We start from the raw sequence: 47913 nt of genomic DNA, 5'->3' as shown, positions 1-47913 counted from the left end.
GGCGGAGGTCACCGCGGTCGGCGCAGGTTCGCCCTCGACGGCAGAGGCGGCGTGCGGAAGGGTTGCGATGCCGAGTCCGCCGAGGGCGACGGCGAGCGAGGCGGCGACGACGGAGGTGGTGCGAGAGCGCGACAAGAGAGTCCTTCGGGTAGGAAAACCTCATGAGCCTACTGGCGAAATGAAGGTCCCTCAGTGCCTCGTAGAGGGGGCACGCAGCGCTTGACCCCACCACCCGCGGTCGGTGCGCCAGCCCTCGCTGGGTCTCCGGGGCTCATCGGCAACCGGGCGGGACCGCCAGGTATGAAGTGGAGGGTTTTTAAAGTCGCGCATTCACGCAACTTCCCGCTTAACGCGGGCTCGTTTCAATGAAGCGGTGCATCCCTTGGGTGTCCAATAGCGAGGCCGCAAGCTCATCCTGATCTGCCGAATCCCACGTGAAGGCAGCGGCGTCAGTGGATTGACCCTCGTACTGGGGGTCGTTGCGGTCTATGTCCTGTTTATGCAGACGCATACGCTTGTAAAAGCAAGCCATACCCGATCGGTAGCTACGTCGCCGCAGGCTTGTCGAGCATCGACGCTCCGGCCGTCGAGCGTCCCCTGCTGCTCCGGCCGGAGCGCGATCGTTCCCGCCAAGCTACCGAAAGCGCGAGCCTGTCGTCGAGCCTGACTTGATGTGCAGGTCAGACATCGGCAGGTGTTCGTGTCGCGAGCGCCGTACCCAAAGCCAGGAACGCAGAGGTCAGCATGGGCCGCTGGCCGGCGGGGAAGGCTTGCTCGAAAGCGTTGGCGTAGTGGCGGCCGATCTCGTCCGCAATTGTCGTCCCGGCTGGCGTGAGGCGCAGTAGGACACTCCGACGGTCGTTCGGGTTTGGATGCCGCTCGATGAGGGTGCGGTTCACGAGTCGATCGATCAGCGATGTCATCGCCCCAGTTGACAGCTCCAGGTACTCACCGGCTTGCTTTGGCGTGACGCCCTGCCCGTCCGTGGCCGCGAGGAAGAACACAAAGCGGACGTCGGTCGCGTTCAAGCCTCGTTCAGCGCTCTCGTGATGCAGCATCTTCACGTGCTCCACCTGTAGCAGACGGAACGCTGTCAGCAGCGGCCAAAGATCGTCAGCTGGTTCCGCCGGGACGGCGGGACTCACAGGGGCTCCCGAGGCGGTGGGGAGCGTGAGAGCGTCCGTCGAGGTGGTCATCGCCTGCTTCCGATTCCAAAATCGCGCAACCAGCGCGAGGGGCAGCATCAAACCCGGCTGCCGTGCTGCTCATTCAATCGAGCACCACGGCAGTCAAGATACCCCCACCAGGGGGGTCGTAGCTTGTCTTGCGTACTGCTTAGCAACAAAGTATCTTGATTGTCGTACCTCACCAGTGCAAGCATCACCACGGCACGTAGCGCGATTCACCACCGCGGGCCCGGCCGACCACCGATCAGATCTCTTCTTCACGGAGTACCTCCATGTCTCGTGTCACCCCTCGCGCTGCTCGTCTCGCCGCCTGGATCGCCATCCCCGCCGCTCTCGTGGCCTCGGGTGTCGTCGTCTCGACCGCCTCCTACTCGGCCTTCTCAGCCACCACCGTCAATCCGACGAGCAACTGGACCGCCGGCAGCGTCGCGCTGACTGATGACGACAACAACACGGCACTGTTCAACGCGACCGGCTTGAAGCCGGGGTCGACAGGCTCGAACTGCATCACGGTCACCTCGACGGGATCGCTTGCGTCGACCGTGAAGCTCTACGCCACGAACGCTGCGACGACGAACGCGCTGGCGTCGAACATCAACATCACGATTGAACAGGGCACCGGCGGCGGCTTCGGCTCTTGCGCCGGCTTCACCCCGCTTGCTACCGGCGGCACGATCACCCCAGCGAACTCGACGCTTGCCTCGTTCGGCGCGTCGGCAACCAACTTCTCCAACGGAGTGGGCACCTGGGCGCCAACCGGCAGCGGCTCCGAATCCCGCGTCTTCAAGGTCAGCTACACAGTCTCCGATAGCGCCCCGAACACCGTCCAGGGCGGCACCGCATCCCTCGGCCTCACCTGGGAGGCGCAGAACAGCTGACGCGATCCCGGCTAGAAGACGGCGTTCTTACTCCAACCGATCCTGGCCGGCGCAGCAACTCGTTCCCAGCACGCCCCTCGTCGAAGGCACTCATGGTCAGCATCACCGCCACCGGTCACCCGGCGACGCGTGACGCGGTCCGTGACGGCCTCGACTGGGGGCGTGTTGCTGTCGCCACACTCGCCCGCAGCATCATCGTCACACTCCTCGGCTTGGCTTTGTGGGCGGCCGCGCCAGCAGTCATCGACTGGCAGCCAACCACGGTGATGACCGGTTCAATGCAGCCGCGCCTCGCTCCCGGCGATGTCGTCGTTTCCCGCCCCGTTGCCGCGTCCGAAATTCGCCTCGGGCAGATTCTCCTCGCCGATGACCCCGACCAGGCCGGACACCTGCGTATGCACCGGTACATCGACGACGATGCGGGCGGCACGCTCATCACAAAGGGTGACGCGAACCCTCAGCAGGACTCCACCACGATCACCCGGGACGCCGTGCACGGCGTTGCGTTTCTCCGCGTCCCCATGATCGGCACTCCGATCCTCTGGCTCCACGCCGGCAACTGGAGCGCAATCGCCCTCCTCGCCGCAAGCCTCGCCGCTGTGCTGTACCTCTGCACGATCGACGGGCCCCTCCGCCGTCTGAGCGCAGCACCGGACGGCCAAGCCAACACCAATGCTGAAGCGCCTGCAGAATTGCCAGCACGGGCGCACAACGGCACCTCCGAACAACGCGTCAATGGTGCTCGACACGCTTTCACGAGACGGTTCACTCGTCGCCGTGCACGACGCATCAGGCGACTCCGTCGCGCCGGCGGCGCCATCGGTGTTCTCTTGCTGGCCGGAACCATCACCGCGATACCCGTGAACGCCTTCGCGGACCCGTTCCACCATGTCGCCAAGAGTCCAACGAGTCACTTCACCGCAGGCTCGGCTCCGTCCGCGACCAACGTTATGTGCGTCAACAACAATGGCTCCGTCGTCCTCAGCTGGAAGTATCCCGCCGGAGCGGATATCCCGAAGTCGTTCTCCGTCCTCGAGAACGGATCCGCCGTGATCGCAACCACATCGAGCGGAACCGCACACACTGCGACGGTCAAGCTCAGCGGCCTCCTCGATCTTGGTACCGTCCGTACCCTCACCATCCGCACCGACTATGCCGGCGCCTGGACCGCAACCTCGACAAACTCTGTGAATGTCAAGGTCGTTAGCGTCCTCGGGCTCATCACGGGAACCGCCTGCGCCTGACACGCAGCATCGGCGACACCTCGAGCGCGTCGTCGAAAACCAACCAATGCGCGTTTTTTATCGTGTCGTGGCCGCGTGGTCAACCCCTTGACGTCACAAGTGAACGATGCTCGAGTAGAAGCGTCGTCGCGTGGATCAGGCGCTGCGACGTGGCGGTCGGTCTGCAGTCGGGTTGCAGGCCGCCCGCCGTTCTCGTCTTGGGAGCGGTGCCCGTCGCCGGATCAGGGAGCCACGGGCACCGCGACTGTGCAACATCTGTCGCGCAGCCGTTATGCCTTCGGAGCGGGTCCTCGAGGAGTTTGGTCCGGCCGCGCACCCAACTCCTGAACCGACACCGTGGACAGCAGTGTGCGTGGATCGGTTCGCGCGATGGTGCCGGATACCGCTTGGGGGAGTTGGCGGCGCGAAGGTTCATGCTTCGTGATGTGTCGCAGTAGCGGGTGGTACCGCTGCCAGCGGGCGGGACCAGACACCGATCCTCAAGTCCCGCCCGCGCACCCCTACGCCGCACCGTTTCCTCGGCTCTCCTTCGACGGGGCTTGGACATGTGTCCCTTCTCAGGGTTACGCTCCTTTCACAGCACACCAGCTGGAGGCAGTCTCACCAACTGCCGAACGCGGTCTCACCAACCGCTTGGATCAGGATCAGGAGCAGAGCCATATGAGGCTTGGGACACTCGCGCGCGCCGAAAATGGGCCAGGAGCGTCGACACCATCCCGCTGGAGCGGGAGAACCCGGGGAATCGCGGTCGTCACCGCGGCGCTCCTCGGAGTCGGTGGCAGTGTGCTGGCAGCAGCACCGGCGATGGCGGCTCCGGCAGCATCGGTCGGTCAGGGCCGCTTCATCAGCGGTTCGGCGCTTGGGATCAACCTCGATGACATTCTCACCGTGACTCCCGCGGATGCGCGGAACACTGGTGGCGCGACTGTCACTGACGTGCACCCGCTCGACGCGACCGCACTCAACTCCGTGAGTGTTGACCTCGGCAACGGGTTGAACCTCCTCGGCGATAACGGCATGCTGACGCTTGGCGCGGTCAACCAGTACGCAGCCGCGAATCCGGACGGCAGCTCGGCCGCGGCCTCGGGTGCGGTCACGAACACGGGCGGCATCGGTGTCGGCGGCCAGGACGGCGTCCCGCAGGCGAACGCCTCGCTTGCGCTCTCCGGCCTTATCGGGGAGGACCTCGCCGGGGCACTCGCAGACGTGAACCTCGAGGTCGGCGCAGTGTCCGCGACGGCCGTGCAGGCCGCTGGTCCCGGCGGCGCCCAGAGCGGCGACTACGGCGTCGAGGACCTCAACCTGACCCTGACCAGTCCAGCGCTCGGCGACACCGTCACCGATCTCCGCGGGACGCTCGCTGGACTGCAGCCGACGGTGAACAACCTGCAGACGCTCCTGCGGTCCGTCCTCGGCCAGTTGGTTCAGGTCTCGGGGATCCCCAACCTCACTGCAGTCCTTGACTCGGCGACGAATGTCACGAGCGCGGACGGGTCGATCACCGCGAATCTGCAAACCGGTGCGATCACGATAGACGTCGCTGCAGTGCTGGCGAGCCAAGGGCTAAACCTCAACGACCTGCCACCGAACACCGACCTGCTGCCGTACATCACCAACGCACTCACGACCCAGCTCCTGCCGGCGATCACTTCGGCGCTCCAAGGTGTCGTGACCGAGCTCACGACCTCGCTACGGGGCCTCACGGTGACGCTTCTCGGCGTCCCGCTGCCAGTCGGGCAGATCCTGCCGGTGGTCAACCCGGTGCTCGCCCAGGTCGTCGCACCCATCAACAACGTGATCAGCGGCCTCGGCACGACCGTCGTGACGCCACTCGCCGACGCCCTCACCGACATCGTCTCCCTACAGGGCAACGTGCAGGAGACCAGCGCCGGAGGGGTCTTCACCCAGCGGGCACTCCGTGTCGGGCTGCTGCCGAACGCTGCCACCCCGGCCGCGATCGTCAACCTCGCATCTGCAACGGTCGGCCCAAACGCGGGCCCGCTCGCCGTCCCAACCCTGGCCTCACTCGCCCCGGATAACGGTCCGACCGCTGGCGGCACCACGGTGACCGTCACAGGTACCGACTTCACGGACGACTCGACCGTGTCCGTGGGCGGTTCCGACCCGATCACGCCGGACACTGTCTCGGAGGACGGCACCGAGCTCACCTTCACCACTCCGGCGCACGACGCCGGTGCCGTCGATGTCACGGTCACGACGCCGTCCGGCACTTCGGAGCCGCTGACGTTCACCTACCTCGAGGCTTCTGCCGGTGCGCCGACGCTGGACGCGCTGGACCCGGACGAGGGTCCGGCTGCTGGTGGCACCTCGGTGACGATTACCGGTGATGGGTTCACGGATGACTCGACGGTGTCGGTCGACAACGGTGACCCGATCACGCCGGACAGCATCTCGGAGGACGGCACGTCGCTGACGTTCACTACGCCGGCGCATGCTGCTGGTGCGGTGCCGGTGACGGTGACGAATGGTGACGGCACTTCGGAGCCGCTGACGTTCACCTACCTCGAGGCTTCTGCCGGTGCGCCGACGCTGGACGCGCTGGACCCGGACGAGGGTCCGGCTGCTGGTGGCACCTCGGTGACGATTACCGGTGATGGGTTCACGGATGACTCGACGGTGTCGGTCGACAACGGTGACCCGATCACGCCGGACAGCATCTCGGAGGACGGCACGTCGCTGACGTTCACTACGCCGGCGCATGCTGCTGGTGCGGTGCCGGTGACGGTGACGAATGGTGACGGCACTTCGGAGCCGCTGACGTTCACCTACCTCGAGGCTCCTGCCGGTGCGCCGACCATCACGGACATCGACCCGGCTAACGGTCCGGCCGGTGGCGGGACGACGGTCACCCTGACGGGGACCGGCTTCACGGACGACGCCACGGTGTCGGTCGATGGGGTCGAGGTCACGCCGGACAGCGTCTCCGAGGATGGCACGGAGCTCACCTTCACCACCCCGGCCCACGCGGCCGGCGAGGTGGACGTGACCGTGACGACCGACGCGGGCACCTCCGACCCGGTGACGTTCGTCTACGACCCGGCGCCCGCGAACGCGCCGACGCTGACCACGCTGGACCCGAACCACGGGCCGGCGGCGGGTGGCACGTTGGTGACGATCACCGGTGACGGGTTCACCGACGCATCGACCGTGTCGGTCGACGGTTCCGACCCAATCAGGCCGGACAGCGTGTCGGAGGACGGCACCGAGCTCACCTTCATCACCCCGGCGCACGACCCGGGCGAGGTCACGGTCACGGTGACGAACGCGGCCGGCACGTCGGAGCCCCTGGCTTACACGTACGACGCGGTTACGGCCCCCGCGCCGCCCGTGATCACCTCACCGGAGGAGGGCGGAACGGTTACGACCGGAACGCCCCCGATCACCGGCACGGGTGAGCCCGGCACGACTGTGACGGTCCGGGACGGGGAAGCCGTGGTTTGCACCACGACGGTCGCCGCCGACGGCACCTGGACGTGCACGCCGCTCGTTCCCTTCGGCCCGGGGACGCACACCATTACGGCCACGCAGACCGGTGCCGGTGGTGAGTCGGACCCGTCCGATGCGATCACCTTCACCGTCGTGCTCGCCGGAACGGCCGGCTCCGGTGGTGCGGATGGCTCCGGTGGTACCGAGGCAGGCGGCTCGCTCGCCTACACCGGCGCCGACACGGCCCCGATGATCGCGATCGCTCTCCTGCTCCTGCTCGCAGGTGCCGGGCTGACGATCGGGCGCCGCCACCGCCGCAGCTGATCGCCGCGCCCGCTGCAGAACGGCAGCGAAAGCACCGAGGAGGGCCCGCCGGAATCTATTCCGGCGGGCCCTCCTGTCTCCGGCTTATCAACTCCGTCACCCGCCCATCTCCGTGCATCCTCACTACACCAGCACGGTCAGCGGTTACGAACCCGGAGCCCGAGCTGAAAGGCAGTCGTGCCACCCGGTAGGCGATCAGTCAGCAGGATAGGGCGGAGTTGGGGGCCGTCGCCCGAAGTCGGTGCGACTGGCCGGGCGACGCGTCCTTCGCAGCGCGAAAACCACCCGTCTCTATAGGGCGCTGTCGTGGCTGAGATGCGGCCATCGGCTGCGTTGGGCTGATGGGCCTTCCGTTCGTCCAACACGTCGGCGCGTCCTTGCACTGGGCGCCGACGAGCGGCGGATTGAGCGGGTTCGAACGCGCCCGGTACCGCGTCCGTCGTGGAGTGCGGCCGCGTGACGGACGGGAGGCACGGCTCACCCAAGCGCTATGTGACTCCGCTAAGGATGCAGGCCCAGTCTGCAGCGACGCTCTTGCGGATAAGCGACGCAGCATGAGGGAGGAGACACACCGACGCACCCTGGGGAGCAGGCGTCGGAGTCCTCAATCTGACATAAGAGACCGCTATCGGCGCGATCAACAACGGCCGGCGACCCCGAAGGGCGGCCGGCCGTTGCTGCGTGTGGGGGAGTGGCGTCAGTGTGCGGCGTCGTACGCGTCGCGGACGGCCTGGCTGATCCGACCGCGGGAGGAGACCTCGTGGCCGTTGGCGGCGGCCCACTCGCGGATCTTGCCGAGTTCCTCGGAGTTGCCACGCTTGGGGGCGCTGCCAGAGGATGCGCGACTGCTGCGGTTGCCGGTCTTACGGGCGGCGGCGATGTAGTCCGAGAACGCTTCGCGGAGCGCGTCTGCGTTGTCGTCGGTCAGGTCGATTTCGTAGTTGGCGCCGTCAAACCCGAAGGTGACGGTGCGGCCCTTGCCGTCTTCGATGGTGTCGCCGGTCAAGTCGTCGACGAGCTGCGTGGTGACTTTCTGCGCCATAGGAGGCCGCCTTTCACTAGGGGATGCGCCTCCACTGTGGCATACGTCGCTTCAGACAGTCAGAAGTCGCGAGCCGGCATGCCGCATCCATCCGGTGAGGCAGAATGGTCCCGATGACGAAAAGCGCACCCGTTCCATTCGGCTACACCGCCGCTTTGGCTGAAGCAACAGGTGAGGAATGCGCGCTTCACGGCGCAGCGTCGCGTCAACACGAAACTGGTGCGCTTGTACTGGGGGATTGGATCCACGATCTTGCAGCGACAGGAGCAGGAGGGGTGGGAACCAACGTCATCGGACGGCTCGCCGAAGATCTCCGCGCGGAGTTCCCGGCGATGAAGGGCTTCTCGCGCGCGAACCTCTTTTACATGCGTCGCGCGGCTGCCGCGTGACCGGACAAGGCAGTTGTCCAACAGCTTGTTGGACAACTGCCCTGGGGACACATCACGGTGCTCCTCGACCGGCTCGACGACCAGGAGACCCACGAGTGGTACGCGGCGCAGGCGATGCATCACGGGTGGTCTCGGAACGTGCTCGAGCACCAAATCCGCACCGATGCTCACACTCGGTTACAGGCGGCGCCGTCGAGCTTCGCCACGTTGCCGGCGGGAGAGTCGGACCTGGCGCAGCAAATTACGAAGGACCCGAACGTCCTGGACTTCCTCGCCCTCGATGGGGATACGAAGGAGCGGCAGCTTGAGCAGGCGTTGGTCGATCGGATCATCGACACGTTGCGGGAGCTGGGGGAGGGGTTCGCGTTCGTGGGTCGGCAGGTGCACTTCGACGTCGACGGGGACGACTTCTACGTTGACCTGCTTTTCTGCCACGTCGAGCAGCTCCGTTACGTGGTCATCGAGTTGAAGATTGGCATGTTCAAGCCGGAGTACCTCGGCCAGCTTGGCTTCTACGTCGCCCTCGTCGATGACAAGCTTCGCCGCTCCCAGCACGCCGACACAGTCGGGCTGCTCCTCGTCGCGGACAAGAACGACGCCGTCGTCCGCTACTCACTCGGCACCCAGCAGACGCCGATCGGTGTCGCCAGCTACGACCTGTTCTCGCCAGCAGCGCAGGCAGCCCTGCCCTCGGAGGCGGATCTGGTGCACGCCGTTCGTGAACACTAACGTCGCCATCGATCCGTCCGCTGCCGGGCGCGCACTGGGATCAGCGAGATAAAGCCGGTGTGCCGGCGAACATTCGGTTGGTGACTGTCAGAGGTCAACAGCAGGGCCGCGACGCGGATCTGGATCACGATCACGTGCAGCAGTTCGAGGTCGAGACGGACGTTAACTGTCGGTCCGTCGTCGAATTGGGAGTGTCCTATCCGTCTGTTCGATCGTCGTCGGACTTGTCGGCGCTGTCGCCAGCGTTGACTTCGTCTGCCGCGCCGGCCTCAGCGTCGATGCTTGTGTCGTCGACTGTCTCGTCTGCCGGCGTCTGGCTTGCTGCGGCGACGGTTGCGGCGGCAGCGGCGGCCGCTGCAAGTACGTCGCTTGGGGGAAGTGTCTTGCCCCTTCTGGCTATCTCGGCGGCTATATTCGCGATCGGACCTGTCGAGAAGTCCACGCTCACCGCCGCTGCCCGGGCTGCGGCGAGTCCCGCGAAACCCATTTTCCCGGTCTGTGCAGCCGCCATCTCAGCGAAAGACTGCGTGTACCCGCGCTTGGCAAGGTCCGCAATCGCGTTCGCCAGCGTCGGCGGCACTGCCAGCCGCGCCATGAGTGCAGCAGTCGAGTCGAGTTGACCGAAATCGATCGACGTCGCAAGCTGGCGTTTGCGCTCGTCGTTGAACACCTTCACCGCAGCGGCGCGGCTCGCAAAGGTGGGGTCGGACCGAGTGCTCTCCGTCGGGGTGAACCATGGAGCTCGCGCGAGGTGCGTGCGGTCCTCGTCGACGTGAAAGCCGTCGTCGTCGACGGTGTACTCGGCGGTAATGTCGAGCTCCTCGTAGGCGCTTGCGTCGACTTCGTCGGGCCAGTTGATCCAGTCGAGGACCACGCGTGCGGTGAGCCGGATCCTGGTCCGGTACGAGCGCCCGCCGCCGACGAGGTCACGCACGTGAGAGAAGACCAGCTCCGGCGTCCCGGGGTCGCTGACATCGGCATCGACGGGTTCTTCGACGTCGAAGGCCATCCAGATCTCGGGGGCGTGGAGGGTGCCGTCGGGGAAGAGCGCGGCAACGAGTGCTTCGAGGTGATCGGAGTCGGGAGTGGTGCGATCCTCCTCGCCGGCGTACTTCTGCGGTGGATCGAACTCGTTGATGTTCCTGTAGAGCTGGATGCTGCCCGTGGTCAGGATCTCGTTGGCTTCTTCTAGGAGCTTGGGATGCAGTTCATGGCTGCCCTTGCTGGTTTGGTACCCGTCGTCGTTCGAGACGAAGACGACTGCTTCGGCTGGGTGCTCACGAATGATGTCGAGCACGGTGTACCAGTGCAGCGCATCCCGGTAGCCGCCGCCGTTCTCATCGAAGGGCGGGTGGCGGTCGATGGCTCGTTGGGAGACCTCGTCGTGACTGATCGTCGGGGTGTCGCGGATGAGTATCCCGTCGGCGGCGAGCCAGATCTCTGCGTCGTAGCGGGCGGCCCACCGCTCAACCTCGGCGGCGGCGTTTTGCAGCGCCTGCGTCACGGCCGCGGGTGCTCGGCGAGCGTCCCCTCGCAGCTGGACCTTGCGCCGGTTCGCTCTGACCTTCGCAGTGATCTCCGCCGCGACTATGCGCGGAGCGATCACGGTGAGAGTCTTGTCGGCGATCGCAGCCTTGATGCCGTGCCAGGCACCCCCTTGCAGCTCTGGGTTCGAGACGACGGCGTTGGCGTCGAGGATGAGAAGCATCAGGGTCCTTCGTGTCGGGTCTGCGCTGCCAGCATGCTGCATGAATGGCCTGCGCACCTCGATGCGAGCCCCAGCACAACGGCGAATTCGGTGGTGCTCGCTGGCGGACGGCTCTTTGTGCGCGCCAGCCTGCTGGCCTCGGCCCAATCCGGGCATCGCCCAGTACATTCATTAGGTGGTCATGTGTGGGGGTGCCGATCAGGCGAATGGTCGGCCAGAGGCGGCTAGTACAAGACATCTGAGGAAGGCGGCGTTGACGGTCTACCTGCTTCTGCCTGCTGGGATCATTTGGATGCATCTGTCCGGATGGCGCGTGACCGATGATGCGGCAGTGGGAATGGCGGGGATGGGAACAGCCGGAGCGCCCCTGATGATGTCCTCGACGAACAAGGTAGAAATGAGCGGCGGCCTGCTCGGGCTGATCAGCGTCGCTATCGGCCTGTTTTTCCTGGGCCAGCCAGGCAAAGACGAGATAGTTCTGCCCAATGGGCCGGTCGTCTGGCCAGTGGCTCTAGTAGGCCTCGCCGCCCTGGTGGTAATTGCGTTCGCCCGGAGACACGACCTCGCTCGAGACTGGCCTGGCGTTACATTCAGCTTCTGGACAGCGCCGCGCTTGATCGCCCTATTGGGCATTATATTGGGAGTCCTGGCGTTAGCGTCTGTGGCAAATATTCACCAAAGGGCGCAGTCTCTCCGGTGGATTGTCCCTGCCCTGTGCATGGCTGTACCGATGGCACTGCTCCTGAGTCGGTCAGTACCGTCTTAATGGTTCAGGCCGAACGGGGCGAGCGGGGATCGGCGCCGCACCGGTGTGTCTGGCTGCAGCAGTCTTTGCCCGGCACCTCGGACGGCGTAGCCGCCGATGATCGCGAACTCTTTGCGGAAGAACTCTGCGTCGGAACAGCGGCGCGAAAGGCCCGCGAAACGGCGCGCGCCTTCGCCCAGTACCGCCGACGGCTGGAAGAAGCAGGCCACGCCTAGCGCCGGCAGTACTGCCGTTGCGGATTTCGCCAGCCCTGCTGTCACTACCGGTGTCATCGTCGAGTAGCTGGTAGCTGAGCTTCGCGAGATCCCGAAGCGGAGCGTCTACCGCCGTGTACATGCACTCAAGTAAGCTCGGGCTGTCGAGGTCGTGAGGGAACGGGTCCGCTGTCGCGACCGCGTTGCGCTCCAGGCAAGCCCCGTCTCGGCCGCTTGAGCTGCCTGTACTTCCGCAGATAATGTATGGTATCGCGGCTTGGCACAGCGTTGCTCTCGGCCCTCGTCGGGCCCTCGAGTTCGAAGCGGACACGGTGCATCTGTGGTGCATTTTGGTGCAGCTTCACACGGCGCGACATGGCTCGAACATTCATGGAGCGGCGCCGATCGCCGCGTGCTCAAGCGGATCTGCTCGAATGGAGTGCACCTCCGATTGCTCGGTGATGGGTTCAAATACCACCGGTACCGCCACAGGGTCGGTTGCGTATCTCGGGGCTGCTGCAGGTTCAGTTGGCTCCTCGCCGGAGGGCTGTCGGTCACGCCCAGGCCGCCCTGCAGCCGGCAGCGGCCGCCGGTCGGTCAGCCGATGAAGGACGCAGCGTCGACCGCGTGCTCGCCGGTGACGTACGGGGTGAGGTCGACCAGCCGGTCGTCGACACGGAAGACGTACCGGCCGACCTGCTCGACCACCGCGCCCCCGCCGAGCCAGCCGGCGGCCTCGGCTCGCTCCTCCGGTCGGAGCCAGTCGACGGGGTCCGAAGTCGACCGGAACCCGAGCACCGCCGCGGTGTCCTGCAACGCTCGACGTTCGTCCGCCCCGAGCAGGTTCCGCTCGCTGCGGAAGTAGACCGAGTCAGGGTCGACCTCGTACAGCCGCCGCATCCACACCCGGTTGACGGAGGACACCAACGCGTTGCGGGCACCCTCGCCGGACGGGTCGCCCACCCGCTCGGCGTTGTCCCAGAACGGCGCGACGTCGGGTCCGACACGGGCCCCGTCGAACACCCCGACCGAGGGGATCATCGGCACCCCGCACCCGAGCAGGTAGACGTCGTCGCCGACGGTTTCCCGGATGTGCTCGACCGCCCGGCGGTAGGCCTGCTCGCGGGGCAGGTCGACGTGGCGGTGACCGGCGACCGCGCCGGCGTACATGAAGTCGAGCTTCAGGTAGCTGTAACCGTCGCCCGTGAGGCGCTCGAATACTCCGCGGAGGTGGTCGAGCACCTCCGGGTTCGTGGTGTCGAGCGAGTGGTAGTGCGACCCCCAGTTGTGGCCGGTGACGAGCGGACGGCCGTCGTCGTCGGCGACGAGGAGGTCGGGCCGCTCCGTCGCGATCGTCGAGCCGGGCAGGGCGATCAGCGGTGCGAGCCAGATGCCCGGGCGGAAGCCGTACCGCTCGATGGTCTGTGCCGTCGCCGCCGTGCCGCTCGGGAAGCCGGGTCCCGCCGTCCAGTCGCCGACGATGGGCTCCCACCCGTCGTCCATCTGGAAGACGTCGATCGGGTACCCCTCGAGGTCGGCGGCGGCACGCGCGATCCGGTCCTCGGTGATGTCCTCGTAGTACGAGTACCAGCTGCTCCACACGGTGCCGGCGCGGGCGGTCCGGCGACCGAGCCGACGGGCGACGTGGTCGGCGTACGCGGCGAAGACGTCCTGCTCGTCGCCGTAGGTGACGAACCACTCCGCGTCGTCGTGCTCGCTCCTCGCCCAGAGGACGTTGCCGTCGGCACCGACCCGCGGGGTGCCGAGCCCGAGCGCCCCGACGAGCAACGTGCCGCCGTCCGGGCCGGTGACCGCGCCCACCGCACTGCCGGAGTGCGCGTGCGGCGTCTCGTTGGCGGCGTCGTCCGCCGTCAGCAGCCGTTCGGGGTTGTCCTTGATCCCGATGGTGTCACCGTCGACGCGCGTCCACCCGCTCGGGCTCCACGAGTTCCAGCCGTGCCGGTAGAACTCCGCTCCGACGCCGAACGGGTGCAGGAGCGCGACCGGCCCCGCCGGGACGATCCATCCCTCCGCTGTCCGGCGCGGGGGTCCGGAGACGTTCGCTGGCACTCGGAGGCCGTCGAACTCGAACGTGAACTGCACAGGTCGTCTCCTCGTGGTGTCAGCGCGCTGCAGCGTTGGAGCGTGTCGTCGGGGCCGGGTCCGCCGTCAACCTCGTCGGGACCTGATCCGCGGTCAACCTCGCCGGGAGCGGTGCCCCGGCACGTCGCATCGCGACCAGGACGCTCCCGAGCGCCGGACCGAGCCGCGGTTCGACGAGCTCCAGGTGGGCGTCCTCGGCGTGCAGGGCAGCGGCGAAGTCCTCGCGGAACCGCGGTGCCTGGAAGAGCCCGCCGGAGTACGACACGGGCACGGTCTCGCAGGCGGCGAAGCCGAGCGCGCGGACCGCGGTGACGACCAGGGTCGTGAGCTCTGCGGCGGCGCGGTGCAGGACGTCCACCGCCGCCTCGTCGCCGGCGTCGGCCGCCGCGACGACCACCTTCGCCAGGTCGGCGACCGCACCGCGGTCCGCGCCCCACTCGTCGACGACGACCCCGATGAGGTCGAGGTCCTCGGTCACGCCGACCCGCTCGCGGACGGCTGCGTGGAGCGGACCGCGGCGGAGCCGTCCGTCCGCCATCCGCGAGAAGGCGTTGAGCCCCTGGACGGCGACCCAGTACGCGGAGCCCTCGTCGCCGAACACCTCGCTCCAGCCGCCGACACGGTGTGCGACCCCGCCCCGCTCGCCGTAGGCCATGGACCCGGTGCCGGCGATCACGTTCACGCCGTCCCGGCCGGCGAGTGATCCTGCCCAGCCGCCGACCATGTCGTTGCCGCAGGAGTACCGCTCGTGGCCGAGCACGCCGGCGGGGACGGCGTCGAGCACGGGGGTGTCCCGGCTCGACTCCCCGTGCCCCGGGATGCCGAAGTGCGCGAACGTGATGTCCGCCGGGGTGATGCCGGCCGCCGCCGTCACGGCCTCGACGCCGGCCCGGATGACGTCGCCGACGAGCTCGATGCCGGTGTCGAAGTAGTAGCAGGACGGCTGCCGCGACTCGGCGAGCGTCGTGCCGTCGCCGTCGGTGAGCAGGAACGCGGTCTTCGTGCCGCCGCCGTCCATGCCGAGGTAGACGGTCACGGCCGTGCGGCTCCCTCGCGGTGGTCGTGGATGGTCACGCCCTGGACGACGCGGTTCACCGTGCCGCCGGGGAAGGGGTTGTCCGGCGTGCACCCGTGCGCGACGGAGGCGGCGAGGGCGAGGAGCTGCGCGAAACCGACCAGTGCGACGCTCCGGAGGGCGTCGTCGAGGCCCGCGAGCTCGTCGAGCGGGAACGCCCGCTCGTCGTCCGCGTCTCCGCCGACCGAGACGACGCGCACGGCGCCGTCGGCGCGCAGCTCACGGAGGATGTCCGCGTCGTACTGCGCCGTGTACGGGTCCGCCGAGCCGTAGACGACGACCAGGGTGTGCGCACCAGCCACGGCCTTCGGGCCGTGCCGGAACCCCAGGGGGGTGTCGTAGAACGAGACGACCTGGCCGGCCGTCAGTTCGAGCAGCTTCAGCGCGGACTCGCGCGCCAGGCCCTGCAGCGCGCCGCTGCCCAGGTAGACCACGCGTTCGGTGCCCTCCGCGAGCGAGGCGATCCGTGCCTCCAGGCCGGCGACGGTCCGCGCTGCCGCGACCAGCGCGCCGGTGCCGGAGGTGAGCTCCGGCCGGAACGCCAGGAGGACGGCGAGGAGCATGGAGGAGAAGCTGGACGTCATCGCGAAGCCGGTGTCGTTCGTCTCGGCCGGCATCTCGAGGACGAAGGATCGCTCCCCGCCCCGGTGCTCACGTGCGAGGGCTCCCGACGGGTCGCACGTGACGACGAGGTGGTGCGCACCGGGCGCGACGTCGTCGACGACGCGGGTCGCGGCCACGCTCTCCGGACTGTTGCCTGACCGCGCGAACGAGACGAGGAGGACCGGACCCGGTCCGCCGAGCGAGCCGTGTGGATCGGCCACGATGTCGGTCGTCGCGATCGAGTCGACACGACGCCCGAGGTGCCGTCGGAGGTCGACGCTCGCGATGTCCCCGACGAAGGCCGAGGTACCAGCCCCGGTGAGGACGATGCGCAGGCCCGCGTCGGCGAGCAGCGGCCGCAGGAAGGTGTCGAGCGCGTCGCGGCGGTCGTCGAGCGACGCGACGAGGCGCTGCCAGCTGTCGGGCTGCTGCAGGATCTCGCGGTGGGTCGCGGTCTCGTCGGCGCGGACAGGGGTCGAGGTGGTCACAGGGACTCCTTGCTGGTGGTGGCGTGGACCGCATCGGCGGACCCGGCCCTCGTCGGGGCGACTGCGGCGGCGTAGGGCCGCAGGACGTCGCGGACCCGGTCGAGCACGATGTCCTCGGCACGGTTCGGCAGCAGGCCGTCGCGGACCCGCTCGTACTGGATCGGCAGGTACTGGCTCAGCAGCGGGAGCGGGACGCCGACCTCGTCCAGGCGGGCGAGCAGTCCCTCGGTGGCGGCGGTGATCTCCGCGTCGGGCCAGTAGTAGCGCATGCGGTCGCTGTAGCTGTAGGTGCGCGCGATCCGCTGCTCGAGGTCGTCGCCCTCGTAGTACCGCTCCCAGCGGTCGGGCTCGGCGAGCATGCGGCGCTCGACCACGGCGCGCAGCCCGGTGGCCTCGCCCGCGGGCACGATCTCCGACTCGATGGCGTCGAGCGCGTACAGCGCCTCGCGGAGCCCGAAGGTCAGGCCGGGACCGACCTTCAGGATCGCCCAGTGGTCGTCGACCAGGGCACGGAGCGCAGCGGGCGTCTGGTAGTCGGTCGAGTGCGCCTCGTACACCAGGCCGGGCGTCGCCTCGATGACCTCCTGGAGGGCGGTCGTGGCCTCGGGGACGTAGTCGATGACCTGCAGGTGGTCGAACTCCACGGCGGGCTGGACGACGAGGGCGACCACGCGCGGCCACGCCGCGGCGAGGCCGGCGCGTTCGAACGCCGCCCGGTGCACGTCGAGCGTGCCGATCGCGGCCGTCGCAGGGGTCGGCTCGAGGTCGTGCAGGGTCTCCTTCGCGCCACCGGGCGTCGGGACCTCGGTGCCGATGACGTAGACGATCCCGGACCGGTCGATCCCGGCGTCGTCCGCAGCGGACTCCGCGGCGGCGAGGAGTGTCGCGGCCCGGTCGGCGACGACCTCGTCGGACAGCGGGGCGACCTCGCCCTGCAACGGCATGCTGCAGTCGAGGTGGATCTTCGTGTACCCGGCCGCGACGTAGGCCCGGACCAGGTCGACGGCGAGCGGCATGGCCTCGTCGGCGGGGCGGTCCTGCCAGGTGTTCGGGCCCAGGTGGTCCCCGCCGAGGACGAGCCGGTCGGCCGGGAAGCCCTCGGCGGCAGCGAGCTCGAGCACGGCGGCGCGGAAGTCAGTCGGCGTCATGCCGGTGTAGCCGCCGAACTGGTCGACCTGGTTCGAGGTCGCCTCGACGAGCAGGGGCGCGCCGTCCTCGAGCGCCTGGCGCATCGAGGCACGCAGCACGTACGGGTTGGCCGAACAGACCGAGTAGATCCCCTCCCCGGACCCGGCACGGTGGCGAGCGACAAGCGCAGTGATGGGGTTCACGTGTTCTCCTGGTGCGTGCGCCGCGGTCGGCGGCGCTGCCGACGCGACGCCGAGCGGCGACGCGTCCGGTCTCAGTGTCGGCAACGACCGATCACTTCCGCTGCCGGAACGATCACTCCGAGCATTCGCAGTGATCGTTGTGGCGCAGGATGGGGGCATGGACAACGACAGCCCCGACGTCGGACGCAAGCGACGGGACCGGATGCGGGACATCCTCGAGCGGGTCCGGGCGCAGGGCTCGGTCGGCACGGACGAGCTCATCCAAGCGTGCGGCGTCTCGGCGGCGACGGTTCGTCGCGACCTCAGCGAACTCGAGGCGCGGGGCCTCGTCGTCCGGAGCTACGGCAGGGTCGAGGCCGTCGGGGTGCTCCCGGAGATGCCCGTGGTGATGCGTGCGTCGGAGGCCGACGCCGCCAAGCGTGCCGTCGCACGGCTCGCGGCGCGGCTCCTGCCACCGGGGCGGCAGGCCATCGCGGTCAGCGGCGGCACCACCACGAAGGAGGTCGTGCGGGCCCTCGGCGACCGGAACGGCCTCACCGTGATCACGAACGCCGTCACCATCGCGCTCGAGGTCTCGCGCAGTCCGCGGGTGAAGACGATCCTGACCGGCGGGACGCTCCGGGCGACCTCGCTCGAGGCGGTCGGTCCGCTGGCCGAGGCGGCGTTCTCGGCGTTCAAGGTGACGACGGCGTTCCTCGGGACGGACGGGATCAGCGCGTCCGGTGGCGTCACCACCCACGACGACACCGAGGCGCGGACGAACGGCGTCATGGTGACGCACGCCGACCGGGTCGTCGTCGTCTGCGACGGGTCGAAGGTCGGGCGACAGACCATGGCCCGGATGGCCGACATCGGCGACGTGTCGGTCCTGGTCACCGACGAGCACGCACCGGCCGACGCCTTGGAGCAGATCGCCGCGGCAGGGGTCGAGGTGCTGATCGCCTGACGAAGCGCGCATCCTTCCTGCGCGTTTCGAAGCGCTCCGTGGTGCTCGTGCACGGCGCGCCCTACCGTGAAGCCCGGCCGGCGAACCCCGTCGAGGCCGTGCACCCGGACGTCGCAGGAGCCCGCGTCGGGACGCACGACCTCCCACCCCTCCGTGCCCTGCCACCGCAGGTGGCTCCGCCCGCCGACCCTCGGCGGTACCCCGAACGAAGGGCTTCCCATGACCCGCATCGTGTTCGTCGGCGCAGGCAGCGTCGTCTTCACACGGCAGCTGCTCGCCGACCTCCTCCGGTACGACGACCTCCCGCAGCTGGACCTCCGTCTGTTCGACGTCGACGAGCGTCGTCTCGCCGTCGCCGAGGCGACCGCGCGCCAGGTGAGCGAGCGTCTCGGCCGCCCCGTCGCCGTCACGGCGACGACGGACCGGCGCCGTGCCCTCGCCGACGCCGACTTCGTCGTCGACATGGTGCAGATCGGCGGGATCGCCGCGACCCGTACCGACCTCGAGATCCCGGAGCGGTACGGCCTGCACCAGACGATCGGCGACACCACGGGCGTCGGTGGCGTGTTCCGCGCTCTCCGCACGTTCCCGTTCCTCACCGACCTCACCGCGGACATGCGCGAGGTCGCGCCGGACGCGGTCCTGCTCAACTACACCAACCCCATGGCGATGAACATCTGGTGGGCGAACACCGTCGCACCGGACATCACCGCGCTCGGGCTCTGCCACAGCGTCTACTGGACCGCGCACGACCTCGCCGAACTCGTCGGACTCGACGTCGAGGAGACCCGGTTCCGCGCGGCCGGCGTCAACCACCAGTCGTGGCTGCTCGAGTGGACGCACGACGGCGAGGACCTGTACCCCCGACTCCGTGAGCGCATCCGGCAGGACCCCGAGCTCGAACGCCGGGTGCGGGTCGAGATGTTCAAGCGGATCGGCTTCTACCCGACGGAGACGAGCGAGCACTCGTCGGAGTACCTGTCCTGGTTCCTCCGCTCGCCCGAGCAGGTGGACCGGTTCCGCCTGCGCCCGCTCGAGTACGTCGGCATCTCCGAGGAGAACGTCGCCGAGTTCGAGGCGGCGGAACGCGACCTCGCCGCCGGTCGACCCGTGCAGCTCGAGGACGGCGCCTCGGAGTACGCCCCGCAGGTCATCCACTCCCTGGTGACCGGCACCGAGCGCGAGATCCACGCCAACGTGCCGAACACCGGGCTGATCGACAACCTGCCCGCGGGCTGTGTCGTCGAGGTGCCCACCACCGTCGGTGCCGGCGGCATCGCACCGATCCCGATGGGGGCGCTCCCGGTGCAGGCCGCTGCGCTGAACCGTCCGTACGTCTCGGTGAACGAGCTCACGGTGCACGCCGCGCGGACGAGCGACCCCGTCGCCATCCGGCAGGCGGTGCTCATGGACCCGAACGCGTCCTCGACGCTGACGCCCGAGCAGATCTGGGACCTGTGCAACGACCTCGTCGTCGCCCACGGGGACCTGCTGCCGGAACCGCTGCGGGCGACGGTCCCGGCACGCGGCATCTGACCCCGCCGATCGCCGACGACGCACCACTGACGACGAAGGAGTCCGCAGTGACCAGGAAACCGATCCCCGCCGCCCGACGGCACACCGGCCGCGCGGCGCTCGCCGTCGCGATCGCGGTCGCCGCGACGGTCCTCACCGGCTGCACGCCGCAGGGCGCGACCGTCCTCGACACCTCGGCGCCGGTCCGGCTCACCATGTGGTCCGGCCAGAGCGACGAGGCGGCGAAGCTCCTGCAGGCGCTCGTCGACGAGTACGAGGACGAGCACCCGAACGTGACGATCGACGTGTCGTCCGGCGCGTCGTCGACCGACGAGCTGCTGCAGAAGCTCGCGGCCTCGTTCGCCGGGAACGACTCACCCGACATCTCGTACACCTTCGGGTCGTGGGCGAGCCAGCTCGAACGGTCCGGGCGGACGCTCGACCTCCGCGCCGAGGCCGAGGACCCGGACACGCGCTGGGAGGAGTTTGCGCCTGCGGCGCGCGGGACCGCGCAGCCGACCGGGCGGAAGGTGATCGGCTTCCCCGCGGTCGTCGACAACATCTCGCTCTTCTACAACAAGACGGTGTTCGACGCCGCGGGGGAGCCCTACCCGACGGCGGACTGGGACTGGTCGGACTTCCGGCGGGCCGCGAAGGCGCTGACCGACCGGGACAGCCAGACCTACGGGTACGGCTACTCGGTGTCCGGCAGCGAGGAGACCACCTGGCAGATGTGGCCGCACCTCTGGCAGAACGGCGGCTCGATCCTGTCCGAGGACGGCGAGCACGCCGCGTTCGACTCGAAGGCGGGCGTCGACGCGCTGGCGTTCATGCGGTCCATGGCGGTGACCGACCGGAGCGTCTACCTCGACCAGACGGACACCAAGTTCGCGCAGCTGTTCGAGAGCGACCGCGTCGGGATGATCACCTCCGGGCCGTGGGAACTCTCCGCCCTGCAGACGGCCGGGACCTCGTACGGCGTGGTGCGGCTCCCCGGGACCGACGGTGACCACCAGACGGTGTCCGGGCCCGACCTCTGGACCCTGTTCGACAACCACGACGTGAACCGCGCGTACTGGGCGAAGGACTTCACGGGGTGGCTGACCTCGGCCGAGCAGGACGAGCGGTTCAACGTCGCGGTCGGCAACCTGCCGCTGCGCTCGAGCGAGGCCGACAGCGACGCCTTCCGGGAGCAGGTCGAAGCCCTGCCCGGACTCGACGTCATCCAGGCGAACTCCGCGAACGCGAAGCAGGTCCGACCGACCCTGCCCGGCTACAACGGCCTGTCCGAGGCGTTCGGCGACGCCGTGTCCCGCGTGCTCCAGGGCGAGGGTGAACCGGCCGAGGCGCTCCGGCAGGCGACCGTCGCCGCCGACAAGGCACTCCGCCAGGGCTAGGAGGCCCCCGTGACCACTCCCGCACTCCGTACCCGACCGGCCACCGACACCGAACCGCCGCGGCCCCCGCGACGCCGGCGGTCGGCGGCAGCCCGCGAGGGCCTCGCCGGCTGGGGCTTCGTCGCCCCCGCCCTGGTGGTCGTGCTCGGCCTCACGATCTTCCCCGGGGCCTGGGCGCTCGTGCTCTCCTTCCAGCGCTGGGACGGCTTCAGCCCGCCGTCCTTCGCCGGCATCGAGAACTACCAGGACCTGGCAACCGATGCGAGCGCGCTCGCCGCCGCCGTGCACACCCTGCTCTACACGGCGCTGTTCGTCCCCGCGTCCCTGCTGCTCGGACTCGCCCTGGCCGTCGCGCTGAACCGACGCATCCGGTTCATCGGGCTGTACCGCACGGCCGTCTTCGTGCCGTTCGTGGCGTCCGCGGCGGCGACCGGCATCCTGACGACCTACCTGTTCAGCCCGCAGTTCGGCATCGTGAACAACGTCCTGCGGGTGCTGCACATCCCGCCGCAGGGCTGGCTCGAGGACCGCTCCGAGGCGATGGTCGTGATCGTGATCATGTCGCTGTGGGGGCAGGCGGCCTTCACGACCGTCATCTACCTCGCCGCGCTGCAGGACGTCCCCGGCGACGTGCTCGAGGCCGCTCGGATCGACGGCGCGAACAACTGGGAGACGTTCTGGCGCGTGGTCTGGCCGCAGCTCGCGCCCGTCACGGCCTTCGTCGGGATCTACCAGACCCTGCAGGCCGTGCAGCTCTTCGACCTCGTCTACGCGACCACGCGCGGCGGGCCGCTCGACGCCACCCAGACGATCGTCTACTACCTGTGGAAGACGGCGTTCCAGAACCTGCAGTTCGGCTACGGCTCCGCGATCGCCTACGGGATGTTCTTCGTCACCCTCACCGCGACCGTGATCGTCACGGTCGTGCAGCGCCGAGCCGGAAGGAACGCGTCCCGATGACCGTGGAGACCCGGGTCCTCGAGACCCCGAACCGCCAGGACGCCGTCGCACCGTCGTCGCGGACCGCGCCCCGTCGTCGCCGCCTGCCGTTCAGCCCGTGGCACCTCCTGCTCGCACCGGTGGCGTTCCTCTTCCTGCTGCCGTTCGTCGAGATGTTCCTCACCTCGCTGGAACCGGCGTCGGAGATCAACAAGTTCCCGCCGGCGTTCGTCCCGACGCAGTTCACCCTGTCGGGGTACACCCGCCTGTTCGCCGAGTCGGACATCCTGCACTGGCTGCTGAACACGGTCATCGTGTCCGGGTCGGCGATCGTCTCGCACCTCGTGCTGTGCTCGCTGGCCGGCTACGGCTTCGCGCGGCTGCGGTTCCCGGGTCGGACGTTCGGCTTCCTGGCGATCCTCGCCACGATCATGATCCCGTCGCAGCTGCTCATGATCCCGACCTACGTCATGTTCGCGCGGCTGCACCTCGTGGACAGCCTCGGTGCCGCGATCGTGCCCTGGCTCGCGTCGGCGTTCGGCATCTTCCTGATGCGGCAGTTCTTCCTGTCGCTCCCCGCCGAGCTCGAGGAGGCCGGGCAGATCGACGGCTGCACCCGTCTGCAGGTGTTCTTCCGGATCGTGCTCCCGCTCGCCCGCCCGGCGCTGGCGACCCTCTCGATCTTCACCCTGCTCGGGTCGTGGAACGACCTGGTCTGGCCGTTGGTCGCGATCAACGACGCCGACTCGTTCACGCTGCAGCTCGGCCTGACGAACTTCCAGGGGGCGCGGCGCACGGACTGGTCGCTCCTGATGGCCGGGAACGTGGTCGCGACGCTGCCGCTGATCCTGCTCTTCCTGGTGGCGCAGAAGCAGTTCGTCGCGACGATGGCCTCGGCGGGCCTCAAGGGCTGAGCCAGGCGAGACACGAGGGGCACGGGGCCGGTGGGCCCCGTGCCCCTCGTCGTGCACGTGCTGACGGACGCCAGGCGCGGGGTGGCCCGGCAGCGCGCCTGCAGCCCGTGCACGACGGACGGGAGGCGCGGGGCGGCCTGGTGTCGCGCCTCCCGTCCGGTGTCGGTCCAGGGGAGCTGGCCGCAGCCGGCGCGCGCCGGTCGCCGTCCAGACGGCGCGGCACGACGATGCCCCTCGGGAGCTCCCGAGGGGCGTCGTCGTTCCGTGGCCTGGTCGGCCACCGCTCACTTGAGTCCGGAGGACGCGAGCCCGTCGATCACCCGGCGCTGCAGCACGATGAACAGGATGAGCACCGGGGCCATCGCCATCAGGCTCGCCGCCATGAGCAGCGGGTAGTCGATCGTCCGGTCGCTGGACAGGGTGGCGAGTCCGGCGGCCAGCGGCATGTCCTCGGCGCGGGTCGAGACCACCAGCGGCCAGAGCAGCTCGTTCCACGACCACAGCACCGTCGTGATCGCGAGCACGCTGATCGACGGACGCGCGAGCGGCAGCATGATCCGCCAGAAGGTCTGGAACGGGTTGGCACCGTCCATGCGCGCGGCTTCTTCGAGCTCCGCCGGCATGTTGAGGAACGCGGTCCGCATGAGGAACGTACCGAAGGCGCTGAACAGGCCGGGCGCGACGATGCCGGCCAGGGTGTCCAGCCAGCCGAGGCCCTGCACGATCTGGTACTGCGAGATCAGGTAGACCTGCGACGGCACCAGCAGGATCGACAGCACGATCGCGAGGATGATCGCGCGTCCGCGGAACCGCATGCGGGCGAACGCGTAGCCGGCGAGGGTGCACAGCACGATCTGCGCCAGGGTGCGGATGAGGGTCACCCAGATCGAGGTCGCGAGCTGGTCGAGGAAGGGGAGCCGCTCGAAGACCCGGGCGAAGTTGCCCCACTGCAGCTCGCCCGGCCAGAAGGTCGGCGTCGGCGAGGTCACCTGCGCGTTCGTGGAGAGCGCCATGATGATCTGCCACAGGAACGGGAAGGCCATGACGAACCCGCCGACGCCGAGCACCAGGTGGATCCACCAGTGGCTCCCGCCGAGGCGACCGGGACGTGCCCCGGCGTGGCTCCGGGTGTGGCTGGCAGCCTTCGTCGCGGCTGCCACCTTGCTGCCGCGTGCGTCGATGATGCCGGTCATGACTGGACCCACTTCCGCTGGACCCGGAACTGCACGACGGTGATGATGCCGATGAGCACGAAGATCACCATCGCGATGGCAGCCGCGAAGCCCTTGTCGTTGTCGATGAACCCGGCGTTGTAGAAGTAGAAGACGAGGGACATCGTCTTCGGGATGACCGGGTTGGTGGAGCCGAGGATGGCGTAGAGCAGGTCGAACAGCTGGAAGCTCGAGATCGTCGTGATGATGAGCACGAAGAAGATGCTCGGCGTCAGCAGCGGCACGGTGAGCGAGCGGAACTGGCGCCACCGGCTCGCCCCGTCGAGCTCGGCGGCCTCGTACAGTTCCGGGGGGATGTCCTTGAGCCCGGCGCCGAGGATGATCATCGAGAAGCCGAGCGACGACCACAGGCCGACGAGGGAGACCGCGACGAGCGCGAAGCCCGGGGTCGAGATCCAGTACGGGCCGTCGATGCCGACCAGCCCGAGGAACCAGTTCACGATGCCGAAGTCGCCGTTGTACATGATGCGCCAGACCAGGGCGATCGCGGCGGGCATGGCCACGTACGGCAGGAAGAACAGCACGCGGTAGAACTGGGCGAAGCGCAGGCCCGGGGTGTTGAGCAGGCTCGCGAGCCAGACGGCGATCGGGATGCCGAGCAGGACGACCACCGTGTAGACGACCGTGTTGAACAGCGACTGGTACAGCTGCGGGTCGGACAGCAGCCGGGTGTAGTTCGCGAGCCCGGTGAAGGTCGATCCGCCGAACACGCCCCAGCTGGTGAAGGAGTAGTAGAAGGTCTGCAGGATCGGCCAGATGAAGAACGTCCCGACGCCGATGAGCAGCGGCAGGACGAACAGCCACGGCCAGAGGCCGTCGGTCCGTGGTGCCTGCGTCGACCGCGACGGCTCGGCGGGGCGGGTCTCGGTCGGTGGGGACGGCGGTGCGGCGTCCGTCTGCCGGGTGTTGGTCGTCATCAGGGCGCTCCTCGGCCAGGGCGGTGGGATCGGGTGGTGCGGGTGCTGGACGGGCCGTGCCGGTCGGCCGGGCGAGGGCCCGACCGACCGGCGGTGGTCATTCCTTGGCGAGTGCGGCGTCCATCTCCTGCGCGAGTCGCGCCGTCACCTCGTCGACCGGCTGGGACCCGTCGAAGGCGTTCGGCAGCAGGTTCGTCTCGAGGGTGTTCCACGCGGCCGTGTTCTTCGACACCGGCAGCGGCTTCGCGTAGTCGACCGCGTCGAGGAAGACCTGGAGGTCCGCGTCGGGCATGGTCTCCGTGAAGGCGTCCTGCGTGCCGTCGTGGGCGGGGATGATCGCGCCCATGTCGCCCTGCTGCTGCTGGGCGGGCTTGCTGGCCAGGTAGACCTGGAGTGCCTGCGCCGCGGCCTTGTTCTTCGATCCCTCGGCGACGACGTTCGAGACGCCGTGGATGACGGTCGCCTGCTGCTTGCCCTTCGGCAGCGGGTAGACGACGACGTCGTCCTCCATGTCGGTGCCGATGAGCGCCGACCGGAACCAGCTGCCGCCCTGGTACATCGCGACCTTGCCGGAGGTGAACCACTGGTCCGCCGTGGTGTCGGTCAGCTGCTTGATCGTCGGCGAGGCGCCCGAGTCGATGAGGTCGGTCCAGAAGCGGATGCCCTCCTGTGCGGCCTTCGTGTCGTACTCCGACTTCCCGTCGTCGACGACGGACCCGCCGGCCTGGAAGATGGTGTCGTAGTACGTCGTCTGGCCGTCCATGCCGGCAGCGGCACCGTAGGCGCCGTCGGACTCCAGCTTCTCGGACAGCTCGGCACCGGTCTCCTGGAACTCGCTCCAGGTCCAGTCCTTCGACGGCATCGGCACGTCGGCCTGCTCGAACAGGGCCTTGTTCATCCAGACGCCGATGGTGTCGAAGTCCTTCGGCACGCCGTACTGGACGCCGTCGTACGTGTAGAGGTCGTTGAGCGCCGCCGAGTAGTTGTCCGGGTCGATCGCGCCCGACTCGACCTCCCCGGTGATCGGAGCGAGCTTGCCGTTGCCCGCGTAGAGCTGGAAGTTCGGGCCGTTCATCCAGAACAGGTCGGGGAGCGTGTTGCTCGAGCCCTGGGTCTGCAGCTTGGTGAAGTAGTTGGCGTAGGGCGTGACGTCGATGTTGACGTCGATGTTCGGGTACTCCTCGTTGAAGCCCTCGATGTTCGCCTCGATGGCCTCCACCTGGTTCTGGTCCCAGACGGCGTACGTCAGGTCCGCCTCCGTGTCCTTCGCGACCTCGCCCGACCCGGAGTCGGAGGAGCCCGCGGAGGGGCTGCTGCACCCGGCGAGGAGCGCGACGGCGCTGGCGGCGGCTGCGAGACCGAGCAGCGCGCGGCGTCGGCCTCGGCCCGGACGGGCGGTTGGTGCGGTCATCGGGTGGTCCTTTCGGAGGCGGCGTCGCGCTCGGGAGTGGTCGCGAAGTACCGGGTCGTGGTCTCGGGGAGGGGCGGCACGTCGATGGGGACGGAGCCGTTGCGGAGCGAGCGGGTGGCGAGTGCGCCGGCGGCGACGGCGGCCCGCGCCGCGATCGGCGACAGCGTCGTCGGTTCACCGAACGCCAGCGAGCGGAGGAACTCGGTCATGGTGAGCAGGTCGGCGTCGGCGTGGCCGTCCTCGACGCCGTCGATCGGGTACTCGACGTCTCCGGCGACGTCCCAGTTGCGGCGGTGGTTCCAGACCTTGACCACGCCGCCGCCGGTGTCGCCGATGTTCTCGAGACGCCCGTGGGTGCCGATGACGGTGTAGTTCCGCCAGTAGTCGGGTGTGAAGTGGCACTGTTCGTAGCTGGCCTGGACGCCGTTGTCGAGCGTCATCATGACCATGGAGACGTCCTCGACGTCGACGACCGGGTTGAGACCGGTCTGCTCGGCGGGCGGCCAGTTGTCGAACGAGAACCAGTCCGTCATGAGTTCGTCGCTGCGGTCCCGACGGTCGGTGACGTCGCCGTACACCGAGAGCGAGCCCATGCCGACGACGCGGCTGGTGTACGCACCGGCGAGCGCGTGCACGACGTCCAGGTCGTGGCTGGCCTTCTGCAGCAGGAGGGAGTTCACGCGGTCGCGGTCGGCGTGCCAGTCCTTGAAGTAGTAGTCACCGCCGTTGCCGACGAAGTGACGGACCCAGACGGCCTTGACCTCGCCGATCTCGCCGCGCGCGATCACGTCGCGCATGAGGCGCACCACGGCCGCGTGCCGGAAGTTGTGGCCGACGTAGAGCGGGGTCCCGGTCTCGGCGGCGGTGTTGAGGACGGCGTCGGCGTCCTCGACCGTGATCGCCAGGGGCTTCTCGAGGTACACGGCGATGCCGGCGCGGAGCAGGTCGATCGCGATCTCGGCGTGGGTCCAGTCCGGGGTGGTGACGATCGCGGCGTCGACGGTGTTCGGGGCGCCGTCCGTCCCGATCAGCGCCCGGTGGTCGGGCACGACCTCGGCCTCGGGCCAGTGGGCGGCGGCTCGTTCGCGTCCCGCTGCCGTGGTGTCGACGGCCGCCACGATCCGGGCGTCCACCCCGTCGGCGTCGAGACCCGCTGCGGACACGTGGTCCGCGATGTAGGACCGCTGACCGATGCCGACGATGCCGACCCGGAGCAGGCGTGTGCTCGTCGTGCTCATCTCGCTCCCTTGCGTGATTGTGACGGCAATGATGCCAAATCGATCATGAATGCACAATAAGCACGCAACCGCCGATCATGGAAGGGTGGCGGCTGGGTTGTAACACGCTGGCAACGTCACGGCCGTGGGCCCGCGACGGGACAGCGCTGGCGGGTGCACCGTCCGGACGGACGGACGGCCTGTCCGGGCGGACGTGCTGACGACGGAGCTCGGCGTCAGCTCGCGACGACGAGCTCCACGCCGGCGACGACCAGCTCGGCCGCGAACGACGACGGGACCTCCTGGTCCGTGACGAGCACGTCGATGCGGTCGAGGGGGCAGATCCGCGCGAAGGTCGAGCGTTCGATCTTCGTCGAGTCGGCGACGACGATGATCCGGCGTCCGACCGAGGCGAAGTGGCGGCTCACCTCGGCCTCGCCCTCGTGCATGGTGGTCGCGCCGTACTGGCCGGTCAGGCCGTCGACACCGAGCACGACGACGTCGAGCGCGAAGCCGTCGAGCGTGTCGCGGACGGTCGGTCCGATGAGCTCGTACGACTGCCTGCGCGCGACACCACCGGTGACGACGATCTTGACGTTGGCCCGCACGGACAGCTCGTACCCGATGTTCAGCGCGTTCGTGACGATGGTGATCCCGCACTCGCCGTCGGCGCGGATGAACCGCTCGCTCTTGCCGAGCTCGCGCGCCACCTCGGTCGTGGTCGTCCCGCCGTTGACGCCCACCGTGTCGCCGGGGGAGACGAGTGCCGCCGTCGCCCGGGCGATCGCGGTCTTCGCCTCGGCCTGCCGGGCGATCTTGTACTGGAGCGGCAGTTCGTACCCGGCGCCGAGCGCAGCGGCCCCGCCGTGCGTCCGGGTGACCAGCCGTTGCTCCGCGAGGGTCGCGAGGTCGCGCCGCGCGGTTGCGGCGGAGATGCCGAGCACCTCGCCGATCTCCGTGATGGAGACGTTCCCGCGGTCGCTCACGAGCTCGAGGAGCGCGTTGAGCCTCTGCTGCGGGGTCATGTCGTCATCCTACGGGCGCTCCGTCGACGGACCGGTGATCGGAATTGATGATCGTTGTTTGCATCGGTCACGCTCGATCGACAGGCTTGCGGCGTCGGCCATCCCCGGTCGGCGTGACCGGAAGGCCTGGCATGTCCGCGCGCGGCGCAGTACTCGGGATCGACGTCGGTGGCACGAGCATCAAGGTGCGGATGGTCGACGGCGACGACGGTCGGCTGCTCGACGAACAGCGCGTCCCGACACCTCGGGACGACCCGCAGGCCACCGCGCTGGCCGGAATCGTCGCAGAGCTCGGGGACCGCGGCCGGACGGTCGCCCTGCAGCACGGCACGACCCTGGACGCGATCGGCCTGGTCGTCCCGGGTGTCGTCGACGAGGACGCCGGCCGCTCGGTGCTCTCCGTCAACCTCGGCTGGCAGGACGTGCCCGTACGCGCGCGGGTCGCAGGGGCGCTGGGCACGTCCGGCATCGACGTGCCGCTCGCGTTCGGGCATGACGTCCGGGCCGGAGCGCTCGCCGAGGTCAGCGTCGGCACCCTCGCCGAGGTCCGCACCGGCGCGCTCGGCGGCCCGGACCGCGGCGCACTCGACCACGGCACCGTCGCGTTCGTCCCCGTCGGCACCGGCGTGGCGAGCGCCCTCGTCGTCGACGGGCGCGTCGTCCCGGGTGGCGGGTGGGCCGGCGAGGTCGGCCAGGTCCGGATCCAGCACGGAGCGCACGCCGGCCTGCGGGTCGAGGAGGTCGCCTCGGCCGGAGCCGTCGCCCGACGCAGCGGCGCACCGAGCGCGCACGACGCGATGCTCCGCGTCCGGGACGGCGACCCGGTGGCGCGACGTGCGTGGGACGAGTGCGTCGACGTGCTCGCCGACACCCTCGCCTGGCTGACCGCCGTGGCGGGCTGCCACACGCTGATCGTCGGCGGCGGGCTCGCACGGTCCGGCCCGCTCCTGTTCGAGCCGTTGGGCGTCGCGCTCGCGGACCGACTGGCCGGTGTGCGGCTCCCCGCCCTGGTGGGTGCGCGGCACGGGGACGCGGCCGGCGCGATCGGCGCGGCGGTCCTCGCCCGCGCGGCGGCCGACCGCGCAGACGGTGCTCGTCCCCGCACCGGAGCGGCCGACGCGGCGGTGACGGCGTGACGGTCCTCGTCCGCGCCCCGCGCATCGTCACCGCGGAGGCCGACCTGCACGACGGGTGGATCGCCGTGGACGACGGCCGGGTCAGCGCGATCGGCACCGGGCCGGCGCCCGCGCACGACCGAGCGGTCGACGCGCCGGGCACCGTCCTGCCGGCGTTCGTCGACCTGCACGCGCACGGAGCACTCGGGCACGACTTCGCCTCGTGCTCGGTCGCCGAGGCCCGTGCGGCTGCGGCCCACCACGCCGCCCGCGGTACGGCCCACCTCGTGGCGTCGATCGCGACGGGGACGGTCGCGGACACGGTGGCCGCCCTGCACCGTCTCGGACCGCTCGTCGACGACGGCACCTTCGCCGGACTGCACCTCGAGGGGCCCTGGCTCGCCCCCGCACGACGCGGCGCACACGCCGCGGCCCTGCTGCACCCGCCGACCCCCGACGAGGTCGACCTGTTCGTGGACGCCGGGGGTGCCGCACTCCGGATCGTCACGCTCGCACCCGAACTCCCCGGGGCGCTCGACGCGACCCGCCGACTGGCGGCAGCCGGCATCGTCGTCGCGGTGGGGCACACCGACGCCGACGAGGACCAGGTGCGGGCCGCCGTGGACGCCGGTGCGACCCTCGTCACACACCTCTTCAACGGGATGCCGCCGCTGCACCACCGTGCGCCGGGCCCGGCCGGCATCGCGCTGACGGACGAGCGGCTGACCGTCGAGTGCATCGTGGACGGGCACCACCTCGACCCGGTGACCGTCGACCTCATCCGTACCGCCGCCGACGGTCGGCTCGTGCTCGTCTCCGATGCCATGGCGGCGACCGGCTGCGCCGACGGCAGCTACCGGATCGCCGGCTCGGAGGTCGTGGTCTCGGAGGGTGTCGCGCGGCTCGCGGACGGGTCCTCGCTGGCGGGGAGCACCATCACGGTGGCTGACGCCGTGGCACGGTTCCTCGACGGGCGACCGGACCGACTGCCGGCAGCGGTGCGGGCGTCCTCGGCCCGGGCGGCGGCTGTGCTCGGTCTCCGTCCGCGGCTCGGCGTCGGGGCTGCCGCCGACCTCGTGGTCATCGGCCCCTCGGGATCCGCCGGACCGTTGCTGCTCGCACCCGAGGGCTCCGCGACCTGAGCGTCACCGCGGCCGCTCACGGGATCGGAACGGGGTCCCAGTTGAGGTGGAACTGCAGCTGGAACACCAGCACGTCCGGCCGCGGCTTGAACGTGGAGCTGATGGACGCCGTCGCTCCCTGCACGTCGGGGAGCTCGACGCTCTCCCCGATGCGCTTCGTGCTCGGGGTGTCAGCGGTCGCCGCAGGTGTGCTGGCGCGTTCGCGCAGTTCGTCCGCCTTGGTCGTCGGCAGGTCGGCCTGCTCGAGGGCGTCACGGAAGGCGCCCACGCCGGCGTCGACACCCTCCTCGGTCAGGCCGTCCACGCGCAGCCAGAACTGGCGTCCCTGGGGGATGATCACCTTGCCGGAGTCCGGGTCGGTGACCTCCTCGCGGGAGTCGGCCGCCTCGAAGATCACCTCGCCGGCCGCCATCTCGACGGTCCGGCCGCCGGGCAGGAGCATGCGGACCGGGCGTTCGGGTGTCGAGCTGTAGGCGCCAACCGCGTTCGACAGGGTCTCCCGCCCGTCGGTGTCGATGCCGAGCGCCTCGACGGTCGGCGGTCCGGTGAGGTCCCACACCTCGACGCCGTCCTCGTGTCGCATCGCCGTCGGGGTCGGTCCGTGGTGGCGCACGCGTGCCTCGCTTCCGTGGTCCTGGCTGGTGGAGTCGCCCGGTACGCCGGGCAGCTGACCGGAGCACCCGGCCAGCAGGGCGACGGTCATCACGGCGGCGATGCCGAGCGCCAGTCGTCGGTACCTGGTCACTGCCACGTGTACTCCCGTTCGTAGAGGTCGCCGAGCAGCTCGCCGGCACGCTCGTCGAGGCGTCGGTCCGCGATCCGGTCGGGCACCGAGGCGCCGACGAGGTCCCGTGCCCGGTCCGGGTCGTCGTGGACGAGCTGCTGCCACGCGGGCAGCGTGTCGCCCTCGATGTACTCCCACCGCGTGTCGAACTCCGAGATGTTCTCCTCCGGCAGGTACAGGTGCTCGATCCAGCCCTGCACACCGGGCTGGATCGGGACGAGGTCGACGGGGACCTCGGTCCCGCCCTCGTACTGGCCGAGCGTCTTCGTGCCGGGGATCGACGCATCGCCCACGATGCCGAGCATCCTCGTGAGCGCCTCGCCCGTGGGCGCGTGGTTGCGCATGTCCGTGTAGTTCTGCTGGATCGTGTCCCGCTGCTCACGGAGCAGGAGGGTCGTGTTGCCCTGGTCGACCAGGTCCTGCTGGCCGCCGCGCATTCCGGCGTCGATCTGCTGCCATGCGCGGAACGTCTCGGCCTCGGACCGCTCGGCCGCGTTCGGGTCGGGGGTCGCCCCCAGCAGCAGCCCGGCGTCACGGAGCTCGCGGATGCTGTCCATGCCTCCGTCGAGGTACGCCTCGTGCATGGTCGACGCGTCGACGAAGATGTCCTTCTGCATGTCGAGGAACGTCCGCTCGTAGAACGCGATCTCGTCGTCGCCCATCTCGCCGAGCCGCTCCATCAGGGGTCGTACCGCGGGCGGGGCGAGCGGCACCGCCGCGGCGATGTGGTCGCGGAACGAGTGGAGGTCGAGGAACCCCGCGGCGAAGTCCGGCCCGACCATGTTCGCCATGCCCGCCCACGTGAAGTCCGGGTTGTCGAGGAACAGGCTCCCGTAGTACTCGTACGAGCCGGCCACCTGCGGCATGAGCGCCGGCGCACCGCGACCGAGCTGCCAGGAGCCCATGTCGATCCCGACCTTCTCAGCCGCACGCGTGACGTACATCCGCTGCAGCAGGTCCGCGTAGTCGGTCGGGGCCCTGCCTGCCACGCGCGCCGCGGCCACCAGCGCGTCGAAGACGCTCCCCGGGGTCCCCCACCCCGGCGGGGCCGTCAGGAACCGGTCGAGGACCTGCGGGTTCGCGGCCAGCCACGCCGCCGCGACCTCGGGGTCCATGTGCGCGAGGACGGTTGCGGGGTCCCCGCCGTCGGCGGCGATGAACGCGCTGACGAACAGGTCGAGCGACCGGTTGGTCATCGTGCCGCCGCCGGCCTGCTCGAAGGCCTCGGCGACGTGGCCGATCCAGACGGCGTCGGCGTCGTTCTCGTCGAGGTACCGGTGTGCGCCGTCGAGGAAGCCTGCGCCGCCGGTCGGCACCCACGAGCAGGACGCGACGAACCGGGTCCAAGCGGTGGCGACGCGGTCGACCTCGGTCCGGGCCGCGGTGTCGGCTGCGCGGGCGTGTGCGGCGAAGGTCCGGAGGTCGCCGGGCACCGCGCTGCTCGTCCCCGACCCGACGCCCGCCGAGGTGCGGTTCCGCTGCGCCGCCGCGAACGCGACCGAGATCGTCGACGGCTGCACGGGAGGCGCCGACGGGCGCGGGTCGAAGACGCCCTCGACGGTGCTCGTGACCCACTGCACGGGGTCGTCGTCTCGGCGCTCGGCACGATCGGCCTCGCGGCTGTCCCACGCGGCGAGGTCGCTGAGCCGGGCGCGTTCCTCGGCCGCCTGCTGCTTCGCCTGCTCGACCTGCTGCGCCAGCGAGTCGAACGCGCGGCCGAGCTTCCCGCGGTCCCCTGCCTCGAGCGTGCACGCTGCCGTGAACAGGTCCGCGTACCCGCCTCGGAACTCCTGCGCCGCCGTCTCGGCTGCGCCTCGGCGCCCGGCCCCCTGCTCGCCGAGCACCCGGTCCGCACGCCGGGCTGCGCTGATGAGCGCCCCCGCTGCTCCGTCGTCGAACTGTACCCCCATACAGGTGCATGGTAGTGGGCCGGGTCGACGATGTCCGCTCCGCTGGACGACCCGAGCCCGAGCCGCCGACGTCCCTCGAGGGCGGCGACGAGCCGGCCGGTGACCGGACGACGGACGGGAGGCACGGTGCCAGCCCGCACCGCGCCTCCCGTCCGTCGCCGACCGTCGTCAGTCGTCGTCGTCCGCACCCGGTGTCCGCGCGGACCGCGCCGCCCGGATGATCCGCGGCAGCTGCGCGTACCGCCGTTCCTGGAACAGCCCGTGCAGCACCAGGAGCACCAGGACCACGACGCCGCCGCCGGTCACGGCGAACGAGGTCGTCGTGACGTGGACCAGGAGCGCCACGACCCCGGCGCCCGCGACGACCGAGTTCACGGCACCGATAGCCGACGACAGGGTCGAGAACACCCGGCGCCACGACGCGGCACCGCCGATGTCGAGCATCTCGTTCGGCGCGTGGTCCCGCGCCGGCATCGGGAAGTACCGCTCGCCGCCGGGCAGGATCGTGCGGTAGTACCGGCGGATCTGCTGCAGCGCGGCGAGGGCGGCGACGTCCTCGAGCGACGTCTCGACGAGTCGGACGTAGGTGAACACCCCGAGCAGGAACACCATCGGCAGGACCGCGGCGAGGAACACGACGGCGAACGGGGTGTCCGCGAGGAAGCCGAAGGCGACCAGGCTGCTCGACAGCGTCGTCAGGTAGATCGACGCACGGGTGCCGGACTCCGACACCGTCGCGTTCCGCGCCGACTCGAGGATGAACTGCTCCGTCAGCAGCGCGCTGAGGAAGGCGCTCGGCCGGTCCGGCAACCGCTCGGCGGAGTCGCGCGCGTCGGGCAGGTCGTCCACGGGCTCCACCGTCAGGACGTGTGCCGGACCGCCGCGAGGACCGCGGCGGCGACGGCGTCCGGCTGCGAGACGGCGATCGCGTGGGACGCGCCCGCCAGCTCCGTCGTGTCGACGAACCCGGCGCGCTCCGCCATCCAGCGGTGCGCGGCGACCGGGATGTTCCGGTCGTCCTCCCCGAAGACGCTCCAGGCGGGCAGGGACGACCAGGCCGCACGGGAGGCACCGAGCGGCTCCCCGAGGGCGGCCTCCGTCACGGGGCGCTGCGCGATCGCCATGGCGGCCGCCTCGGGTCCGCGCACGTCGTGCGCGAACTGGTGGCGGAAGCGGGTCGGGTCGATGCGGAACTCGACACCGCCGTCGGTCAGCGGGGTCGGCAAGAGGGTCTCGCCGAGGGTGCTCCCCGGGAACCGGCCGGCGAGGTCGCCGGCGCTCTCGCCGGGGGCGGGCACGAAGGCGCCGACGTAGACGAGGGCGGTGACGGCGTCGAGGTCGGCGGCGGCCTCGGTCGCGACCATGCCGCCGTACGAGTGGCCGACGAGCACGACGGGACGGTCCAGGGAGCGGACGAGGTCCTGCAGCGCCGCGGCGTCGGCACGGACGCTGCGCAGGGGGTTGGCGAACGCGACGACGTCGACGTCGGCGGCGGTGAGCTGCGCGGTGACCGCGTTCCAGCTCGAGGAGTCGGCGAACGCGCCGTGGATCAGGACGGCGGTGGGTGTGGTGGCGGGCATGGGGAGCCTCTCGGTGACGGGGCGGGCGGGAGTGCGTGGCTGCGGAGGTGCGGCCGGGCGGGCTGTCGCCCGCTCGGGCGGGGCGGCGCGGGTGCGACCGGCGGGCGACCGGCCGCACCCGCACCCGTTCAGCGCTGCAGCGCTGCGGACAGGTGTGCGACCGCCTGGGCGACCGCGGCCTTCGCCTGCGGGGTGTCGTGCATGCTGTTCACCATCACGAAGTCGTGGATGATGCCGCCGTACCGGACGGCGGTGACCTCGACGCCAGCACGACGGAGCTTCGCGGCGAACGCCTCGCCCTCGTCACGGAGCACGTCGGCCTCGCCCGTCACCACGAGGGTCGGCGGGAAGGAGGCGAGCTGCTCCTCGGTCGCGCGGAGCGGGGAGGCCGTGATCTGCGCGCGGTCCTCCTCGCTCGTCGTGTACTGGTCCCAGAACCACCGCATGCCGTCACGGGCCAGGAAGTAGCCCTCGGCGAACTCCTCGTAGGACGGGGTGTCGAATGCCGCGTCGGTCACCGGGTAGAACAGGACCGCGCCGCGGAAGGACACGTCCCCGCGCTCGGCGCCCATGAGGTTCAGCGCGATGGCCATGTTGCCGCCGACCGAGTCGCCGGCGATCGCCATCGTGCTGCCGTCGAGGTCGTGCTCGGCGCCGTGCTGGACGACCCACTGCGCGACCGCGTAGGACTGCTCGTTCTGCACGGGGTACCGGTGTTCCGGGGCGCGGTCGTACTCGGGGAAGACGACGGCTGCGCCGGTGCCCACGGCGAGGTCGCGGACCAGGCGGTCGTGGGTGTGGGCGTCGCCGAAGACCCAGCCGGCTCCGTGCGTGTAGAGCACGACGGGCAGGACCCCGGTGGCGCCCTTCGGCTTGACGATGCGGGCGCGGACGGTGCCGGTGGGGCCGCCCTCGACGGTGACCCACTCCTCGTCGACCTCGGGCTTCCAGATCTCCGAGTCCTGCACGCCGTCGACTGCGGCACGGCCGTCCTCGGGGCTGAGCTGGTACAGGAACGGCGGGTTCGCGGTCGCCTCGACGAACGCCTGGGCGGCGGGCTCGAGGGCGATGTCCTTCGGGTTCGCGGTGGTCACGACTGGTCCTTCCGGGAGAGTTCGGCGACGGCGTCGGTGATGAACGCGACGACGTCCTGGGGGTGGGAGAGCATGACGAGGTGCGGGGCGTCCAGCTCGACGACGGTGCGGAAGCCGCCGCGCTGGTACCCGAACCGCTCCACGTCCGGGTTGATCGTCCGGTCGGCGGCGGAGACGATGCCCCACGCCGGGGTGGTCTTCCACGCGGCGACGGGTGCCTGCTCGCCGAACGCCAGGGCGGCGAGGGGACGCTGCGAGACGGCGAGCACCTCGGTGGTCGCGCGGTCGACACCCGCTGCGAAGACGTCCGGGAACGCGTCGACGGCGACGGACACGTCGGTTCCGTCCTCGCCGCCGGGGACCGGGAACGGCGTGTAGACGAGGTTCGCGGCGAGGTCGGAGTCCGGGAAACCGCCCTGCAGCGCGCCGAGGCTCTCGCCCTCGTCGAGGGCGTACCCGGCGAGGTACACGAGCCCGACGACGTTCTCGGCAGCACCGGCGACGGTGATGACCGCACCGCCGTACGAGTGGCCGACGAGCACGACCGGGCCGTCGACCCCCTCGACGATCGAGCGGACGTAGGCGGAGTCCCCGAGCAGGCTGCGGTTCGGGACGGCGGGCACGATGACGCGGTGCCCCTGGTCGAGCAGTGCGCCGGTGACGGGAGCGTAGCTCGCCGAGTCGGCGAACGCTCCGTGGACGAGCACGATGGTGGGTGCTGACATCGTCGGTCCTCTCAGGATCGGATGGTGGAGGTGGGACGGGCCACACGCTAGGAAGGGCGGACGGCGCCTGTCGTGGCCCTGCCCCGGCCAGCTCGACGAGCGTCTGTTCACGCGCGAGCAGGCTCCGCGGCGTCTCCGGACGCAGGGCGCCGGGTCGGTCGCCGACGGATCCTGCGGAACCACGGGCAGCGGCCGCGACGGAGGGGGAGCGCGATGGTGGCCCCGCGGGGGTCAGCCCCGGCCGCTGGTCGGTCGTACCTAGGTAGGTCGACCCGTCGGAATAGGTCGTCGACGTGTGGCGGCGGCGGGGCCGGGGACCCTACCGTCGAGACGGGAAGGGGTTGCAGTGGACGACGTGACGACTGACCTCGGGGCCTACCTCCGCGCTCGCCGCGACCGCCTCCGGCCCGAGGACCACGGGTTCGAGACCGGACGCGGTCGCCGCGTCCGGGGACTGCGCCGGCAGGAGGTCGCGCAGCTCGCGGGGATCAGCGCCGACTACTACCTCCGGCTGGAGCAGGGCAAGGACCGTCGCCCCTCGGCGCAGGTCCTCGCGTCGCTCGCGCGCACGTTCGGCCTCGACGCCGACGGCCGGGAGCACCTGTTCCGCCTCGCCGGACAGGTGGGCCCGCGACCGCACCCGCCGGTGTCGCCTGGTGCCGGGACGGACGGGGGACCGGAGGCGGTCCGCGGCCCGTCGGTCGACCTGGCATCCATGTTGTCGTCGTGGTCGACGATCCCCGCGTACGTGGTCGACCGCCACCACGACCTGGTCGCCGTCAACGACCTGGGACGGATGCTGCTGCCCGCGCGGTGCGAGCCGGGGTCGAACGTGCTCGAGGAGGTGGTCCGCCGGGCCGCCCGTGAGACGGACGAGCGGCACCGCGCCGCGTGGGAGCGGACCGTCGCCGACATGACCGCGGCGTTGCGCTTCCACGCGGACCCGGGCGAGCCGCGGCTGGACGAACTCGTCGGGATCCTGTCGCAGCGGTCGCAGACGTTCCGCCGGGTGTGGGCGGACCACGAGGCGCGCCCGTTGCGTGAGGGTTGGGCACCGGTCGAGGTCGAGCCCTTCGGCTCCGTCACCTTCCGGTGGCAGACCCTGGCGGTGTCCGGCGGGGAGCACTTCCTGTCGTCGTTCTCGGGCCCTCCCGGCAGCGCTGCGGCGGCCGCGGTCGAGTACCTCCGGGCCCGGCACCAGGTCGAGGTGCGGCTGCGCGAGGATGCGATACTCGACGCGTGGAGGAGCGTGCCGTCGTGGTCGGGCGAGACGGAGAGCTCGAACGTCTCCGTTCCCTGATCGACCGGATCGGGTCCGAGGGGTCGGCGGTCGTCGTCGACGGTGACGCCGGCGTCGGCAAGACGACCCTCGTCGACATCGTGACCGCGTACGCGCGGAGCCGCGACGTCCGCGTCCTCCGCACCGCGGGCTCGACGGCGGAGTCCGGTGAGCAGTACGCCGCGCTGCAGCTCCTGCTCCACCCGCTCCGTGCCGGCATCGACGCCCTGCCGCCGCCCCAACGGAGCGCCCTCGAGACCGCGTTCCACCTGGCGGACGGCGTGCAGCCGTCGCCGTTGCTCGCCGGACTCGCGGCGCTCACGGTCGTGTCCGACGCGGCGGCCGTCACCCCGCTCCTGCTCGTCGTCGAGGACGTGCACTGGATCGACCCCGAGTCGCGGTGGGCGCTCCGGATGCTCGCCCGCCGCATCGGTCAGGACCCGGTCGTGGTCCTCATGACGACGCGGGAGCGCCCGACGGACGACGAGGCGGGCCTCGAGCGCATCCACCTCGGTCCCCTCTCCGAGCACGAGGCCGACGCGCTCCTGGACGCGCTGCCGCGACCACCGCTCGGCGCCGCCCGGCGAGCGCTCCTCGAACTCGCCCAGGGCAACCCCCTCGCCCTCGTGGAGCTCACCGGCCGGGGCCCGGAGACGGCGGAGGACGGGGCGGTCACCCGTCGCCTCGAGACAGCCTTCGCGGAGCGGTTCGTGGACCTGGACCAACCGGCGCGCCTCGCGGTGCTGGCCATCGCTCTGGGCGGGACCGCCACGGCGGAGGACGCCGGGCGCTTCGTCGACCGCGCCCTCGGCCGGTACCCCGACCCGTCCTGGATCGACCGGGCGGTCGCGGCGTCCCTCCTCGTCTGGTCGGACCGGAGCGGGCTGCGGTTCCGCCACCCACTCGTGCAGACGGCGGTCACGAAGATCAGCCGACCGTCCGAGCGGGCCGCGGTCCTCCGTGCCCTCGTGCAGGAGCACGCGTCCGACCCGGCACGGACGCTGTGGTGGCGCTCGGAGCTGGCGACCGGAGCGGACGCCGAGCTGAGCGCCGAACTCGCCGCCCACGCCCGGTCGGCGCTCGCGACCGGTGACCCGGTGGCCGCCGCGCGGGCGACGGAACGCGCCGCGGAGCTCACCGTCCCGGGACCGCTCCGTGTCGAACGCCTCCTCGACGCCGCGGACCAGGCGGGGCTCGCGGGCCGGACCGCCGACGCCGCACTGCTCGTCCAGCGAGCCGCGACGGAGACGAACGACCCGGTGCTGTCGGCCCGTGCCGCGTGGATCCGCGAGACGCTCCCGACCGGCCGGACGGCGCTCGCCCGTGGTGACCTGGCCCCGGCCCTGGCCGCCGTCCGTGCGCTGCAGGAGCACGGCGCCGTCGACCTCGCGACCGGCGCCCTGCTGCACCTGGCTTCCATCGCGTGGGACCACAACCGCGTCGCGGTCCCCGGGACCCCGATGCTGGAGGCCGTCCACGCACTGGCCCTGCCGGACGACGACCCGCGGAGCATCCTGCTCGCCGCGGTCACCGAGCCGCTGGTGCGGGGCGACGAGGTCGTCGAGCGCGTCCTCGCGCGCGGCGCCGTCGACCCCGGCGATCCGGAGCAGGCGTGGTGGCTCGGCTACGCCCTGAACATCGCCGGCGAGTTCGTGGAGGCCCGTGAGCGGCTCGAGCTCGCCGTGGCCGGTCTGCGCGCGCGTGGTGACCTCCGCATCCTGCCCCAGGCGCTGCTCGGCGCCTCGATGAGCAACTTCCAGGCCGGTCGACTGGGCCGGGCGCGGACCCTGGCGGAGGAGGCGGTCGTGCTCGGACGCGACCTCGGGGACGCCGGCTACGCGACCGCCGCCCGGGCCTGCGTCGCCTGGTTCGACGGGATCGACGGTGTCCCGCCGGACCGTGACGCGATCACGGCGGGATCAGCGACGGGAGCGCACGTCCTGCAGTCCAGCGTGATGCGCGCGAACCTGCAGGGCGTGACCGCGGTGTCGGCACTGCTCGACGGTCGTCCTCGTGACGCCCGGGACGCCCTGCGACCGCTCCTCGAGGCTGACGGGGACGCGTACAACCCGAACTTCGCGGTCCTCACGACGCAGGACTACGTGGACGGCGCCGTCGCCACCGAGTCCCACGACCTGGTGGACCTCCACGCGCGCCGGTTGGCCGAGCTCCACGAGACGTGGCACGGCCCGATCCTCGTGTCGGCGCTCCGGTACACGGAGTCGGCCCTGGCGCTCGACGTCGACCCGGACGCGGCCGTGCGGGTGCTGCGGGACCGGCCGCTCCCCATGCCGTACATGCAGGCGCGGGCGCTCCTGCTCGCCGGCGACCACCTCCGTCGGGCCGGCCGGACCGCGGACAGCAGGACGGTCCTGCACGACGCACTCGTACTGTTCGAACGCCTGCCCGCCCCCGCGTGGGCGCGACGCGCACGCGAGGTGCTCCGCGCCACGGGTGAGCGCATGCCGGACGCTCCACCGTCGCGGACGACCGTGCTCACGCCCCAGGAGCTGCGGATCTGCGCCCTGGCGAACACGGGGCTCACGAACCGCGGGATCGCCCAGCAGCTGTTCCTGTCCCCGCGTACGGTCGGCGCCCACCTGTACTCGGCCTACCGGAAGCTCGGGATCAGCGGCCGGGCACAGCTCGCCGAGGTCCTCGGTCCCGCCCAGGGCGGGTCCGGCGCGGGCTGACCCGCCGACCGCGACGACACGCGGTCACCGGCTCTGGGAGGGTGGTGCGCATGGATCCCGTCATCGTCATCGGAGAAGCCCTGGTCGACGTGGTCGACCGCCCCGAGGGGCGTTCGGAGCACCCGGGCGGCAGCCCGATGAACGTCGCGGTCGGGCTCGCGCGGCTCGGCCGGTCGGCTCGGCTCGTCTGCGCGCTCGGGGACGACGAACGCGGTGCCTCCGTCCGCCAGCACGTCGGCGCGAGCGAGGTGCAGGTGGACGCGACGGCGATCGAGCGGACGTCCACCGCCGTCGCGACGATCGGCGACGACGGCGGTGCGACCTACGAGTTCGACCTGGACTGGCGGCTCGACCCGGTGCGGGTACCGGGCGGGACGCCGCTCGTGCACGTCGGTTCGATCGGCGCGGTCCTGCAGCCGGGCGCGCGGAGGGTGCTCGACGCCGTGCGGTCGCGGCCCGACGGCACGATCGTGTCGGTCGACCCGAACGTCCGACCGACCATCACACCTGACCGCGACGCCGTGCTCGCGACCCTCGAGCCGTTGCTCACCGAGGCCGACGTCGTGAAGTTGAGCGACGAGGACGCCGCGTGGCTCTGGCCCGATCGCGACGTGGACCAGGTGCTCGACGGGCTGCTGGCGACCGGACCCGGGCTCGTCGCCGTGACGCTCGGCGGATCGGGGTGCGTGATCGCCTCGGCCGGCGCTCGCCGCACGCTGCCGGCACCGGCGGTCGACGTCGCGGACACCATCGGCGCCGGGGACTCGTTCATGTCCGGCCTGCTCGCGGGCGTGCTGGCGTCCGGGTCGGCCCCGGCCGACCTCGACGCCGACGAGCTCGGCCGGCTGGCGGCCCTCGCTCTGGCGTGCGCGGCGGTGACGGTGTCACGCCCGGGCGCGGACCCGCCGACGCGGGGCGAGCTGCCGGCCGAGGTGGCTCCCGCAGCCGCGGACTGACGACGGACGGGAGGCGCGGGTCGCCACCGCCACGCGGGTGATGGTGTTCAGGACAGGTCGGCCAACGCCGAACCGTCGCCCAGTGCGTCCTCCGGGATGACGCTGAGCGTGCCGTCCGTCTCGACGACGACCGCGGCCACCGTGCTCATGTCCCCGGTCCCGGCGCTGCGGACCGCCTGCCGGACCTCGGAGGCCGCGAGCCGGTTGGCGCGGAGCGCCGCGCTCTGCAGCTCCCCGTGCCACAGCACCACGGCCGGGCGGGCGGTCACGACGGACCGGAACGCCGGTACCCGCGACGAGATCCACGCCACGACGAGTTGCAGGGCCGCCAGCAGCGCGAGTGCCACCGCTCCTTCCGCCCAGGACACGTCGCTGCTGAGCAGGATCGTCGCCAGCGTCGAACCGAGCGCGACGGTGACGACGAAGTCGAACGCGTTCAACTGGCTCAGCGTCCGCTTCCCGGAGACCCGCACCACGACGACCACGAACACGTACGCGGCCGTGCCGACGAGGAGCACCCGCCCGAGGTCGGCCCAGGTCTGGAACCACATCACTCACTTCCGTCCCGGCGCCGGGCAGCGCCGTCACCAGCCACAGTGCACCCGGCGCGGAGGAAGCTCCGTCAGACTGGGACGTCCCGCAGTCCGAACGAGGAGGGTGTCCGCGCCGTGATCAGCACCGTGGTCCGTACCGTGTCGCTGGTCGTGCTCACCGGGCTCCTCGGAGCGGTCGCCCCGGCCGACGTCGGCGCGAGCGCGTCGCAGACGGCACCGGCGCTCGGGACGGCGTCCTCGGAGTACGTCGCGCTCGGTGACTCCTACGCCGCCGGGTACGGCCTCGGCGACCCGACCGGTGAGCCGACGGCCGCGTGCGGGCAGTCCGCGGACGACTACCCGCACCGTGTGGCGGAGACACTCGGCCTCGACCTCACCGACGTCACCTGTGCCGGAGCCACCACCGATGACGTCCTGACCGCGCGGCAGCACGACGTCGCGCCGCAGATCGGCGCGGTCGGCGACGACACCGGCGTCGTCACCATCACGATCGGCGGCAACGACTCCGGGCTCTTCGGCACCGCGACGTCCTGCTTCGCGTTCTCCGCGAACGGCCCGGTCGTCTCCGGTCAGCAGGCCGCCGACTGCCGGTCCGGGTTCACCGACGGGGGCGACGACGCGGTGCTCGACCGGGTGCACGACACGGTCGCGACCGGCGTCGCGCGGACGGTGCGCGCCGTCCACCGTGCGGCGCCGCGGGCGCTGGTGGTCGTCGTCGGGTACCTCGCGATCTTCCCGGACGCGGCGCACACGCCGAGCGGCGGGTGCTTCCGTCCGGCCGTGGGCGCCGAGGTCGCGCAGGGACGCTTCCCGTCGAACGCCTTCCCCTTCACCGACGCCGACGTGCCGTACCTGCACCACGTGCAGCGGGAGCTCGACGACGTCACGCGTGACGTGGTCGAGTCGAACGGGGCCGAGTACGTGTCGGTGCTCGACGACTCGCTCGCCCACACCCCGTGTGCTCGCCAGGGGGCGTACGTCCACGGCGTCGAGCTGTCCGCGTCGTCGAGCCTCGACCGCATCGACCTCGTGCCGAGCTCGCTGCACCCGAACGAGGCCGGCGCGGCGGTGATGGCGGACGCCGCGGTCGACGGCATCCGGGAGGCCGCCCGGGCTGCTGCCGCCTCCACTCCGCCGTCTCCCGGAGCCGAGCCGTCCGGACCGCTCGACGGCGTTCCGCCCGCGCTGGTCTGGCCGCTGGCGCTCGGGGTCGTCGTCGCCCTCGCGCTCGTCGTCGTGTTCCTGGCGGCCCGCCGACGTCGCGCCATCGGACGTCGCGAGCGCCCGGGATCCGCGTCGCCCGACCACGACCGCTGATCCTCCGGGGGCGGGACCCGGGAGCGCACCGAGGTCCGAGCGGGTAGCGAGGACGCGATGACGAACGTCGAGAGGACCGGGATGCGCGGAGCGGTCGCATGAGCCTCCTCGTCGCGTTCGCGGTGGTGCTGGTCCTCGCCGTCGGGATCTCGGCGATCGCGAAACGGACGATCGTGTCGACGACCGTGCTGTTCCTCGTCGCCGGGTTCGTCCTGGGTGACGGCGTGACGGACCTGGTCCACCTGACGCCCGACGACCCGCTGGTGAACACGGTCTCCGAGATCGCCCTCTTCACCGTGCTGTTCACCGACGGGCAACAGATCGGGATCAGGCAGCTGCGGCACGCCTGGCGGTTGCCGGGCCGTGCGCTCCTGCTGGGGTTGCCGTTGACGCTCGTGATCAGCGCGGTGCTCGGGGTCTGGCTGCTCGGCCTCGACTGGGCGAGCGCGCTGCTCGTCGCGGCCGTCCTGGCCCCGACGGACCCGGTCTTCGCGTCGGCGATCGTGGGGCGGGAGGAGATCCCGCAGCGCACGCGCGGTCTGCTGAACGTCGAGTCGGGCCTGAACGACGGCCTGGCGCTGCCGCTCGTGCTCGTGTTCCTGGCGGTGGCGTCGGGGGAGCACGCCGAGGTGGGGGTGCTCGCCGTCGAGCTCCTGCTCGGCGTCGTGCTCGGCGTCGCGGTGCCCGTCGCCGTGCGTCTGCTGTTCGCGCTGCCGTTCTTCCGCGCCACCCCGCTCTACGCGACCCTGACGCCCGTCGCCGTCGGACTGCTCACCTTCGGGCTGGCGCAGGTGCTGGACGCGAACCTGTACCTGGCGGCGTTCGCGTGCGGCATCACGATCGCGAGCATCGCGCCGCAGACGCGCGATGCGTTCCGGGAGTTCGGCGAGCTCGTCAGCGAGGTCGTGAAGCTCCTCGCGATCCTGGTGTTCGGGACGCTGATCAGCCCGTCCCTGCTCGCCGACGTGGGCGTGCTCGGCTACGTCTTCGCCGTGCTGCTGCTCCTGCTGGCGCGGCCGCTCGCGGTCGAGGTCGCGCTGGCACGCAGCGGTCTGGACCGGTGGGAGCGGTTGACGGCGGCGTGGTTCGGCCCGAAGGGGTTCGCGAGCGTGCTGTACGGGCTGCTCGTGCTCGGCAGCGCGGTGCCCGACGCCGATCGGCTCTTCCACGTGATCGTGGTCGCCGTCGTGCTCTCGATCATCGCGCACTCCTCGACCGACGTCCCCATCGCGGACGCCTTCGCCCGACGCGCGGCGCGGGACGAGGCGTCCCGGCTCGCCGGACGGTGAGCAGCCCGCCGCGTCAGGCGTGCGCGGCGAGGAAGGCGTCCGTCTCGGCTGCGGTCGGTGCCGTCGCCGGGCCGTGCTGCGTCACCGCGAGGGCGGCCGCGGCGTTCGCCCGTCGGACCGCGTCGACCAGTGGAGCCCCGCGGGACAGGGCCGCGACGAGCACTCCACCGTGCGCGTCGCCCGCACCGTTCGAGTCCACCGCGTCGACGGGGAACCCGGGCACCAGGACCGGCTCGCGCCCCGGCTCGGCGACCCAGCAGCCCGCTGCGCCGTCGCGGACGAGGGCGGTGCCGCGGGCGGACGCGGCGATCGCGGCGACCGCCTCGGCGAGTCCCGCGGCCGTCGGGGCCATGAGCCGTGCCTCCCGACCGTTCGCGCTGACCACGTCCGCGCGAGCAGTGACGGGGCGGAGCACCGACGGGGGCAGCGTGTCGACCAGCGGCGACGGGTCGAGGACGACCCGGACGGTGTCCGGCACCGTCGCGAGCCAGTCCGCGATCGCCGGACCGTTCACGGCGTGGGCCAGGCCGTAGCCCGAGACGAACACCGTGTCGTCGGGGCGGAGCTCGACCCGGTCGAGGGCCGACCGGTCGAGGCGGCCCTCGGCACCGACGCTCGTGACGAAGGTGCGCTCGGTCGACGCGTCGACGAGTGCCACGCAGTACCCGCTGTCCACGTCGTCGAGCCCGGGTTGCAGGACCTCGACACCGGACGACGCGAGCGCGTCACGCACGACGTCGCCGAACGGTCCGGTGCCGTACTGCCCGGCGAAGGCGACCTGCATGCCGTCGCGCACGGCGGCCACCATCGTGTTGAGGCCGCCGCCGGCGGTGATGCCGGACGCGGACGCGATGGCGTCACCGCCGGGCTCGGGGATCGCGTCGACGCGCATGACGATGTCGACGATGACGTTGCCGACGGAGACGAGGCGGCTCACGTGCGGTCCCCCTCGGGTGCGACCACCTGGCCGCGGGCTCCGCCGGTGAGCAGGTACACGCCGGCGGCGACGATGAACGTCACGATCCACCCGAGGCCGTTCGACCCGATCCAGCTGGCCGAGAACGCCCCGACGAACACGGGGTCCGCGTCGCCGACCTGCACCGAGGTGAACAGGAAGCCGACGACGATCGCGACGACCCAGGCGGCGAGGGCGCCCCAGGCGACACCGCCGCGGTACCAGTAGCGACCGCCGGCGCGCAGGTCGAGGAGCGCGGCCGGGTCGTACCAGCGTCGCCGCACCATGTCGGCGGTGAAGACCCCGAGCCAGGCGGTGATCGGCACGGCGAGGACCGAGATGAACGTGATGAACGGGGCGTAGAAGCCGTCGGCGACGAGCATGAAGTACATCGCGCCGAGCGTCGTGACGATCACGTCGACGGCGACCGCCCAGACCCGGGGCACCTTGATGCCGAGGGTCAGCGTGGTGAGGCTGGCGGAGTACACCGACAGGTGGTTCGACAGCAGCAGGCCGCCGAACGCCGCGACCAGGTAGGGGATCGCCATCCAGCTCGGCAGCAGGTCGCGGATCGCGGCCACCGGGTCGCCGGCCTGCGCGAGGGTCGGATCGCCCGCGGACACGAGCGCGCCGAGGCCGACCAGGACGACGAGCGGGATGCCCGCCCCGGCTGCGCTCGCGCTGATGAGCGCGCCCGCCTTCACCGAGGTGCGGGTGTAGCGGGCGATGTCCGCGCCGGCGGTCGCCCACCCGATGCCGGTGCCGGCGGCGATGGTGCCGATGCCGATGACCATCGCGGCGACCGGACCCGCCGGCTGCGACCCGACGACGTCCCAGTCGACGCGGAGCACCAGGAACACGGCGACGAACACGTTCAGCGCGCCGAACACCCACGTCGCCCACTTCTGCACGGCGACGATGAAGGCGTGGCCGAGGCCGGAGATGAGCACGGTCGCGACGACGAACACCAGGATGGCGACGATCGTCAGCACCGGGTTCGTCTTCGCGTCGCCGCCGGTCCCGAACAGGATGGTGAACAGTGACAGCAGCACGAACGCCGCCGTGGTGGTGTTCACGGTCTCCCAGCCCAGGCGGGACAGCAGCGACACCGCGGTCGGTCCGACGTTGCCGCGCACGCCGAACACCGCGCGGCTCAGCGTCAGGCCCGGGGCGCCGCCGCGCCGGCCGGCGATGGAGATGACGCCGACGACCGCGAAGGAGCCGGCCGCTCCGATCACCGCGACGACGAGGGCCTGCCAGATCGTCAGGCCCTGGAACGCGACGAGTGTGGCGCCGAGGGGGAGCCCGAGGATCGAGATGTTCGCGGCGAACCAGACCCAGAACAGCGCACCGGGCGATCCGTTCCGCTCGTCGTGGGGCACGGGCTCGATCCCGCGCTGTTCGACGCTCGTCAGCGTGCCGCTGGAGAGCGTGGTGGTGTCCTGGGCCATGGGGTCCTCTTACGTCGTCGGAAGGGTGCTGCGGAGCGGGGGGGGGGG

The 47913-nt window shown here is 70.8% G+C and carries 37 protein-coding genes and 1 pseudogene; 17 read left to right on the top strand and 21 right to left on the bottom strand.

From position 1 onward, the window contains the following. Nucleotides 1-680: 680 nt before the first annotated feature. On the bottom strand, nucleotides 681-1058 hold the full coding sequence (locus tag DEJ23_RS14080; protein WP_258375575.1) for a MarR family winged helix-turn-helix transcriptional regulator: 378 nt from the start codon (nucleotides 1056-1058) through the stop codon (nucleotides 681-683). A gap of 401 nt (nucleotides 1059-1459) precedes the next feature. Between DEJ23_RS14080 and DEJ23_RS14075 the strand changes: the two genes are divergently transcribed. From DEJ23_RS14075 to DEJ23_RS14065, 3 genes are all read left to right on the top strand, one after another. Continuing rightward, nucleotides 1460-2065, top strand: a complete 606-nt coding sequence (locus DEJ23_RS14075) for a hypothetical protein (RefSeq protein ID WP_111240862.1) — start codon at nucleotides 1460-1462, stop codon at nucleotides 2063-2065. Nucleotides 2066-2157: 92 nt separating this feature from the next. Next, nucleotides 2158-3309, top strand: a complete 1152-nt coding sequence (locus DEJ23_RS14070; RefSeq protein ID WP_111240861.1) for a S26 family signal peptidase — start codon at nucleotides 2158-2160, stop codon at nucleotides 3307-3309. 336 nt (nucleotides 3310-3645) lie between these two features. After that, nucleotides 3646-7080: an IPT/TIG domain-containing protein gene (locus DEJ23_RS14065; RefSeq protein WP_146240311.1), complete on the top strand. Its 3435-nt coding sequence runs from the start codon at nucleotides 3646-3648 to the stop codon at nucleotides 7078-7080. A 697-nt stretch (nucleotides 7081-7777) separates the two neighbouring features. Here the strand turns inward: DEJ23_RS14065 and DEJ23_RS14060 are convergent. Next, on the bottom strand, nucleotides 7778-8122 hold the full coding sequence (locus tag DEJ23_RS14060) for an Lsr2 family protein (RefSeq protein WP_111240859.1): 345 nt from the start codon (nucleotides 8120-8122) through the stop codon (nucleotides 7778-7780). Nucleotides 8123-8281: 159 nt separating this feature from the next. Between DEJ23_RS14060 and DEJ23_RS16090 the strand changes: the two are divergent. Beyond that, nucleotides 8282-9240, top strand: a pseudogene (locus DEJ23_RS16090) (YhcG family protein). A 196-nt stretch (nucleotides 9241-9436) separates the two neighbouring features. Here the strand turns inward: DEJ23_RS16090 and DEJ23_RS14050 are convergent. Beyond that, nucleotides 9437-10948 carry a PIN domain-containing protein gene (locus tag DEJ23_RS14050; protein ID WP_181429278.1) on the bottom strand — a complete coding sequence of 504 codons (1512 nt, stop codon included), beginning with the start codon at nucleotides 10946-10948 and terminating at the stop codon, nucleotides 9437-9439. 765 nt (nucleotides 10949-11713) lie between these two features. Here DEJ23_RS14050 and DEJ23_RS15520 point away from each other — a divergent pair. Continuing rightward, nucleotides 11714-11929, top strand: coding sequence for a hypothetical protein (locus DEJ23_RS15520; protein WP_146240310.1), 216 nt, complete (start codon nucleotides 11714-11716; stop codon nucleotides 11927-11929). A gap of 576 nt (nucleotides 11930-12505) precedes the next feature. Here DEJ23_RS15520 and DEJ23_RS14045 read toward each other — a convergent pair. From DEJ23_RS14045 to DEJ23_RS14030, 4 genes are read right to left on the bottom strand one after another with little or no spacing between them, the layout of a single operon-like run. Then, the gene (locus DEJ23_RS14045; RefSeq protein ID WP_111240857.1) at nucleotides 12506-14011 is read right to left on the bottom strand and encodes a glycoside hydrolase family 36 protein; all 1506 of its coding nucleotides are present in this window, start codon (nucleotides 14009-14011) and stop codon (nucleotides 12506-12508) included. A gap of 19 nt (nucleotides 14012-14030) precedes the next feature. After that, nucleotides 14031-15047: an N-acetylglucosamine kinase gene (locus DEJ23_RS14040; protein ID WP_220034237.1), complete on the bottom strand. Its 1017-nt coding sequence runs from the start codon at nucleotides 15045-15047 to the stop codon at nucleotides 14031-14033. Then, nucleotides 15044-16177, bottom strand: a complete 1134-nt coding sequence (locus DEJ23_RS14035; protein ID WP_111240856.1) for an SIS domain-containing protein — start codon at nucleotides 16175-16177, stop codon at nucleotides 15044-15046. Before DEJ23_RS14035 ends, DEJ23_RS14040 begins: the two co-directional genes overlap by 4 nt. Further along, nucleotides 16174-17508, bottom strand: coding sequence for a D-tagatose-bisphosphate aldolase, class II, non-catalytic subunit (locus tag DEJ23_RS14030; RefSeq protein ID WP_181429277.1), 1335 nt, complete (start codon nucleotides 17506-17508; stop codon nucleotides 16174-16176). Before DEJ23_RS14030 ends, DEJ23_RS14035 begins: the two co-directional genes overlap by 4 nt. A 157-nt stretch (nucleotides 17509-17665) precedes the next feature. Here DEJ23_RS14030 and DEJ23_RS14025 point away from each other — a divergent pair, with 157 nt between their 5' ends. The 5 genes from DEJ23_RS14025 to DEJ23_RS14005 all read left to right on the top strand — a co-directional run bounded on the left by DEJ23_RS14025 (nucleotide 17666) and on the right by DEJ23_RS14005 (nucleotide 23219). Then, the gene (locus DEJ23_RS14025) at nucleotides 17666-18454 is read left to right on the top strand and encodes a DeoR/GlpR family DNA-binding transcription regulator (RefSeq protein ID WP_111240854.1); all 789 of its coding nucleotides are present in this window, start codon (nucleotides 17666-17668) and stop codon (nucleotides 18452-18454) included. 219 nt (nucleotides 18455-18673) lie between these two features. Continuing rightward, nucleotides 18674-19990, top strand: a complete 1317-nt coding sequence (melA, locus tag DEJ23_RS14020) for an alpha-galactosidase (protein WP_111240853.1) — start codon at nucleotides 18674-18676, stop codon at nucleotides 19988-19990. Between the two features lie 47 nt (nucleotides 19991-20037). Beyond that, nucleotides 20038-21366: an extracellular solute-binding protein gene (locus DEJ23_RS14015; protein WP_258375573.1), complete on the top strand. Its 1329-nt coding sequence runs from the start codon at nucleotides 20038-20040 to the stop codon at nucleotides 21364-21366. A 9-nt stretch (nucleotides 21367-21375) separates the two neighbouring features. Next, complete coding sequence (locus tag DEJ23_RS14010) at nucleotides 21376-22326, top strand: carbohydrate ABC transporter permease (RefSeq protein ID WP_111240852.1); 951 nt, start codon at nucleotides 21376-21378, stop codon at nucleotides 22324-22326. Next, nucleotides 22323-23219 (top strand): carbohydrate ABC transporter permease, encoded by an 897-nt coding sequence (locus DEJ23_RS14005; protein ID WP_111240851.1) that lies wholly within the window; start codon nucleotides 22323-22325, stop codon nucleotides 23217-23219. Before DEJ23_RS14010 ends, DEJ23_RS14005 begins: the two co-directional genes overlap by 4 nt. A gap of 284 nt (nucleotides 23220-23503) precedes the next feature. Here DEJ23_RS14005 and DEJ23_RS14000 read toward each other — a convergent pair whose 3' ends face one another. The 5 genes from DEJ23_RS14000 to DEJ23_RS13980 form a co-directional block, all read right to left on the bottom strand. Beyond that, entirely contained in the window at nucleotides 23504-24412 is a 909-nt protein-coding gene (locus DEJ23_RS14000; protein ID WP_258375571.1) for a carbohydrate ABC transporter permease, read from the bottom strand. Next, entirely contained in the window at nucleotides 24409-25368 is a 960-nt protein-coding gene (locus tag DEJ23_RS13995) for a carbohydrate ABC transporter permease (RefSeq protein ID WP_111240850.1), read from the bottom strand. The genes DEJ23_RS14000 and DEJ23_RS13995 overlap by 4 nt, the downstream gene beginning before the upstream one ends. A gap of 97 nt (nucleotides 25369-25465) precedes the next feature. After that, nucleotides 25466-26779 carry a sugar ABC transporter substrate-binding protein gene (locus tag DEJ23_RS13990; protein ID WP_111240849.1) on the bottom strand — a complete coding sequence of 438 codons (1314 nt, stop codon included), beginning with the start codon at nucleotides 26777-26779 and terminating at the stop codon, nucleotides 25466-25468. Continuing rightward, nucleotides 26776-28017 carry a Gfo/Idh/MocA family protein gene (locus DEJ23_RS13985; RefSeq protein WP_111240848.1) on the bottom strand — a complete coding sequence of 414 codons (1242 nt, stop codon included), beginning with the start codon at nucleotides 28015-28017 and terminating at the stop codon, nucleotides 26776-26778. The genes DEJ23_RS13990 and DEJ23_RS13985 overlap by 4 nt, the downstream gene beginning before the upstream one ends. Before the next feature lie 215 nt (nucleotides 28018-28232). Beyond that, nucleotides 28233-29021 carry a DeoR/GlpR family DNA-binding transcription regulator gene (locus DEJ23_RS13980; RefSeq protein WP_111240847.1) on the bottom strand — a complete coding sequence of 263 codons (789 nt, stop codon included), beginning with the start codon at nucleotides 29019-29021 and terminating at the stop codon, nucleotides 28233-28235. 131 nt (nucleotides 29022-29152) lie between these two features. Here DEJ23_RS13980 and DEJ23_RS13975 point away from each other — a divergent pair, with 131 nt between their 5' ends. Together DEJ23_RS13975 and nagA are read left to right on the top strand one after the other, a co-directional pair. Next, on the top strand, nucleotides 29153-30157 hold the full coding sequence (locus tag DEJ23_RS13975; RefSeq protein ID WP_111240846.1) for an ROK family protein: 1005 nt from the start codon (nucleotides 29153-29155) through the stop codon (nucleotides 30155-30157). Next, complete coding sequence (gene nagA / locus DEJ23_RS13970) at nucleotides 30154-31278, top strand: N-acetylglucosamine-6-phosphate deacetylase (protein ID WP_111240845.1); 1125 nt, start codon at nucleotides 30154-30156, stop codon at nucleotides 31276-31278. Before DEJ23_RS13975 ends, nagA begins: the two co-directional genes overlap by 4 nt. Nucleotides 31279-31294: 16 nt before the next feature. Here the strand turns inward: nagA and DEJ23_RS13965 are convergent, their stop codons facing one another. The 6 genes from DEJ23_RS13965 to DEJ23_RS13940 all read right to left on the bottom strand — a co-directional run bounded on the left by DEJ23_RS13965 (nucleotide 31295) and on the right by DEJ23_RS13940 (nucleotide 37371). Continuing rightward, nucleotides 31295-32029 (bottom strand): hypothetical protein, encoded by a 735-nt coding sequence (locus DEJ23_RS13965; protein ID WP_146240309.1) that lies wholly within the window; start codon nucleotides 32027-32029, stop codon nucleotides 31295-31297. Next, a complete protein-coding gene (locus DEJ23_RS15515; RefSeq protein WP_146240308.1) occupies nucleotides 32020-33972 on the bottom strand; it encodes a hypothetical protein in 1953 nt (650 codons plus the stop codon). The genes DEJ23_RS13965 and DEJ23_RS15515 overlap by 10 nt, the downstream gene beginning before the upstream one ends. 168 nt (nucleotides 33973-34140) lie before the next feature. After that, nucleotides 34141-34821: a hypothetical protein gene (locus DEJ23_RS13955; RefSeq protein WP_146240307.1), complete on the bottom strand. Its 681-nt coding sequence runs from the start codon at nucleotides 34819-34821 to the stop codon at nucleotides 34141-34143. 11 nt (nucleotides 34822-34832) lie between these two features. Beyond that, complete coding sequence (locus tag DEJ23_RS13950) at nucleotides 34833-35552, bottom strand: alpha/beta fold hydrolase (RefSeq protein ID WP_111240842.1); 720 nt, start codon at nucleotides 35550-35552, stop codon at nucleotides 34833-34835. A 128-nt stretch (nucleotides 35553-35680) separates the two neighbouring features. Beyond that, nucleotides 35681-36646 (bottom strand): alpha/beta hydrolase, encoded by a 966-nt coding sequence (locus DEJ23_RS13945; protein WP_111240841.1) that lies wholly within the window; start codon nucleotides 36644-36646, stop codon nucleotides 35681-35683. Beyond that, the gene (locus DEJ23_RS13940) at nucleotides 36643-37371 is read right to left on the bottom strand and encodes an alpha/beta hydrolase (protein WP_111240840.1); all 729 of its coding nucleotides are present in this window, start codon (nucleotides 37369-37371) and stop codon (nucleotides 36643-36645) included. Before DEJ23_RS13940 ends, DEJ23_RS13945 begins: the two co-directional genes overlap by 4 nt. 355 nt (nucleotides 37372-37726) lie before the next feature. On the opposite strand from DEJ23_RS13940, the gene DEJ23_RS13935 reads away from it, so the two are divergent. From DEJ23_RS13935 to DEJ23_RS13925, 3 genes are read left to right on the top strand one after another with little or no spacing between them, the layout of a single operon-like run. Next, a complete protein-coding gene (locus tag DEJ23_RS13935) occupies nucleotides 37727-38671 on the top strand; it encodes a helix-turn-helix transcriptional regulator (protein ID WP_146240306.1) in 945 nt (314 codons plus the stop codon). Further along, the gene (locus tag DEJ23_RS13930; protein WP_111240838.1) at nucleotides 38611-41343 is read left to right on the top strand and encodes a LuxR family transcriptional regulator; all 2733 of its coding nucleotides are present in this window, start codon (nucleotides 38611-38613) and stop codon (nucleotides 41341-41343) included. Before DEJ23_RS13935 ends, DEJ23_RS13930 begins: the two co-directional genes overlap by 61 nt. A 50-nt stretch (nucleotides 41344-41393) precedes the next feature. Then, nucleotides 41394-42299 (top strand): carbohydrate kinase, encoded by a 906-nt coding sequence (locus DEJ23_RS13925; protein ID WP_111240837.1) that lies wholly within the window; start codon nucleotides 41394-41396, stop codon nucleotides 42297-42299. A 47-nt stretch (nucleotides 42300-42346) separates the two neighbouring features. Here the strand turns inward: DEJ23_RS13925 and DEJ23_RS13920 are convergent, their stop codons facing one another. Then, the gene (locus DEJ23_RS13920) at nucleotides 42347-42850 is read right to left on the bottom strand and encodes a DUF421 domain-containing protein (protein WP_111240865.1); all 504 of its coding nucleotides are present in this window, start codon (nucleotides 42848-42850) and stop codon (nucleotides 42347-42349) included. A gap of 117 nt (nucleotides 42851-42967) precedes the next feature. On the opposite strand from DEJ23_RS13920, the gene DEJ23_RS13915 reads away from it, so the two are divergent. Together DEJ23_RS13915 and DEJ23_RS13910 are read left to right on the top strand one after the other, a co-directional pair. Beyond that, a complete protein-coding gene (locus DEJ23_RS13915) occupies nucleotides 42968-44170 on the top strand; it encodes an SGNH/GDSL hydrolase family protein (RefSeq protein WP_181429276.1) in 1203 nt (400 codons plus the stop codon). 98 nt (nucleotides 44171-44268) lie between these two features. Beyond that, entirely contained in the window at nucleotides 44269-45459 is a 1191-nt protein-coding gene (locus DEJ23_RS13910) for a sodium:proton antiporter (protein ID WP_111240835.1), read from the top strand. A gap of 13 nt (nucleotides 45460-45472) precedes the next feature. Here DEJ23_RS13910 and DEJ23_RS13905 read toward each other — a convergent pair whose 3' ends face one another. Both DEJ23_RS13905 and DEJ23_RS13900 read right to left on the bottom strand, forming a co-directional pair. Continuing rightward, nucleotides 45473-46396, bottom strand: a complete 924-nt coding sequence (locus DEJ23_RS13905; RefSeq protein ID WP_111240834.1) for a PfkB family carbohydrate kinase — start codon at nucleotides 46394-46396, stop codon at nucleotides 45473-45475. Continuing rightward, entirely contained in the window at nucleotides 46393-47865 is a 1473-nt protein-coding gene (locus DEJ23_RS13900) for a cytosine permease (protein ID WP_111240833.1), read from the bottom strand. Before DEJ23_RS13900 ends, DEJ23_RS13905 begins: the two co-directional genes overlap by 4 nt. Between the last annotated feature and the right edge of the window lie 48 nt (nucleotides 47866-47913).

It is taken from the genome of Curtobacterium sp. MCSS17_008 (assembly GCF_003234185.1).
Classification (GTDB): domain Bacteria; phylum Actinomycetota; class Actinomycetes; order Actinomycetales; family Microbacteriaceae; genus Curtobacterium.
Note: the sequence above shows the minus strand (reverse complement) of the source record. Positions and strands in the feature narration are given on the sequence as shown.

Coding starts and splice junctions, on each gene's coding strand:
- DEJ23_RS14080 (WP_258375575.1), bottom strand. CDS start 1,058: ATGCTGCATCACGAGAGCGCTGAACGAGGCTTGAACGCGACCGACGTC.
- DEJ23_RS14075 (WP_111240862.1), top strand. CDS start 1,460: ATGTCTCGTGTCACCCCTCGCGCTGCTCGTCTCGCCGCCTGGATCGCC.
- DEJ23_RS14070 (WP_111240861.1), top strand. CDS start 2,158: ATGGTCAGCATCACCGCCACCGGTCACCCGGCGACGCGTGACGCGGTC.
- DEJ23_RS14060 (WP_111240859.1), bottom strand. CDS start 8,122: ATGGCGCAGAAAGTCACCACGCAGCTCGTCGACGACTTGACCGGCGAC.
- DEJ23_RS14050 (WP_181429278.1), bottom strand. CDS start 10,948: ATGCTTCTCATCCTCGACGCCAACGCCGTCGTCTCGAACCCAGAGCTG.
- DEJ23_RS15520 (WP_146240310.1), top strand. CDS start 11,714: ATGGTTCAGGCCGAACGGGGCGAGCGGGGATCGGCGCCGCACCGGTGT.
- DEJ23_RS14025 (WP_111240854.1), top strand. CDS start 17,666: ATGGACAACGACAGCCCCGACGTCGGACGCAAGCGACGGGACCGGATG.
- melA (WP_111240853.1), top strand. CDS start 18,674: ATGACCCGCATCGTGTTCGTCGGCGCAGGCAGCGTCGTCTTCACACGG.
- DEJ23_RS14005 (WP_111240851.1), top strand. CDS start 22,323: ATGACCGTGGAGACCCGGGTCCTCGAGACCCCGAACCGCCAGGACGCC.
- DEJ23_RS14000 (WP_258375571.1), bottom strand. CDS start 24,412: ATGACCGGCATCATCGACGCACGCGGCAGCAAGGTGGCAGCCGCGACG.
- DEJ23_RS13995 (WP_111240850.1), bottom strand. CDS start 25,368: ATGACGACCAACACCCGGCAGACGGACGCCGCACCGCCGTCCCCACCG.
- DEJ23_RS13990 (WP_111240849.1), bottom strand. CDS start 26,779: ATGACCGCACCAACCGCCCGTCCGGGCCGAGGCCGACGCCGCGCGCTG.
- DEJ23_RS13985 (WP_111240848.1), bottom strand. CDS start 28,017: ATGAGCACGACGAGCACACGCCTGCTCCGGGTCGGCATCGTCGGCATC.
- DEJ23_RS13980 (WP_111240847.1), bottom strand. CDS start 29,021: ATGACCCCGCAGCAGAGGCTCAACGCGCTCCTCGAGCTCGTGAGCGAC.
- DEJ23_RS13975 (WP_111240846.1), top strand. CDS start 29,153: ATGTCCGCGCGCGGCGCAGTACTCGGGATCGACGTCGGTGGCACGAGC.
- DEJ23_RS15515 (WP_146240308.1), bottom strand. CDS start 33,972: ATGGGGGTACAGTTCGACGACGGAGCAGCGGGGGCGCTCATCAGCGCA.
- DEJ23_RS13950 (WP_111240842.1), bottom strand. CDS start 35,552: ATGCCCGCCACCACACCCACCGCCGTCCTGATCCACGGCGCGTTCGCC.
- DEJ23_RS13940 (WP_111240840.1), bottom strand. CDS start 37,371: ATGTCAGCACCCACCATCGTGCTCGTCCACGGAGCGTTCGCCGACTCG.
- DEJ23_RS13925 (WP_111240837.1), top strand. CDS start 41,394: ATGGATCCCGTCATCGTCATCGGAGAAGCCCTGGTCGACGTGGTCGAC.
- DEJ23_RS13920 (WP_111240865.1), bottom strand. CDS start 42,850: ATGTGGTTCCAGACCTGGGCCGACCTCGGGCGGGTGCTCCTCGTCGGC.
- DEJ23_RS13910 (WP_111240835.1), top strand. CDS start 44,269: ATGAGCCTCCTCGTCGCGTTCGCGGTGGTGCTGGTCCTCGCCGTCGGG.
- DEJ23_RS13900 (WP_111240833.1), bottom strand. CDS start 47,865: ATGGCCCAGGACACCACCACGCTCTCCAGCGGCACGCTGACGAGCGTC.